This is a genomic window from Streptomyces sp. RKAG293 (genome assembly GCF_023701745.1).
GTDB lineage: Bacteria > Actinomycetota > Actinomycetes > Streptomycetales > Streptomycetaceae > Actinacidiphila.
This window is the reverse complement of sequence record NZ_JAJOZB010000001.1, coordinates 8,158,053-8,215,723: the sequence shown is the minus strand read 5'-3', so window position 1 is coordinate 8,215,723 and position 57,671 is coordinate 8,158,053. Positions and strand designations below refer to the sequence as shown.

Annotated in this window: 45 protein-coding genes and 2 pseudogenes (2 of these 47 cut by a window edge); 11 read left to right on the top strand and 36 right to left on the bottom strand. The window is 71.7% G+C overall.

All coding sequences use genetic code 11. From position 1 onward, the window contains the following. From LNW72_RS36210 to LNW72_RS42200, 5 genes and pseudogenes are all read right to left on the bottom strand, one after another. Positions 1 to 432 carry the 5' end (the start) of a lipase family protein gene (locus tag LNW72_RS36210; RefSeq protein ID WP_250979271.1) on the bottom strand. 855 nt of this gene lie to the left of the window's left edge, so 432 of the gene's 1,287 nt are visible here — the first part of the coding sequence; its start codon is at positions 430 to 432; the stop codon falls past the left edge of the window. 148 nt (positions 433 to 580) lie between these two features. Beyond that, complete coding sequence (locus LNW72_RS36205; protein ID WP_250979270.1) at positions 581 to 1,618, bottom strand: rod shape-determining protein; 1,038 nt, start codon at positions 1,616 to 1,618, stop codon at positions 581 to 583. Positions 1,619 to 1,685: 67 nt separating this feature from the next. Continuing rightward, entirely contained in the window at positions 1,686 to 2,765 is a 1,080-nt protein-coding gene (locus LNW72_RS36200) for a rod shape-determining protein (RefSeq protein ID WP_250979269.1), read from the bottom strand. A gap of 311 nt (positions 2,766 to 3,076) precedes the next feature. Next, positions 3,077 to 3,883: an SDR family oxidoreductase gene (locus LNW72_RS36195; RefSeq protein ID WP_250979268.1), complete on the bottom strand. Its 807-nt coding sequence runs from the start codon at positions 3,881 to 3,883 to the stop codon at positions 3,077 to 3,079. 91 nt (positions 3,884 to 3,974) lie between these two features. Next, positions 3,975 to 5,023, bottom strand: a pseudogene (locus LNW72_RS42200) (hypothetical protein). On the opposite strand from LNW72_RS42200, the gene LNW72_RS36185 reads away from it, so the two are divergent. Next, positions 4,910 to 6,025, top strand: a complete 1,116-nt coding sequence (locus tag LNW72_RS36185) for a hypothetical protein (protein ID WP_250979267.1) — start codon at positions 4,910 to 4,912, stop codon at positions 6,023 to 6,025. The pseudogene LNW72_RS42200 and the gene LNW72_RS36185 sit on opposite strands and share 114 nt — an antisense overlap. 73 nt (positions 6,026 to 6,098) lie before the next feature. Continuing rightward, a complete protein-coding gene (locus LNW72_RS36180; RefSeq protein WP_250979266.1) occupies positions 6,099 to 7,007 on the top strand; it encodes a tellurite resistance/C4-dicarboxylate transporter family protein in 909 nt (302 codons plus the stop codon). Here LNW72_RS36180 and recQ read toward each other — a convergent pair. The 5 genes and pseudogenes from recQ to LNW72_RS36155 all read right to left on the bottom strand — a co-directional run bounded on the left by recQ (position 7,004) and on the right by LNW72_RS36155 (position 14,639). Beyond that, a complete protein-coding gene (gene recQ, locus LNW72_RS36175) occupies positions 7,004 to 8,956 on the bottom strand; it encodes a DNA helicase RecQ (RefSeq protein ID WP_250979265.1) in 1,953 nt (650 codons plus the stop codon). The two genes, LNW72_RS36180 and recQ, sit on opposite strands and share 4 nt — an antisense overlap. An 86-nt stretch (positions 8,957 to 9,042) precedes the next feature. Continuing rightward, a complete protein-coding gene (locus LNW72_RS36170) occupies positions 9,043 to 10,983 on the bottom strand; it encodes a Xaa-Pro dipeptidyl-peptidase (protein ID WP_250980440.1) in 1,941 nt (646 codons plus the stop codon). Positions 10,984 to 11,091: 108 nt separating this feature from the next. Then, a pseudogene (locus LNW72_RS36165) lies at positions 11,092 to 11,550 on the bottom strand (oxygenase MpaB family protein); the annotation flags it as partial. Between the two features lie 39 nt (positions 11,551 to 11,589). Continuing rightward, positions 11,590 to 14,028, bottom strand: a complete 2,439-nt coding sequence (locus tag LNW72_RS36160; RefSeq protein ID WP_250979264.1) for a Tex family protein — start codon at positions 14,026 to 14,028, stop codon at positions 11,590 to 11,592. A 107-nt stretch (positions 14,029 to 14,135) separates the two neighbouring features. Further along, positions 14,136 to 14,639: a GNAT family N-acetyltransferase gene (locus tag LNW72_RS36155; RefSeq protein ID WP_250979263.1), complete on the bottom strand. Its 504-nt coding sequence runs from the start codon at positions 14,637 to 14,639 to the stop codon at positions 14,136 to 14,138. Positions 14,640 to 14,796: 157 nt separating this feature from the next. On the opposite strand from LNW72_RS36155, the gene LNW72_RS36150 reads away from it, so the two are divergent. Further along, entirely contained in the window at positions 14,797 to 15,864 is a 1,068-nt protein-coding gene (locus LNW72_RS36150; RefSeq protein WP_250979262.1) for an acyl-CoA desaturase, read from the top strand. Positions 15,865 to 15,882: 18 nt separating this feature from the next. On the opposite strand, the gene LNW72_RS36145 is transcribed toward LNW72_RS36150, so the two are convergent. Both LNW72_RS36145 and LNW72_RS36140 read right to left on the bottom strand, forming a co-directional pair. Continuing rightward, positions 15,883 to 17,289, bottom strand: a complete 1,407-nt coding sequence (locus tag LNW72_RS36145) for a M1 family metallopeptidase (protein ID WP_374117373.1) — start codon at positions 17,287 to 17,289, stop codon at positions 15,883 to 15,885. 5 nt (positions 17,290 to 17,294) lie between these two features. Then, complete coding sequence (locus LNW72_RS36140; protein ID WP_250979261.1) at positions 17,295 to 19,085, bottom strand: AMP-dependent synthetase/ligase; 1,791 nt, start codon at positions 19,083 to 19,085, stop codon at positions 17,295 to 17,297. Positions 19,086 to 19,245: 160 nt separating this feature from the next. On the opposite strand from LNW72_RS36140, the gene LNW72_RS36135 reads away from it, so the two are divergent. After that, on the top strand, positions 19,246 to 19,983 hold the full coding sequence (locus tag LNW72_RS36135) for a MerR family transcriptional regulator (RefSeq protein ID WP_250979260.1): 738 nt from the start codon (positions 19,246 to 19,248) through the stop codon (positions 19,981 to 19,983). 35 nt (positions 19,984 to 20,018) lie between these two features. Here LNW72_RS36135 and LNW72_RS36130 read toward each other — a convergent pair whose 3' ends face one another. From LNW72_RS36130 to LNW72_RS36105, 6 genes are all read right to left on the bottom strand, one after another. After that, positions 20,019 to 22,196 carry a 3-hydroxyacyl-CoA dehydrogenase NAD-binding domain-containing protein gene (locus tag LNW72_RS36130; RefSeq protein WP_250979259.1) on the bottom strand — a complete coding sequence of 726 codons (2,178 nt, stop codon included), beginning with the start codon at positions 22,194 to 22,196 and terminating at the stop codon, positions 20,019 to 20,021. A 32-nt stretch (positions 22,197 to 22,228) separates the two neighbouring features. Further along, complete coding sequence (locus tag LNW72_RS36125; RefSeq protein ID WP_250979258.1) at positions 22,229 to 23,443, bottom strand: acetyl-CoA C-acetyltransferase; 1,215 nt, start codon at positions 23,441 to 23,443, stop codon at positions 22,229 to 22,231. 46 nt (positions 23,444 to 23,489) lie between these two features. Then, positions 23,490 to 24,641, bottom strand: coding sequence for an acyl-CoA dehydrogenase family protein (locus tag LNW72_RS36120; RefSeq protein ID WP_250979257.1), 1,152 nt, complete (start codon positions 24,639 to 24,641; stop codon positions 23,490 to 23,492). Next, on the bottom strand, positions 24,638 to 25,825 hold the full coding sequence (locus LNW72_RS36115; protein WP_250979256.1) for a CaiB/BaiF CoA-transferase family protein: 1,188 nt from the start codon (positions 25,823 to 25,825) through the stop codon (positions 24,638 to 24,640). The genes LNW72_RS36120 and LNW72_RS36115 overlap by 4 nt, the downstream gene beginning before the upstream one ends. Positions 25,826 to 25,970: 145 nt before the next feature. Beyond that, positions 25,971 to 27,500: an APC family permease gene (locus tag LNW72_RS36110; RefSeq protein ID WP_250979255.1), complete on the bottom strand. Its 1,530-nt coding sequence runs from the start codon at positions 27,498 to 27,500 to the stop codon at positions 25,971 to 25,973. Positions 27,501 to 27,537: 37 nt separating this feature from the next. Continuing rightward, entirely contained in the window at positions 27,538 to 28,494 is a 957-nt protein-coding gene (locus LNW72_RS36105) for a hypothetical protein (protein WP_250979254.1), read from the bottom strand. 283 nt (positions 28,495 to 28,777) lie between these two features. Between LNW72_RS36105 and LNW72_RS36100 the strand changes: the two genes are divergently transcribed. The 3 genes from LNW72_RS36100 (at position 28,778) to LNW72_RS36090 (ending at position 31,905) form a co-directional block, all read left to right on the top strand. Continuing rightward, complete coding sequence (locus tag LNW72_RS36100; protein WP_250979253.1) at positions 28,778 to 29,143, top strand: nuclear transport factor 2 family protein; 366 nt, start codon at positions 28,778 to 28,780, stop codon at positions 29,141 to 29,143. Between the two features lie 85 nt (positions 29,144 to 29,228). Further along, positions 29,229 to 30,689, top strand: a complete 1,461-nt coding sequence (locus LNW72_RS36095; protein ID WP_250979252.1) for an MFS transporter — start codon at positions 29,229 to 29,231, stop codon at positions 30,687 to 30,689. Between the two features lie 76 nt (positions 30,690 to 30,765). After that, on the top strand, positions 30,766 to 31,905 hold the full coding sequence (locus LNW72_RS36090) for an oxidoreductase (RefSeq protein WP_250979251.1): 1,140 nt from the start codon (positions 30,766 to 30,768) through the stop codon (positions 31,903 to 31,905). A 47-nt stretch (positions 31,906 to 31,952) separates the two neighbouring features. Here LNW72_RS36090 and LNW72_RS36085 read toward each other — a convergent pair whose 3' ends face one another. From LNW72_RS36085 to LNW72_RS36075, 3 genes are all read right to left on the bottom strand, one after another. Then, positions 31,953 to 32,819, bottom strand: coding sequence for a hypothetical protein (locus LNW72_RS36085; protein ID WP_250979250.1), 867 nt, complete (start codon positions 32,817 to 32,819; stop codon positions 31,953 to 31,955). Beyond that, on the bottom strand, positions 32,819 to 34,093 hold the full coding sequence (locus LNW72_RS36080; protein ID WP_250979249.1) for a VWA domain-containing protein: 1,275 nt from the start codon (positions 34,091 to 34,093) through the stop codon (positions 32,819 to 32,821). The genes LNW72_RS36085 and LNW72_RS36080 overlap by 1 nt, the downstream gene beginning before the upstream one ends. 102 nt (positions 34,094 to 34,195) lie before the next feature. Beyond that, positions 34,196 to 35,710 carry an acyl-CoA synthetase gene (locus LNW72_RS36075; protein WP_250979248.1) on the bottom strand — a complete coding sequence of 505 codons (1,515 nt, stop codon included), beginning with the start codon at positions 35,708 to 35,710 and terminating at the stop codon, positions 34,196 to 34,198. 158 nt (positions 35,711 to 35,868) lie between these two features. On the opposite strand from LNW72_RS36075, the gene paaK reads away from it, so the two are divergent. Continuing rightward, positions 35,869 to 37,203, top strand: a complete 1,335-nt coding sequence (gene paaK, locus LNW72_RS36070; RefSeq protein WP_250979247.1) for a phenylacetate--CoA ligase PaaK — start codon at positions 35,869 to 35,871, stop codon at positions 37,201 to 37,203. 136 nt (positions 37,204 to 37,339) lie between these two features. On the opposite strand, the gene LNW72_RS36065 is transcribed toward paaK, so the two are convergent. From LNW72_RS36065 to LNW72_RS36060, 3 genes are all read right to left on the bottom strand, one after another. Next, on the bottom strand, positions 37,340 to 37,780 hold the full coding sequence (locus LNW72_RS36065) for a nitroreductase family deazaflavin-dependent oxidoreductase (RefSeq protein ID WP_250979246.1): 441 nt from the start codon (positions 37,778 to 37,780) through the stop codon (positions 37,340 to 37,342). Positions 37,781 to 38,094: 314 nt separating this feature from the next. Further along, the gene (locus LNW72_RS41820) at positions 38,095 to 38,316 is read right to left on the bottom strand and encodes a zinc-binding dehydrogenase (protein WP_308402085.1); all 222 of its coding nucleotides are present in this window, start codon (positions 38,314 to 38,316) and stop codon (positions 38,095 to 38,097) included. Continuing rightward, positions 38,316 to 39,047 (bottom strand): zinc-binding dehydrogenase, encoded by a 732-nt coding sequence (locus LNW72_RS36060; RefSeq protein WP_308402084.1) that lies wholly within the window; start codon positions 39,045 to 39,047, stop codon positions 38,316 to 38,318. Before LNW72_RS36060 ends, LNW72_RS41820 begins: the two co-directional genes overlap by 1 nt. Positions 39,048 to 39,278: 231 nt before the next feature. On the opposite strand from LNW72_RS36060, the gene LNW72_RS36055 reads away from it, so the two are divergent. Beyond that, the gene (locus LNW72_RS36055; protein ID WP_250979245.1) at positions 39,279 to 40,364 is read left to right on the top strand and encodes a hypothetical protein; all 1,086 of its coding nucleotides are present in this window, start codon (positions 39,279 to 39,281) and stop codon (positions 40,362 to 40,364) included. An 85-nt stretch (positions 40,365 to 40,449) separates the two neighbouring features. On the opposite strand, the gene LNW72_RS36050 is transcribed toward LNW72_RS36055, so the two are convergent. Beyond that, complete coding sequence (locus LNW72_RS36050) at positions 40,450 to 41,610, bottom strand: citrate synthase/methylcitrate synthase (protein WP_250979244.1); 1,161 nt, start codon at positions 41,608 to 41,610, stop codon at positions 40,450 to 40,452. 100 nt (positions 41,611 to 41,710) lie between these two features. Between LNW72_RS36050 and LNW72_RS36045 the strand changes: the two genes are divergently transcribed. Beyond that, complete coding sequence (locus tag LNW72_RS36045; protein ID WP_250979243.1) at positions 41,711 to 43,015, top strand: citrate synthase; 1,305 nt, start codon at positions 41,711 to 41,713, stop codon at positions 43,013 to 43,015. A gap of 312 nt (positions 43,016 to 43,327) precedes the next feature. Here the strand turns inward: LNW72_RS36045 and LNW72_RS36040 are convergent, their stop codons facing one another. The 9 genes from LNW72_RS36040 to LNW72_RS36000 all read right to left on the bottom strand — a co-directional run bounded on the left by LNW72_RS36040 (position 43,328) and on the right by LNW72_RS36000 (position 54,567). Continuing rightward, entirely contained in the window at positions 43,328 to 43,516 is a 189-nt protein-coding gene (locus LNW72_RS36040; RefSeq protein WP_250979242.1) for an acyl-CoA carboxylase epsilon subunit, read from the bottom strand. Continuing rightward, positions 43,513 to 45,057, bottom strand: coding sequence for an acyl-CoA carboxylase subunit beta (locus LNW72_RS36035; RefSeq protein WP_250980438.1), 1,545 nt, complete (start codon positions 45,055 to 45,057; stop codon positions 43,513 to 43,515). Before LNW72_RS36035 ends, LNW72_RS36040 begins: the two co-directional genes overlap by 4 nt. A 150-nt stretch (positions 45,058 to 45,207) precedes the next feature. Next, positions 45,208 to 46,662, bottom strand: coding sequence for an adenosylhomocysteinase (ahcY, locus tag LNW72_RS36030; RefSeq protein ID WP_250979241.1), 1,455 nt, complete (start codon positions 46,660 to 46,662; stop codon positions 45,208 to 45,210). Then, on the bottom strand, positions 46,640 to 47,533 hold the full coding sequence (metF, locus tag LNW72_RS36025) for a methylenetetrahydrofolate reductase [NAD(P)H] (protein ID WP_250979240.1): 894 nt from the start codon (positions 47,531 to 47,533) through the stop codon (positions 46,640 to 46,642). The genes ahcY and metF overlap by 23 nt, the downstream gene beginning before the upstream one ends. Further along, positions 47,530 to 51,027, bottom strand: coding sequence for a methionine synthase (metH, locus tag LNW72_RS36020; RefSeq protein ID WP_250979239.1), 3,498 nt, complete (start codon positions 51,025 to 51,027; stop codon positions 47,530 to 47,532). Before metH ends, metF begins: the two co-directional genes overlap by 4 nt. Next, on the bottom strand, positions 51,024 to 52,007 hold the full coding sequence (locus LNW72_RS36015; RefSeq protein ID WP_250979238.1) for a carbohydrate kinase family protein: 984 nt from the start codon (positions 52,005 to 52,007) through the stop codon (positions 51,024 to 51,026). Before LNW72_RS36015 ends, metH begins: the two co-directional genes overlap by 4 nt. Before the next feature lie 17 nt (positions 52,008 to 52,024). Beyond that, positions 52,025 to 53,233 carry a methionine adenosyltransferase gene (metK, locus tag LNW72_RS36010; RefSeq protein WP_250979237.1) on the bottom strand — a complete coding sequence of 403 codons (1,209 nt, stop codon included), beginning with the start codon at positions 53,231 to 53,233 and terminating at the stop codon, positions 52,025 to 52,027. Between the two features lie 87 nt (positions 53,234 to 53,320). Beyond that, the gene (locus LNW72_RS36005) at positions 53,321 to 54,187 is read right to left on the bottom strand and encodes an NAD(P)-dependent oxidoreductase (RefSeq protein ID WP_250979236.1); all 867 of its coding nucleotides are present in this window, start codon (positions 54,185 to 54,187) and stop codon (positions 53,321 to 53,323) included. 20 nt (positions 54,188 to 54,207) lie between these two features. Next, positions 54,208 to 54,567, bottom strand: a complete 360-nt coding sequence (locus tag LNW72_RS36000) for an antibiotic biosynthesis monooxygenase family protein (RefSeq protein WP_250979235.1) — start codon at positions 54,565 to 54,567, stop codon at positions 54,208 to 54,210. Between the two features lie 166 nt (positions 54,568 to 54,733). Here LNW72_RS36000 and LNW72_RS35995 point away from each other — a divergent pair, with 166 nt between their 5' ends. Continuing rightward, entirely contained in the window at positions 54,734 to 55,951 is a 1,218-nt protein-coding gene (locus tag LNW72_RS35995; protein WP_250979234.1) for an FAD-dependent monooxygenase, read from the top strand. Between the two features lie 74 nt (positions 55,952 to 56,025). On the opposite strand, the gene LNW72_RS35990 is transcribed toward LNW72_RS35995, so the two are convergent. Both LNW72_RS35990 and LNW72_RS35985 read right to left on the bottom strand, forming a co-directional pair. Further along, a complete protein-coding gene (locus LNW72_RS35990; protein WP_250979233.1) occupies positions 56,026 to 56,778 on the bottom strand; it encodes an SDR family oxidoreductase in 753 nt (250 codons plus the stop codon). A 71-nt stretch (positions 56,779 to 56,849) separates the two neighbouring features. Next, on the bottom strand, positions 56,850 to 57,671 hold the 3' portion of the coding sequence (locus LNW72_RS35985; RefSeq protein WP_250979232.1) for an NAD(P)/FAD-dependent oxidoreductase. The gene runs 531 nt beyond the window's last position; 822 of the gene's 1,353 nt are visible here — the last part of the coding sequence; its start codon lies beyond the right edge, outside the window — the gene reads right to left on this strand; the stop codon is at positions 56,850 to 56,852.

Here is a 57,671-nt window from a genome sequence, read left to right as displayed (position 1 = left end):
GGCCACGCCCTTCTTCTCGGCGCGCGTGCCGTGTTCGTAGGAGACGGTCCGCAACTCGCGGGGACCTCCGACCGGCAGGGCGACGAGGCCGCTGGCGGTGGCCGGCCGGCCGTCGGCGCCGATCGTGCGGTACGTGATGCGGTACGAGGCGGTCGCGTACCGCGCGCCGGGCACCTCGAACCCCTGGCTCGCGACATAGGAGTCCGTCTGCGTACGGTTCAGCAGGGCGACGGGCACGGCGGAGAGCAACGTGCCGCGGCCGTCCGCGTGTCGAGCGGCCGAGGTGGCCGCCGCGGGGCGGCCGTCAGCGGCCAGTGCGGCGGCCGGCACGCCGGCGACGAGGGCGATGACGAGCGCGGTGGCCGCGGCCCGGGCGGTGCGGTTGCCGCGGGCGGTGCGGTTGCCTTGGGCGGTGCGAGCGGAGCGGGACATGGTTTCCCCTGGTGTGAAAGGTGCGGTGAGCACTGGGTTTCTGCTCCTCTCAGCCTTCCGTTCCGTGCCCTGCCGCTCCATGGCCCCACACACCCGGCGGGGGTGGGGCCAGCAACACCCCTGCTCCGGGGGGAATCCGGCGTACCGGTTACCTCACCGCCACGCTCTGGCGCGCCGGAAGGATCCGGCCCTCCATCATCGCGCCCATGCCCCGCGCCACACACCCGTCCGGATGTTCCGCGATCTGCACCCGCAGCCCGGTGGCCGACCGGAGCAGGGAGTCCAGGCCCGGCATCCGGGAGATGGAGCCGCCGAGCGTGAGTCCGCTGTCCGCGATGTCGACCACCAGGTCCGGCGGGCAGCGCCGCAGGACCATGCTGACCCCGTCGAGGATCGGGCGCAGCGGGCCGCGCATGGCGTCCCGTGCCGCCTGGGCGTCGGCCGTCACCGAGCGGGCCAGGCCGCTGACGATGTCCCGGCCGTTCAGCTCGATGTCGGCCGCGGCCGCGGGGGCGGTACCGCCGATGGCCTCGCGCAGCGACTGCACGGTCTGGACGGAGGGCGCCAGTTCATGGTGGCCCCGGAAGTACTCCACGACGGCACGGTCGATGGTGTCGCTTCCCACCGGGACGGTCTCGGCGGCCACCACCGTGCCCATGGAGAGCACCGCCACCTGCGTACTGTCGGCGTTCGCCAGCACGATCATCGCCGCTTCCGGGTACTCCACGGGCAGTCCGCAGCCGACGGCCGCCGCGAGCAGCGAGTCGACCAGCTCGACACGGCGCAGTCCGAGCCCCGCCAGCGTCTCGAACGCAGTGCGGCGCGCGACCGGTGGAGCGTCGTAGGGAAGGCTCAGGGCGGCCCTGAGCACCGGGGTGCGCAGCCTGGCCCGGCGCAGTCTCGACCCGGCCACGTGCCGGAGCAGGCGCCGCGCCATCTCGACGTCGACCACCATGCCGCCCGCCACCGGCTTGATGACGAGCACGTGCTCCGGCGCACGGCCGGTCAGCTGCTCCGCGGTGGTGCCGATCGCGACCACCTCGCCGCGCTCGGTGTCGAACGCGACGACACTGGGCTCGTCGGCGATCAGGCCGTGGCCCCTCAGGTAGACCCGGGTCCTGTCGGCTCCCAGGTCCACGGCGACGGTGCACCGTCGCAAGCGCTCCAGAACCGGCGCCAGGGTCATCACGCGCTCCCGACCCCGGGGAGGTCCCCGGAAGACATGGATGTGGCCGGCCCGTACGACCGGGCGGTCATGCGAGCTCCTGGCTCGCCGCCCGCACAGCGCTCTCCGGCCGGATCTCGGCCACTTCCTCCGCGGCGGGTTCGGTGGCCTCGGCAGATTCGATCATCATGCCCAGACCCAGCACCGTGGAGAGCGCGGGGTCCTTCGTGATGTGCACCGGCATACCGGTCGCGGCACCCAGCATGGTGTCGAGGCCGGGCAGCACGGCGCTGCCGCCGGTGAGGATGATGCCGCGGTCGGCGATGTCGACCACCAGGTCCGGCGGGCAGCGCCGCAGCACCCGGCCGATGCCGCTCACCAGCGCGGACAGCGGATCGCGCATCGCGTCCCGCACCCCGCCGGTCTCCAGGTTCAGCGAGCGGGCGAGTCCGCTGGACACGTCCTTGCCGTGCACCTCGGTGTTCGACTGCGGCTCCGCCACCGCTTCGGACAGCACCTGGTGCAGGGGCAGCAGCCCCTGGTGCGGGAGTATCAGATCGTGGTGGATCCGCAGGTGTTCGAGCACCGCGTCGTCCATGGCGTTCCCCCCGACCGGGAGGACCTCGCCGGCGATGATCCCGCCGAAGGAGAGCACCGCGACCTGGGTCTCGGACGCACCGCAGATCACGATCATGCTGCCTTCGGGCTGTCCGACCGGGATCGAGGAGCCCACCGCGGCGGCGAGCGGGGCGTGGACGAGTTCCACCTGCCGGGCGCCGAGGTCCGTCAGCGTCTCGGACAGGATCCGGCGCGCCTGTGGTCCGGCGCCGAACGGGACGGCCGCCGCTATCCGCGGCTTGGACTGACGGAGCCAGGCCCTGCGCGCCTTGTCGCCGAGGAGCTGGCGCAGCATCAGGATGCCCATGTCCACATCGACGACGGTTCCGCCGGAGAACGGACGGACCACGCGCACGTATTCGGCGGTACGGCCGGCCATGCGCTCGGCCAGGCCGCCTACCGCGACAAGGCGCCCGTTGCGGATGTCGACGGCCACCAGGCTCGGTTCGTCGACGATCAGTCCGGCGCGCTTGGCATAGACGCGAGTCCGTGCAGCCCCCAGATCGATCGCCAAGGTACAGCGGCGCAGATCGTGCAAGCTGTCGGTCACGGTGGTGCCTCTCGAACGGTGAATCCGGCCGCTCGTGCGGCGGCCTTCCCTTCACCATGAGGGCGGCCCCCGGTGATCGCCCGCTGGAATGCGCCGAGTGGGGACACCTCGGGTCCGGGCGCGCCGGGAGCGTCCATCGCGGGCGGACAGCGGGCGGAGGCGCGTCCGGCTGTCCGTACCGGGCATGCACGCCGACACCGTCGCCGACGACTCGCCCCGCACAGACGCCGCGCATTTCACACGTTCGGGTGAAGGGCCCCTGCGGAGGGTTGCCGGCCGGGGCGACCGGCAACCGGACGGCTCCCGGTCCGTCAGGTCCGCAGGTAGGAGGCGCCGTTGACGTCCAGGACGGTTCCGGAGGCCCACAGGGCCGCGGGCGACGCGAGCCACAGGGCGGCGGCCGCGATCTCGGCGGGCGCGGCGACCCGGCCGAACGGGCTCTGCGCACGGATCGCCTCGCCGCCGGCTCCGGCCAGCCGGTGGGCGACCCGGTCGGTCTCGATGAAGCCGGGCGCGACGGACGCCACGGCGATGCCGTGCGGCGCCAGCGCGACGGCCAGGGACTGGCCCAGCGCGTGGACCGCCGCCTTCGTCGCGCCGTAGGCGGGATGGTCCGGCTCACCGCGGAAGGCCCCGCGCGAGCCGATGTTGACGATGCGGCCGCCGGTGCCCGAGGCGATCATCCGGTGCGCGGCGAGATGACTGAGGTTGGCCGTGCCGAGCAGGTTGACGGCGACATGCCGCTGCCAGGCGTCGGTCCACTCCTCGTAGCCGGTGGTCGCGGGCGGGTGCGGGGTGTTGACGGCCGCGTTGTTCACCAGGACGTCGATGCCGCCCAGTGCGGCGGCCGCGTCGGCCGCCAGCCGGGCCGTCGCCGCCGGGTCGGCGAGATCGGCGCCCAGCAGGACATGGCCCGTGCCCGGCAGCTCCGCCAGGGTCTCCGCCGCCTCCTCGCGGCGCGATCCGTAGTGCACCGCCACCCGGTCGCCGTTGGCCGCGAAGGCCTGGGCGAGCGCCCTGCCGAGGCCGCGCGAGGCGCCGCTGACCAGCACGCGGCGGCCGGTGGCGGGGAACGGCGGGACAGCGGTGGAATCGGATACCGGGCCGGGCTGGTGCATCGCGCGCTGCTTCCTGGAGGGTGATCGAACCCCCAGCGTAGGAGAGCGTCCGCGCCCTACCGGCCCGGCCCCGTACCCGTCGCCCCGGTGGTCAGCCGGCGTTGTCGGCGTGGGTCAGGGTCTCCCAGGCCACGAAGAGGTTGTCGGAGCCCGCGGGACGCTGCTGCTCGGTGAGCTGCTGGGTGTTGGCCATCGCGATGCCGAGCCGGTGGTGCAGCGCGTTGAAGCCGACCTCGGTGACGGGGCCGAGGCCCAGGTTGAGGTGTCCGCCGCACAGCGAGGCCGGTACGGCCGCTGGGAGATGGCCGAGATGCCGTAACCGGTGTGGGTGAAGTCGCGGCAGGTCTCCTGGGTCAGGCCCGCGGTGAACGTGCGCTGGCCCTGCCAGTAGCTGATGATCTCCGCGCTGGTGTCGATGCTGCCGCCGGGCGGGGCCTTGGGGAGGGCGCCGTCGGAGGGCAGATAGTTCTACGCGGGCACCCGGCCGCGGAACCTGGCTATGGCCTTGTCGTAGCTGGTGCGGTCCTCCAGGAAGACCGAGATGCCGACGGCCGCCTCCATCATGCTCAGTTCCCAGTTCCCGTTGCTCTGGGAGCCGTTGATGACCTTCGGAAGGTAGACGGTGCGCAGCATGGTCGCGAAGCGGGTGACCCCGGCCGGGGACCAGCCGGCCCCGGTGTAGCGGATGATCTCGGCGGCGCGCGGCCAGGACGAGCCGGCCCAGCCGGTCTGCAGCGGCGCGTTGCTGTTGGTGTGGTTCGCGTTGCTGTTGGTGTGGTTGGTGATGACCGCGGACCGGGCCCGCGACCAGGCCCGCCGAGAGCAGGCCGGCGACGGCGGCGAGGGCGAGGACCAGGGTTCTCCGCCTGCGTGGGGGGCTCTGGCCTGCGGGACGGCGTTCAGAAGAGGGAACCCGGGCTCCCGAGGCCAGCCCGGCGCTCCGCGAGTCGCGCTCCGCCCGTAAGCCTGTTCCCCTGGTAGGACGGATCCGCCCGCTCCCGCGGCGGGCATGTGGAGAGGGCGAGCATGCACACCAGTGAACTGACCCCCGCGGTCCTCGAAGGGCTGCGCCGGCCGCGGCCCTATCCGGCCGTCTCGCTGCTGATGCCCACCCACCGGCACCGGCCGGAGAACGCCCAGGACCCCATCCGGCTGCGCAACCTGCTCGAGGACGCCCGCAAGCGCCTCACGGACGACCCGCAGGTCTCGCGCGCGGACCGGATCGACCTGGAGGGGCAGCTGGACCTGGTGGCCCAGGACGTCGACTTCCTGCACGCGGAGGACGGGCTACTGGTCCTGCTCGCCCCCGGCGAACGGCACATCTGGCAGCTGTCCTCCCCCGTGGAGATCCAGGAGCGCGTCGTCTTCGCCAACACCTTCCTCACCCGCAACCTCGTCGCCGCGCGGCTGTACGCCCGCCCGTACTGGGTGCTCGTGGTGTCCGAGGAGACGACGCTGCTCTGGGAGGGATCCGGCGACCGGCTGGTACCCGTCGAGCGCCACGGCTTCCCGCTGAAGCCCGGCATCCCGGACCCTGAGGACGCCGTCCCCGGGGCGAACATCGGCTCCGTCCCCGGCCACCAGCGCGAAGAGCGGATGCGCCAGTACCTGCGATCCGTCGACGCGGCGCTGGACAAGGCGCTGGACCAGGAGCGCCGGCCGGTCTTCCTGGTCGGTACGGCCAGCACCGTCACCCTCCTGGCGGAGCTGTCCCAGCACCCGCAGGATCTGGTGGGCCGGCTCGACCGCGCCGGGCTCGACAAGGCGCCCGCGCACGAGCTCTCGGAACGGCTGCGGCCGGTGTTCGAGGAGTACACGGCCAAGCGGAACGCCGATGGACTGGAGGAGCTCGACTCCGCGCGCGGCCGGCGCCGCTTCGCCGGCGGCCTCGACGAGGCCTGGCGGGCGGTCACCGAGGGCCGTGGATCGCTGCTGCTGGTCGAGGAGCACTTCCAGGCCGCGGCCCGCATCCAGGACGGCCATCTGGTGCCGGTCGAGGGCGGCACCGCCGCCGACGGCGTCGAGGAGGACGTCGTCGACCAGCTCATCGAGGCCGCCCTGGACAAGGAGACCGAGGTCCGCTTCGTCCCGGACGACTCGCTCAGCGACGACGGCCGGGTCGCCCTCGTCCTGCGCTACTGACCGTCCGGTGCCCGCACGGGTGACGGCGCGGCGCTGGTGGGCCGGTCGTCCTCCCGCCGCCGGAGGAGCCGCGATGGCGGCCGCGATCATCTCGATCGGCCTGCGGCTGACCGGGTACGACGTGGCCTCCGCGGTCTTCCTCGTGCCGGCGGTCGTGGCGTGGCTGCTGCTCGCGGCGCTCTTCGCCGACCGGCTGCTGCTGGACCGCGGCACCTGGAAGGCACAGGCCGAGACCCCGGCCGCGCTCACCTCGATCGCCGCGACGACCGTGCTGGGCACCCGGCTGTCGCTCCAGGGCCGGCAGGAGGCGGCGGCGGCGGCTCTGCTGATCGTGGCCACGGTGCTGTGGCCGGTGCTGCTGCCGTCCGTCGTCCGGCACTGGAAACCCCGGCTGCCGGGGGCCGGCTTCCTCGTCTGCGTCGCCACCGAGGGCCTGGCCGTCCTGGCCGGGTCCCTCGCGCTCGCCGAGCGGCAGGCCTGGCTGATGTGGGCGGCGCTGGGGTGTTTCGTGCTGGGCCTGCTGCTCTACGCCGCGGTGCTGCCGCGCTTCGACGCCGGCCAGCTGCGGACGGGCAGCGGCGACCAGTGGGTGGCCGGCGGCGCGCTGGCCATCTCCGCGCTCGCCGGCTCCGGACTCGTCACCGCGTCCGCCGCGAACGGCCCCCTGCACTGGGCCCCTTCGGCGCACGGAACGCTGCGCGTGCTCACCATCGTGCTGCTGGTGCTGGACCTGTGCTGGTTCGCCGTCCTGCTGGTCTGCGAGATCCGGTGGCCGCGTCCGCGCTACGACGTCCGCCGCTGGTCGACGGTCTTCCCGCTCGGGATGACGGCGGTGGCGTGCCTCGCCGTCGCCACCGCGGCGGACGTCCCGGTGGCGGAGACCGCAGGACGCGTACTGCTGTGGCCGTCCCTCGTGCTGTGGATGGTCGTCTTCGTGGCGGCGGTCCGCTCGGCGCTGGCCGGCCGGGAGCCGCCGGCCTAGAACTCCGGGTCGGGCTCCCCCGCCGGGTCCTCCGCGTCCTCGGGCTCCGGCATGTCGCCGAACCCCTCCGGCTCGTCCGCCGCTTCCGCCGCTTCCGGCTCGCGCTCCGTGCCGGAGAGCGTGTCCAGGATCTGCTGCCCGTACTTCGCCAGCTTGTTCTCGCCGACGCCGCTGATGGTGCCGAGCGCCGCCAGGTCCGTGGGAGCGGCCGTGGCGATCTCGCGCAGGGTCGCGTCGTGGAAGATCACATACGCGGGGACGCCCTGCTCCTTCGCACTGGCGGCACGCCAGGCGCGCAGCTTCTCGAAGACCGGCAGCAGTGCCTCGGGCAGGTCGACGGGAGCGGCCCGGCGGGACTTCGCCGACTTCTCCGCACGGGCGGCCTTCTCCGGCTCGCGCCGCAGCAGCACCTCACGCTTGCGGCCCAGCACCTCGGCGCTGGCGTCGGTGAGCACCAGCGTGCCGTAGTCACCCTCGACGGCGAGCAGCCCCTGGGCCAGCAGCTGGCGGACCACCCCGCGCCAGCCGGACACACCGAGCTCGGTGCCGATGCCGAACACCGACAGCGTGTCGTGGTCGAACTGGATGACCTTGGCCGTCTTCTTGCCGAGCAGGATGTCGATGATCTGGCCGGCGCCGAACTTCTGGTGGCGTTCGCGCTCCAGCCGCAGCACCGTCGAGAGCAGCTTCTGCGCGGGGATGGTGCCGTCCCACGACTCTGGCGGGGTCAGGCAGGTGTCGCAGTTCCCGCAGGCGGTGCTCTGCTGGCCGAAGTAGGCCAGCAGCCGCACCCGCCGGCACTCGACCGTCTCGCACAGCGCCAGCATCGCTTCGAGGTGGGTGCCCAGCCGGCGGCGGTGGGCCTCGTCGCCCTCGGACGTCTCGATCATCTTGCGCTGCTGCACGACGTCCTGGAGGCCGTACGCGAGCCAGGCGGTGGACGGCAGGCCGTCGCGCCCGGCCCTGCCGGTCTCCTGGTAGTAGCCCTCGACGGACTTGGGCAGGTCCAGGTGGGCGACGAAGCGCACGTCCGGCTTGTCGATGCCCATGCCGAACGCGATGGTCGCGACGACCACCACCCCGTCCTCGCGCAGGAACCGCGACTGGTTCGCCGCCCGGACCCGCGAGTCGAGACCCGCGTGGTACGGCACCGCGTCGATGCCCTTGCCCACCAGGAACTCGGCGGTCTTCTCCACCGAGGCGCGCGACAGGCAGTACACGACGCCCGCGTCGCCGGGGTGCTCGGTGCGCAGCAGTTCCAGCAGCTGCTTCTTCGGTTCGTCCTTCGGGGCGATCCGGTACTGGATGTTCGGGCGGTCGAAGCTCGCCACGAAGTGCCGGGCGTCCTTGAGGTTCAGCCGGGACGCGATCTCGCCGTGGGTCGCCTCGGTGGCCGTCGCGGTCAGCGCGATACGGGGCACCTTCGGCCAGCGCTCGTGCAGCGCCGACAGCATGAGGTAGTCGGGCCGGAAGTCGTGGCCCCACTGGGCGACGCAGTGCGCCTCGTCGATCGCGAACAGCGAGATCGTGCCGCGGTCCAGCAGCCGCAGCGTCGCCTCGGAGCGCAGCCGCTCGGGCGCCAGGTAGAGCAGGTCCAGCTCGCCGGAGAGGAAGGCCGCCTCGACCGACCGGCGCTCGTCCATGTCCTGCGTGGAGTTCAGGAACCCGGCCCGCACACCGAGCGCGGTGAGCGCGTCGACCTGGTCCTGCATGAGGGCGATCAGCGGCGAGATGACGACACCGACGCCGTCCCGGACCAGCGCGGGGATCTGGTAGCAGAGCGATTTGCCGCCACCGGTCGGCATGAGGACGAGGGCGTCACCGCCGGCGACCACATGATCGATGATCTCCTGCTGCGCCCCTCTGAACGACCCGTAGCCGAACACACGGTGCAGGACGCGCAGCGCGTCGCTCGTCTCGGACGTCTCGTCGAGGGCAGCAGCAGTCATCCGGGCAGTCTACGAGGAGCCCGGTGCCCGCCATGACACGATTCCCCGTCCCGGCCGGGTTCGGCCGGGACGGGGACCGTCCGGTGTCAGCGCAGCCGCGCCGCCGCCGGGAGACCGTCGAAGGCCGGGCGCGGGGCGGCCGGGGCGCGCAGCCCGCGGGCCTGCGGGGCCACCGCGGCGGTGGAGGTGCGCAGCGCGCCGTAGCCGCCGACGAGCGGCAGGTTCACCCCAGAACGGGCCAGGTCGACGGTGATCTTCGGGGTGGTGTCGGCGGGCTGGATCAGCCCGCCGTCGGTACCCGCGATGATGACGGCGAGCCGGTGGCCGGCCGGGATCACATGGTCGGTGGCGGCCAGCTTCAGGGTCATCGTGTACGGCTTGCCCGGGACCAGCGGCACACCGTGGTTCAGGGACGCGTAGTGCCCGAGGTCGGCCCAGCCCCGGCTGAACACGGTGTGGTCCACGGTGGTGGTGTCCGCCGCCGTGTCGAGGAAGCAGGCGCTGTCACCGGCGGTGCTGTCCCCGAAGCAGGAACGGGTGGCCAGCGTCTTGATGCCCTCGCCGTCCCCCAGATAGTTCCTGATGGTGGCCGGGCCGAGGTCGACCAGCACCGCCGACAGGTGCGCGCTGGTGGTGGAGGAGGTCGCGGTGACGGTGACCGTGCCGTTGCCGGACAGCCGCAGGTCCTTGGTGAGGACTCCGGTGGTGAAGGCCGTCCTGGCGGGGCTGGCGGCGTCGGGCTGGGCGGCCCAGTCCTCCTCCCACAGTGCCGGGTCGTCGGTGAACGACGCGGTGCTGCCGTGGTCGGCGGGCTTCGTGCCGAGGGTGCCGACGCCGGGCGTGGTGCCGGCGCGCAGGTTCAGCCGGGTACCGCCGGTCGCGGCCGGCGGCCAGACGCGGTCGGTGGTCCAGTGGTCGGGGGTGCGCTCGATGTCGGCCATCGGCTCGCGCTCGATGCCGTTGCGCACGCCCAGCAGGTAGTGGTCGAACCAGCGCTGCAGGGTGGGCACCCAGGCGGTGCGGCGGGCGTCGAACGGGTCGACGTGTCCGGTCTGCGAGAGCCAGACCTTGCGCTCGACGCCGTTGGCGGCGATGGCGTCCCACCACTGACCGAAGTTCTTCGTGCGGACGTTGAGGTCCTGCATGCCCTGGACGGCGAAGACGCTGGCGCGCACGTTGTCCGCGTCCTTGACGTAGTCGCGCTCGGTCCAGAACGGGGTCCAGTCACCGGTGCGCGGCGAGCCGGCGATGATCTTCTGCTGCTGTGCGGCGCAGTGGGCCTTGGCGTCCGGGCTCTCGACCAGGTCCGACAGCCACTCGGGGCCGTCCTGGAGCGGTGCGCCCTGGTGGAAGTAGTAGTCGTACCAGGAGCTGATCGCGCTGATCGGCACGATGGTCTTCAGACCGGCCACTCCGGTGGCGGCGACACCGTTGGCGATGGTGCCGTCCCAGCTCTTGCCGATCATCCCGACGGCGCCGGTGGTCCAGCTCGCCTTGACGGACCGGCCGCCGGCGCGGGCGCTGTAGCCCTTGGCGCGGCCGTTCAGCCAGTCGACGACGGCCTTGGCGGACTGGACGTCGGACCGGCCGCCGACGTCGACACAGCCGTCGGAGCGGTTGGTGCCCGCCAGGTCGACCAGGACGGCGGCGTAGCCGCGCGGCACGAAGTAGTTGTCGTAGAAGAGCGGCGCCTGCACGATGTCGCCGTTGGCGTCGTACGTCTTCAGCTGGCTCTCGTTGCCGCGGCCGCAGCAGGAGTAGTAGGGACTGGCGTCCATGATCACCGGTATCTTCCGGCCGGCCTTGGCGGGTTCACTGGGCCGGACGATGTCGACGGCGACGCGGTCGGCCTTGCCGTCCGCGTCGCCGTCGAGTCCGGTGTCCACCCAGACCGATTCGCGGATGGCGTCGGCGTAGGAGTAGTCGGGTTGGCTCAGTCCTTGCCGTACCGTCCCCGCGTCCCGGGTGTTCGCGTGTGCGGCGGTCGGTGCGGTGAGTACGGCGGCCAGGGCGGCGAGTACTGCCACCACGGCGGATATCCATTGGGTGCGGGTTCCCCGCGCATGTATGAGCACGGGCGGACCGTAGCGGTTGTACCTGCCATGACAGAAGGGGGATACGAGACAACTTCTGGTTCAGCCGGGGCGGTTGTGCCCGGCCCTGTCGTGCAGCACCGGGCAGCCGCCAGGACCGAAGGTGCCCAGTTCCGCGACGTCGAAGCCGTCCCGGTAGCCCTTGATCTCCGGGTACTGGCGGGCGTAGTGCGGGGTGCGGCGCGGCGGCAGCAGCCGGACCGCGCGGGCCCGCAGCCGCAGCGCTCCGCGCACCGCGGCCCGGCCCGCCGGGGACGGCGCCGGGTAGCGGAAGGCGCGCAGCAGCGGGTCGTCGAGCAGCGCACGGGCACCGGCCCGTGCCAGCGGGGCGAGCGGGGCGGCCGGGTACCAGGACGCCATCAGGTCCAGGGTCGCGTCGGAGACCCTGCGGCCGCCCTCGTCCCAGCCGAAGTGCGCCACCTCGTAGGCGTCGAGGAGCGACTCGAACTCCTCGAAGGTCCGCGGGAGTTCCGTGATCCCCATATGGGCGCCGAGAGTACGGCCGGCGCGCCCGCGCCGGCCGTAGAAAGTGACGACGGGTCAGCGGCCGCCCTTGCCCTTGTCCAGGCCCGCGCGGCGCAGCGCGTCGGCCATGGCGCCGCCGGGGGCCGGAGCCGCGGAGCCGCCGCCGCGGCGGTCGCCGCGGTCGTCGCGGGCGCCCCGGCCGCCGCCCTGGCCGCCCTGTCCGCCGCCCTGGCCGCCCTGTCCGCCCCGGGCCTGGCGCGGCGGGCCGCCCCGGCGCTCGCCGCCACCGCCGCCCGGACGCTGGTCGTCCCGCGGACCGCGCGGGGTGGCCTCGTCCTCCAGCCGCAGCGTCAGCGAGATGCGCTTGCGGGGGATGTCGACCTCCAGGACCTTCACCCGCACGATGTCACCGGGCTTGACGACCTCGCGCGGGTCCGAGACGAACTTCTGGGACATCGCCGAGACGTGCACCAGGCCGTCCTGGTGGACGCCGACGTCGACGAAGGCACCGAAGGCGGCGACGTTGGTGACCACGCCCTCCAACAGCATGCCGGGCCGCAGGTCCTTCATCTCCTCGACGCCGTCCTTGAAGGTGGCGGTCTTGAAGGCGGGGCGCGGGTCGCGGCCGGGCTTCTCCAGCTCGGCCAGGATGTCGGTGACCGTCGGCAGCCCGAAGGAGTCGTCGACGAAGTCCTGCGGCTTCAGGGCCCGCAGCACGGTGCCGTTGCCGATCAGCGACGGGATGTCCGTCCTGGCCGTGGCGCTGATCCGCCGCACCACCGGGTACGCCTCGGGGTGCACGCTGGAGGAGTCCAGCGGGTCGTCGCCGCCGGGGATCCGCAGGAAGCCCGCGCACTGCTCGTACGCCTTCGGGCCGAGCCGGGCGACGTCCTTGAGCGCCTTGCGGGACCGGAAGGGCCCGTTGGCGTCGCGGTGGGCGACGATGTTGCCCGCCAGCCCCTCGGTGATCCCCGAGACCCGGCGCAGCAGCGGCGCGGAGGCGGTGTTGACGTCGACGCCGACGCCGTTCACACAGTCCTCGACGACCGCGTCCAGCGAGCGCGACAGCTTCAGCTCGGACAGGTCGTGCTGGTACTGGCCGACGCCGATGGACTTGGGATCGATCTTGACGAGTTCGGCCAGCGGGTCCTGCAGCCGCCGGGCGATGGAGACGGCGCCGCGGATGGAGACGTCCAGCTCCGGCAGTTCCGCGGAGGCGTAGGCGGACGCGGAGTAGACCGAGGCGCCGGCCTCGGAGACCACGGCCTTGGTCAGGTTCAGGTCCGGGTGCAGCCGGATCAGATCGGCGGCGAGCTTGTCGGTCTCGCGCGACGCCGTGCCGTTGCCGATCGCGATCAGGTCCACGGAGTGCTCGCGGGCGAGTGCGGCCAGGGTGGCGACCGACTCGTCCCACTTGTTGCGCGGTACGTGCGGGTAGATCGTCTCGAAGGCGGTGACCTTGCCGGTGGCGTCCACGACGGCGACCTTCACACCGGTGCGGAAACCGGGGTCGAGGCCCATGGTGGCGCGGGTGCCGGCCGGTGCGGCGAGCAGCAGGTCGCGCAGGTTGGAGGCGAAGACCCGGACCGCCTCGTCCTCGGCGCCCTGGCGCAGCTGTCCGCGCAGGTCGATGCCGAGCCGGACCAGGAAGCGGGTGCGCCAGGCCCAGCGCACGGTGTCCGCCAGCCAGCGGTCGGCGGGCCGTCCCCGGTCGGCGATGCCGAAGTGGTGCGAGATGCTGCGCTCGTAGCTGCTGGGGCCCTCGCTGGGCTCCTCGGGCTCCAGGGTGAGATCGAGGACGTCCTCCTTCTCACCACGCAGCATGGCCAGCACGCGGTGCGAGGGGAGCTTGGCGAACGGCTCGGTGAAGTCGAAGTAGTCGGCGAACTTGGCGCCCGCCTCCTCCCGCCCCTCGCGCACCTTCGCCACCAGGCGGCCCCTGGACCACATCCGGGTGCGCAGTTCGCCCACCAGGTCGGCGTCCTCGGAGAACCGCTCGGTGAGGATGGAGCGGGCCCCTTCCAGCGCGGCTGCCGCGTCCTCGACGCCCTTGTCCGCGTCGGCGTAACCGGCGGCCACCGACTGCGGGTCGAGGCCGGGGTCGGCCAGCAGCGCGTCCGCCAGCGGCTCCAGGCCGGCCTCACGGGCGATCTGCGCCTTGGTGCGCCGCTTGGACTTGAAGGGCAGGTAGATGTCCTCCAGCCGCGCCTTGGAGTCGGCGGCCAGGATCTGGGCCTTCAGCGCGTCGTCCAGCTTGCCCTGCGACTCGACGGACTCCAGGATCGCGGCCCGCCGCTCGTCCAGCTCCCGCAGATAGCGCAGCCGCTCCTCCAGGGTGCGCAGCTGCGCGTCGTCCAGAGTGCCGGTGGCTTCCTTGCGGTAGCGGGCGATGAACGGCACGGTGGCGCCGCCGTCGAGCAGATCGACGGCCGCCTGCACCTGCGCCTGCCGTACCCCGAGTTCCTCGGCGATCCTGCGCTCGACCGACGGCCCGACCGACCCTGCAACAGACATCGTCACGATGCTGAACCTGCTCTCTCCGCTGGACTTCTGCGTGCATTATGCCCGCGCGGGCCGGGACGGCGCGGACGGCCCGCGGCCGTACCGCGCCCCCGGCGGAGTCAGACCAGCTTCTTCTCGAACCAGTGGTCGGCGTACTGGCTGTCGTTGTAGGCGGGGATCTCGCGGTATCCGTGCTTGGCGTACAGCGCCCGGGCCTCCACCAGGTCCTTGCGGGTGTCGAGCCGCAGCACGGCCACGCCGAGGACGTCGCGCGCGGCGTGTTCCGCGGCGGCGATCAGCCGGCTCGCGACGCCCTGGCCCCGGGCTTCGGCGCGCACGAACATCCGGGTCAGTTCACCGGTGTCCCGGTCCAGGACCCGGACGCCCAGGCATCCCATCGGCACTCCGTCACGGCGTGCGACCAGAAAGTGACCGGTGGGGGCGGCCAGATCATCACTGGGCTCCTCCAGCAGGACCTGGTCCACCTCCGCGTCGGTCGCGGGCCGGTCGTGGTACCGGGCGACGAGTTCGACGTAGTACTGCCGCAGCAGCGCGGATGCCTCGGAATGCCCCGGTGCCAGGGGGACGGTCTCCCACCGGGCAGCGTGGTCGGTTGTTGCCATCACGCGGCCCATACTTACAGGACCGTGCGGGGGTTAGCCCCCGAATATCCGGGGGCTTGGCACCCCAGCGGTTGGGGTGATGCCGTCATGGCTGCTCCGGGCCGCTGATCCGTAGGTTCGACCTACGGATTCCGCACGCCAGCATCGAGGAGCACCCATGCCCCCCGTCAGCATTCTCGCAGCCCCTGTCACCGACGCCTCCGACGGCGCCGACTGTCCAGCGGGCAGCGACTTCGCCCCCTTGCTGCGGGAAGTCAAGGAGCACGGGCTCTTCAAGCGCAGGCCCGGGTACTACGCCGCCGCGATCGCCCTGAACCTGGCCGCACTGGGCGCCATATGGAGCGGGGTGCTGCTGCTCGGCGGCTCCTGGCTGGTGCTGCTCCTCGCCCTGCCGGCCGCGGTCTTCGGTGCCCGTACGGCCTTCTTCGGCCATGACGCCGGACACCAGCAGATCGCCCGCAGCCGGGACCGCAACCGGCTCATCGGCCTGGTGCACGCGAATCTGCTGCTCGGCATGAGCTATGGCTGGTGGAACGACAAGCACAACCGCCACCACGCCAACCCCAACCACATCGAGAAGGACCCGGACGTCGAGGTGGGCGCACTGGTCTGGACGCGGGCCCAGGCCGTCGAACGGCAGGGCTTCGCACGCTTCCTCACCCGGCACCAGGCGCGGCTGTTCTTCCCGATGCTGCTGCTGGAGGGCATCGCGCTGAAGGTGTCCAGCTTCCAGAGCCTCAAGTCCCGCCCCGCACGCGAGCGCGGTGTCGAGGGCGCCCTGCTCACCGCCCATCTCCTCGGCTACGTTTCCCTGTTGCTGATCGCCATGCCCGTCGGCCAGGCCATCGCCTTCGCGCTGCTGCACCACGCGCTGTTCGGCCTGCACCTGGGCTCCGCCTTCGCCCCGAACCACAAGGGCATGGAGATGCCGGAGCCGGGATCGCGCTGGGGCCACCTGCGCCGTCAGGTCCTCACCTCGCGCAACGTACGCGGCGGGCTGGTCACCGACTGGTTCCTCGGCGGGCTCAACTACCAGATAGAGCACCACCTCTTCCCGAACTTGCCCCGCCCGCACCTGCGCCTCACCCAGCCGCTGGTCCGCGAACACTGCGCCCGGCTGGGGGTTCGCTACACCGAGACCGGGCTGCTCGACTCGTACGCCCAGGCGCTCAGCCACATGCACGAGGTCGGCGCCCCGCTGCGCGACACGGCCCCCGCCTCCTAGCGCGAACGCCCGCTGGCCCTAAGGAGCTTCGGGTCGGCCGTCGCCGTACAGCCAGGCGGCGAACAGGCCGCTGAGGTCCTTGCCGGACTGCTTCTCGCACCAGGCCGTGAACTCGGCGGAGTCGACGTTCCCGCCCCGGTGCCCGGTGGCCCAGCCGCGCAGGATGGCGAAGAACGGCGCGTCCCCGACGGCCTGCCGCACCTTGTGCAGGACCATCGCGCCGCGCCCGTAGACCGGGGCGTCGGAGACGTTCTCCGGCTTGCCGGGGTCGGCCGGCGGGAACGCCCACTGGGCGTCGTCCCGGTAGGTCGCGTCGAAGTGCTTCTGAACGCTCTCACCGCCGTGCTGTTCGTCCCACAGCCACTCGGTGTAGGTGGCGAAGCCCTCGTTGAGCCACATGTCCTGCCAGGTGCGCGGCGTGACGGAGTCGCCGAACCACTGGTGCGCCAGTTCGTGCACCAGGGTCGGCTCGTCCAGGGTGGTGCCCTTCCGGTCGCCGGGGAACACCGGTTTCGTCTGGGTCTCCAGGGCGTAGTTGACCGTGTCGCCGTCGACGCGGTCCACGATGGCGCCGGTGGACGAGAAGGGGTACGGGCCGAAGAGCCCGCTCTCCCAGTCCACGATCTGCGGGATCTTGCGCAGCACACCGGACCGGTCCTCGCCCGCCTCGCGGGGGTCGACGGCGACGTAGACGGGCAGTCCCGAGGCCGTTGCCGACCGGGTCACCTGGAACTTCCCGATGGCGACGGTCGCCAGATAGCTCGCCATGGGCTCGGCGCTGTGCCATCGGAACGTGGACCGGCCGCCCGTGGTGCGGGTATCGGTCAACTCCCCGTTGGACACCGCGGTCAGGCCTTCGGGCACGGTCACCGTGATGTCGTAGGCGGCCTTGTCCAAGGGGTGGTTGTTGCCAGGGAACCAGGCCATCGAGCCGACCGGTTCGCCCAGGCCGACGGCGCCGTCGTCGGTGCGGACCCACCCTTCGTGCGAGCCGTCGGCGTCCTTGATGGTGCCGGGGACCCCGGAGTACTCGACGACGGTGGTGAACTCCGCGCCGGAACCGACGGCGTGGGCCGGCCGCACGGTCAGTTCGGTCCCGGCGCGGGAGCTCCCCGCGGCGGCCCCGTCGACGGTCACCTTGCCGACGTCCAGGCCCGACAGGTCGAGGTTGAAGGTCGGCAGACCGCGGGTGGCCCGCGCGGTGATCCGCGCGGTGCCGCGCAGCAGCCGTGTCGCGGGGTCGTAGTCCAGTTCGAGCCCGTAGTGCGACACGTCGTACCCGCCGTTGCCCGCCAGCGGGAACAGCGGGTCGCCGACTCCGGAGGAGCCGTCCGCGGACGGCGGTGACGCGGACGGGCGCCCCGCGGTGCACGCGGTCACGAGGAGCAGCCCGGAGAGCGCCGCGCGCAGGAGTCGGTGGTGCACAGGTCCTACCCCTCGTAAAGCGAATCGATCTCCTCAGCGTACGTACTGCGGATCACCCGGCGCTTCAACTTGAGCGACGGGGTGAGCTCTCCGGTGGCCGGTCCCCACTCGTCGGTGAGCAGGTGGTAGCGCTTGATCTGCTCGGGCCGGCTCAGCCGCGCGTTGGCGGTGGCGACCGCGCGGGCGATCTCGGCGCGCAGCGCCTCCGGGCCCTCCCGGTCCGCCCAGGCGGGGGCCAGCTCGGGGTCGAGGACGAGGAGCGCGACGAGGTAGGGGCGGCCGTCGCCGTGCACCAGTGCCTGGCCGATCAGCGGGTGCTCCTTGAGGGCGTTCTCGACCGCCGCGGGGGCCACGTTCTTGCCCGAGCAGAGCACGATGATCTCCTTCTTGCGGTCGGTGATCCACAGATAGCCGTCCTCGTCGATCCGGCCGACGTCCCCGGTGGGGAACCACCCGTCGGCGTCGGTGGCGGGGAGCGCCGTGCCGTCCGGCCGCAGATAGCCGGCGCAGACGATCGGTCCGCGCACGAGGATCTCGCCGTCCTCCGCGGTCCGGATCTCCACCCCGTCCAGCGGGCGTCCGACGGAGCCGAAGCGGAAGCCGCCGGGGCTGTTGGTGGTGGCCACGCCGGTCGTCTCCGTCAGGCCCCAGGCGTCGACGATGACGAGCCCGAAGCCGGCCCAGAACTCCAGGATGTCGACGGGCATCGGCGCGGCGGCGCTCGCCGTCCAGGTCAGCCGCTCGAAGCCGGCCAGGGCGAGCACCGGGTCGAGCACCCGGGCCTTCGCCTCGGCGTAGGCCGCGGCCAGGGCCGGTGCGGGCTCCTCGCCGCGCTCGCGGCACTTCACGACGGCGCGCGCGGTCTCGGCGGCCGCCTCGACGGCCGCCCGCCGCTTCTCGGGCAGCAGGCCGAGAGCGGCCCGTACCGAGGAGGTGAGCTTCTCCCAGACCCGGGGCACACCGAAGAACTGCACGGGGCGCAGTTCCCTGGCGGTCGCGGCGACGGCCTGCGGATCGGCGCAGAGGTGGACGTGCCCGGCCCGGAAGACCGGCAGATAGATTCCGAGCATGCGCTCGGCTATGTGGGCGAAGGGCAGATAGCAGATGCTCGCGGCATGGCCGGGGAAGTCCGCGACGCGGTCCAGCGCGATGCCGTTGAGCAGCACATTGCGGTGCGAGAGCACCACGCCCTTGGGGTCGCCGGTGGTCCCTGAGGTGTAGACGACGGTGAGCGGGTCGGCCGCGCCCACCGCGCGCCAGCCCTTCTCGAAGGCGTCGGCGTCGTACAGCCGGACGCCCTGCGCGGCGATCGAGGAGTACGCGACGTGCGGCCCCGCCTCGCCCGGTTCCACCACGACGATCCGCCGCAGCCGCGTCTGCGGGTCGTCGAGCAGCGGCTCCCAGCGGGCCCCCTCGCGCGCCGATTCCACGACCACGAGCCGGGCCCTGCTGTGGCGGGCGATATGGCCGATCTGTTCGGGCGCGGCGGTGCCGTAGACGGAGACCGGCACGGCGCCCAGGTGGACGAGGGCGAGGTCGGAGAGCCAGTGCTCGGGGCGGTTGCCCATCATCAGCAGGACGTGCTCGCCGCGCTCCACGCCGATCGCGGCGTAGCCGGAGGCGAGGCCGGCCACCTTGCGGCGGACATCCGACCACGTGAGGGTGGTCCAGCCGGTCCCGTCGGCGGTGCGCCAGGACAGCGCGGGGAGGTCCCCGTGGTCCTCGGCGTTGCGCAGCAGCAGCGCGGGGAGGGTGAGCTCGGACGGTTCGGCGGGGAGTCGCAGGATCGTGGGCATGACGGCCTCCTGGCCGGCCTGGCGGCCGGTCTCCTGGAACCTGGTGGAGTACGGGAACCGCAAGCTTTCACACCATCGCTGAGACAGCAATACTGTTGAGCACGATCCGCCGCATCGACCGGGGCGGGGCTCGGGTACCGACGGAAGCGAGGCGCAGCGCATGACGCAGTCCCTGATCCAGCCGGCCGGCCTCACCGTCGACGAGCTGGCGGCGCGGGCCGGAGTCACCGTCCGTACGCTTCGTTTCTACAGCAGCAAGGGCTTGCTCCCGCCGCCCGTGCTGGGTCCGCGGCGGGTGGGGCTCTACGGGCCCGAGCACCTGGCGCGGCTGTCGCTGATCGAGGAACTGCAGCACCAGGGGCTGACGCTGGCGGCGATCGAGCGCTACCTCCTCCAGCTGCCGGCCGACATCACCGCGGAGGATCTGGCGATGCACCGGGCGCTGGTCGCCGCCTGGGTACCGGACTCCGCCGAGGAGACGCCGCGCGCGCAGCTGGAGCGGCGGGCGGGCCGGGCGCTGACCGACCACGACGTGGACCGGCTGTCGGCGATGGGCGTGCTGGACCGCACCGACCGCCCCGAGGTCTTCCTGGTCAATCCGGCGATGCTGCACCTGGGGGTGCGGCTGCTGGACGTGCCGATCCCGCTGGAGACGGTGCTCGCCACCCGCGAGATCGTGCTGAAGCACACCCGGGCCGTCGCCCATGAGCTGCAGAAGCTCTTCCGCGAGCAGGTCTGGCAGCCGTATCTGGACGGTGACCCGAGCCCGGAGGAGACCGCCCGGATGCGCTCGCTCACCGAGTACATCCAGCCGGCCCTGGTCCAGGCCCTGGTGACGGCCTTCCAGCGGTCGCTGGCGGAGGAGCTGCGGGCTTCGGCCTCGTCCGGGAGGGACTGAGACCGAAGCCCGCACGGCCAAGGGCGGGGCAAGCCTCAGCCGTCCGTGAAGGTCTCGCCCTTCTCCGCCTTCGCGACCAGCAGCGCGGGCGGGGTGAAGCGCTCGCCGTACGCGGCCGTCAGCTCACCGGCGCGGGCCACGAAGCCGGGCAGTCCGCCCTCGTAGCCGTTGATGTACTGCAGGACACCGCCGGTCCAGGCGGGGAAGCCGATGCCCATGATCGAGCCGATGTTGGCGTCGGCGACCGAGGTCAGCACGCCCTCCTCGAGGAGCCGGACGGTGTCCAGCGCCTCGGAGAACAGCATCCGCTCCTGCATGTCCCGGAACGGGATCCGCGCGTCGGGCTTGCTGAAGTGCTCGCGCAGACCGGGCCACAGCCGGGTCCGCCTGCCGTCCTCGTAGTCGTAGAACCCGGCGCCGCCGCTGCGGCCGGTGCGGCCGAACTCGTCGATCAGCCGGTCCAGGACCAGATCGGCGGGATGGGCCCGCCAGCTGCCGCCCTCGGCCTCGATGGCGCGCTGCGACTCCGCGCGGATCTTGCGCGGCAGGGTGAGCGTCAGCTCGTCCAGCAGCGAGAGCACCTTGGCCGGGTAGCCGGCCTGCGCGGCGGCCTGCTCGACGGAGGACGGGTCCAGTCCCTCGCCGACCATCGCGACGCCCTCGTTGATGAAGTGCCCGATGACGCGCGAGGTGAAGAAGCCGCGCGAGTCGTTGACGACGATCGGGGTCTTGCGGATCTGCCGCACCAGGTCGAAGGCGCGGGCCAGCGCCTCCGCACTGGTGTGCTCGCCCTTGATGATCTCCACCAGCGGCATCTTGTCGACGGGCGAGAAGAAGTGCAGACCGATGAAGTCCTGGCGGCGCTTGACCCCTTCCGCCAGCAGTGAGATCGGCAGTGTCGAGGTGTTGGAGCAGAGCAGGGCGTCGGGGGCGATGACGTCCTCGATCTCCTGGAAGACCTTGTGCTTGAGCGACGGGTCCTCGAAGACCGCCTCGATGACGGCGTCGCAGCCCGCGAGGTCCCGCGGGTCGCCGGTCGCCGTGATGCGGCCCAGCAGCTCGTCCCGCTTGGCCTGGGTGGTGCGGCCGCGGGCGAGCGCCTTGTCGAGGATGGCGGCCGAGTACGCCTTGCCGCGCTCGGCGGCCTCAGCGGACACGTCCTTCAGGACGACCTGGATGCCCGCCTTTGCGCAGGAGTAGGCGATACCGGCGCCCATCATCCCGGCGCCGAGGACGGCGACCTTGGTGACCGGGCGCGGGTCGATGCCCTGCGGGCGGTTGGCACCGGAGTTGACGGCCTGCAGGTCGAAGAAGAACGCCTGGATCATGTTCTTCGAGATGGGGCCGCAGGCCAGTTCGGTGAAGTACCGGCCCTCGATCGCGAGCGCGGTGTCGATGTCGACCTGGGAGCCCTCGACGGCCGCCGCGAGGATGTTGCGCGGCGCCGGGTACGGGGCGCCGGCCAGCTGCTTGCGGAGATTGGACGGGAAGGCCGGCAGGTTCGCCGCGAACGCCGGGCTCTTGGGGGTACCGCCGGGGATCCTGTAGCCCTTGACGTCCCAGGGCTGCTGCACCTGCGGGTTCGCGTCGATGAACGCGCGGGCCCTGGCCAGCATCTCCTCGCGGTCGGTGGCGACCTCATGGATCAGGCCGGCCTCCAGCGCCTGCCGCGGGGCGTACTGCCGGCCCTGCAGCAGCACCTTGAGCAGCGCGTCGGCGATACCGAGCAGCCGGACGGTGCGCACCACGCCGCCACCGCCGGGCAGCAGCCCGAGGGTGACCTCGGGGAGGCCGATCTTGGAGCCGGGGGCGTCCAGGGCGATCCGGTGGTGGCAGGCCAGCGCGATCTCGTACCCGCCGCCGAGCGCGGCACCGTTGATCGCGGCGACGACCGGCTTGCCGAGGGTCTCCAGGCGGCGCAGCCGGCCCTTGATGCGCATCGAGCCCGCGAAGACGTCGGCGGCGTTCTCGGGCGTGGCGCGGATCAGGTCGCGCAGGTCCCCGCCGGCGAAGAAGGTCTTCTTCGCGGAGGTGATGATGACGCCGCGTACGGAGTCGGCCTCGGCCTCCAGCCGGTCCAGGACGGCGTCCAGGGAGTCGGCGAAGGCCGCGTTCATGGTGTTGGCGGACTGGTTGGGGTCATCAAGGATCAGGGTGACGATTCCGTCGCCGTTCCCGTCCTGCTCCCAGCGGATGGTGGTGGACTCGCTCATCTCAAGGTCTCCGTAAGGGGGTTGGACGCGGGTCAGACGCGCTCGATGACGGTGGCGATGCCCATGCCGCCGCCGACGCACAGCGTCAGCAGGCCGTAGCGCAGATCGCGCCGTTCCAGTTCGTCGATGAGGGTGCCGAGGATCATCGCGCCGGTCGCGCCGAGCGGGTGGCCCATGGCGATGGCGCCGCCGTTGACGTTGACCTTGTCCAGGCTCAGGCCCATCTCGCGGACGAAGCGCAGCACGACGGCGGCGAACGCCTCGTTGATCTCCACCAGGTCGATGTCACCGATGGTGAGGCCCGCCTTGGCGAGCGCCTTGCGGGCGGCGGGCGCGGGGCCGGTCAGCATGATCGTGGGGTCGGCGCCGGAGACGGCGGCCGACACGATGCGGGCGCGCGGGGTGAGGCCGTAGCGCTCACCGGTCTCGCGGTTGCCGATGGCGACGAGCGCCGCGCCGTCCACGATGCCCGAGGAGTTGCCCGCGTGGTGGACGTGGTCGATCTTCTCGACCCAGTGGTACTTCTGCAGCGCCACGGCGTCGAAGCCGCCCGCCTCGCCGACCGTCGCGAACGACGGCTTGAGCTTGGCCAGGGTCTCGGCGGTGGTGCCGGGGCGGATGAACTCGTCGTGGTCCAGGACGGTCAGTCCGTTGCGGTCGAGGACCGGGACGACGGACCGGGCGAAGCGGCCGTCCTTCCACGCCTCGGCCGCCCGCTCCTGCGACAGGGCCGCGAAGGAGTCGACGTCATGGCGGGAGAAGCCCTCGATGGTGGCGATGAGGTCGGCGCCGACGCCCTGCGGGACGAAGCCGGTCTCGAAGTTGGTCATCGGGTCCATCGCCCAGGCGCCGCCGTCGGTGCCGAGCGGGACGCGCGACATGGACTCCACGCCGCCGGCCAGCACCAGGTCCTCCCAGCCGGAGCGCACCTTCGCCGCCGCCAGGTTGACCGCTTCCAGGCCCGAGGCACAGAAGCGGTTCTCCTGGAGGCCGGCGACGGTGTCGGGCAGCCCGGCGGCGATCGCGGCGATCTTGGCGATGTCGGAGCCCTGGTCACCGATCGGGCCGACGACGCCCAGCACGATGTCGTCGATGGCGGCCGGGTCCAGCCCGGGGAACCGGCGGCGGATCTCGTGGATGAGGCCGACCACCAGGTCGATCGGCTTGGTGCCGTGCAGTGCGCCATTGGCCTTGCCGCGGCCGCGCGGGGTGCGGATGGCGTCGAATACGTACGCTTCGGGACTCACGTCGGGTGCCTTTCGGGAATGAGGGGTCCGGAGAACGGTCGGGGGATCAGGAGAGCAGGGAACGGCCGATGATCTCCTTCATGATCTCCGTGGTGCCGCCGTAGATGGTCTGGATACGGCCGTCGGTGAACGCCCTCGCGACCCGGTATTCGGCCATGTAGCCGTATCCGCCGTGCAGTTGCAGACAGCGGTCGGCGACGCGCTTCTGCAGTTCCGTCGCCCACCACTTGGCCATCGAGGCATGGACGGCGTCGAGCCCTCCGGTGCTGTGCTCGGTGATGCAACGGTCGATGAAGGAGCGGGTGACGGCGCATTCGGTGGCCATCTCCGCGATCTCGAACCGGATGTGCTGGAGCTTGGCCAGCGGACGGCCGAACGCCTCGCGCTGCTTGACGTACTCGGTGGTCAGCTCCAGGACGGATTCGGCGGCGGCGATCCCGGAGACGGCGATGGCCAGCCGCTCCTGCGCGAGATTGGTCATCAGGTGGAGGAACGCCTGGTTCTCGCCGCCCAGCAGATTGCTCTTCGGCACCCGCACATCGCTGAACGACAGTTCCGCGGTGTCCTGCGCGTGCTGGCCGATCTTGTCCAGGTTGCGGCCGCGCTCGAAGCCCGGCATACCGCGTTCGACGACCAGCAGGCTCAGGCCCTTGGCGCCCTCCTGGCCCGGCTCGTGGCCGGTGCGGGCCACGACGATGACGAGGTCGGCGAGGATGCCGTTGGAGATGAAGGTCTTGGAGCCGTTGAGGATCCAGTGGTCGCCGTGGTCGGCGGCGGTGGTGCGGATGCCCTGGAGGTCCGAGCCGGCGCCCGGCTCCGTCATGGCGATCGCGGTGATGATCTCGCCGGAGCAGAAGCCTGGCAGCCAGCGGCGCTTCTGCTCGTCGGTGGCCAGCGAGGTGAGGTACGGGCCGATGATGTCGTTGTGCAGGCCGATGGCCAGCCCCGAGACGCCCGCCCTGGTGAACTCCTCGCCCAGCACCACCCCGTAGCGGAAGTCCGGCTCTCCCCCGCCGCCGAACTCCTCGGGCACGGCGACGCCGAGCAGTCCCTGGCGGCCCGCGGCCAGCCAGGCCTCCCGGTCGACGATGCCCGCCTTCTCCCAGCGCTCGTGGTGCGGCAGCGCCTCCTTCGCGAGGAACGTCCGCACGGTCTCACGGAAGGCGTCGTGGTCGGAGGTGAAGATCTCGCGCTTCATACGGACTGGTCTCCTCGGAGGCTTTCGGACGCGTCGGGCGCGGGGCTCTGGCCGGGTTCGGCGCCCTGGTCGAGCGCGGGAACCCGCCAGTCCCGGGCGACCTCCGCCGTGTGCGCGCCCGGCTGGGCGGGCGGGCGGCGTACGGCGCCGGGGGTGACGGAGAAGCGGGGCGCGGGGGCGGGCTGGACGATGCCGGCGTCCTCGGTGAAGGTGCCGCGGGCGGCGAGGTGCGGGTGGCCGGGAGCCTCGCGCAGCGAGAGGACCGGGGCGACGCAGGCGTCGGACTGCTCGAAGACGGCCGTCCACTCGTCGCGGGTGCGGGTCTTGAAGCGGGCGGCGACGGCGGCGCGCAGATCGCCCCAGCGGGCGAGGTCACCCCGGTCCGGGGCGTCCTCGCCCAGCTCCAGCAGAGCGGTGAACTCGGCGTAGAAGCGCTTCTCCAGGGCTCCGACCGCCATGTAGCCGCCGTCCGCGGTCTCGTAGACGCCGTAGAACGGGCAGCCGCCGTCGAGCAGGTTGGCACCGCGCCGGTCCTGCCAGCCGCCGGCCGCGACCATGCCGTGGATCATCGAGGTCAGATGCGCGGTGCCATCCACGATCGCGGCGTCGACGACCTGTCCGGTGCCGGTGGTGCGGGCGTGCTGCAAGGCCGCGAGGACGCCGATGACGAGGTAGAGCGAGCCGCCCGCGTAGTCGCCGACGAGGTTGGCGGGGATGGCCGGCGGGCCGTCGGCCGGGCCGATCATGCCGAGTGTGCCGGTGATGGCGATGTAGCCGATGTCATGGCCGGCGGTGTGCGCGAGCGGGCCCTCCTGGCCCCATCCGGTCATCCGCCCGTACACCAGCCGGGGGTTGCGGGCCAACGCCTGCCCGGGACCGACGCCCAGCCGTTCCGCGACGCCCGGCCGGTAGCCCTCGATGAGGATGTCGGCGCGTTCGACCAGGTCCAGGACGGCGGCGGGGCCCTGCGGGGACTTCAGGTCCAGCAGCACCGACCGCTTGTTGCGGTTGGTGATGTCGTACGTCGGGTTGATGGCCAGCCCGGAACCGCCGGGCCGGTCGACCCGTACGACATCGGCCCCCAGGTCGGCCAGCACCATCGCGGCGAACGGCCCGGGGCCGATGCCGGCCAGCTCCACGACCCTGACGCCGGCCAGTGGGCCGGGACCTGCCTGCACGTCCATCGGCTCCCCGATCACTTTGACAGTAGTGATGTCACATCAGTGATGTTAGGAACGTGTTCCAGTCCTGGCAAGGGCCGGACGGGCGGGTCCCGGAAACGACACCGGCCCGCCGCGCCTCCAGGGCGCGGCGGGCCGGTGCGAGCGGTCAGGCGGAGGTCTCGGAGACCGCGGCCTTCTCCAGCTGGAACGCCTCGTTGCCCAGGCCGACGCGGGCGTGCACCTCGGGCTTCCGTGCCTTCAGCACCAGGCCCAGCACGATCCCGACGACGCCGGAGATCCCCACGATGCCCGGCAGGATCCAGGCCAGCGCCGCGTCCTGGTCGGGACCGATCAGCACGTCGAAGTCCTTGACCGCGTAGACGAGTACGAAGAGCAGGGCGGCCCCGGCCACACCGGCGCTCAGCAGCCGCCAGATCTGGGCCCGGCCGGCCCCGCGGCGGACGAAGAACGCGATGACGGAGGCCGAGGCGACCGCCATGAGCAGGATGACGCCGACCGCGCCGACGTTGCCGCCCCAGGTGAACAGCCGCAGCACCGGCACCGTCGGGTCACCGGCCGGCTTGTCGTCGGTGACCGCGAAGGCGACCACGACGAGGAGGGAGATCACGGTCTGCAGCATCGAGCCGATGGCGGGAGCGCCGCTCGACTTGGAGGTGCGGCCCACGGCGGAGGGCAGCAGGCCCTCGCGGCCCATCGCGAAGGCGTAGCGGGCGACGACGTTGTGGAAGCTGAGCATCGAGGCGAAGATGCCGGTCAGGAAGAACACGTGCAGCAGGTCCGTGAAGGTGCCGCCGAGCCGGGACTCGGTGAGGCCGAACAGCAGGCCCGCGCTCTGCTCCTGCGCGGCGCCCACGACCTGCGAGGGACCGGCGGCCACGCCCATCAGCCACGAGGTGAGGGCGAAGAAGACACTCGCGAAGGCGACGGCGAGGAACATCGCGCGCGCCACGGCACGCCCCGGCTTGCTGGTCTCCTCCGCGTACACGGGAGCCTGTTCGAACCCGACGAAGCCGACGACGGCGAAGCAGAGCGCGATACCGAGGCCGGCGCCCGTCAGCGTGCTGGGGTCGAAGCCGGTCAGGGACAGGCCCTGTCTCTTGTCCGGATCCGCGACGAACGCGATGTCGCAGACGATGACCAGGGCGCACTCGACGACCAGCAGCACGCCGAGCACCTTGGCGTTCAGGTCGATCTTCAGCGCGCCCAGCGCACCGGTGAGCAGCACCGCGAAGAGCGCCGGTATCCACCAGTCGACGGATATGTCGAAGTGCTGGTCGAGCTGGCCGACGACCTCGAAGCCGAAGATGCCGTAGATGCCGACCTGCATGAGGCTGTACGAGACGAGGGCGACGAAGGACGCGCCGACACCGGCCGTCGCGCCGAGGCCGCGGGCGATGTACGCGTAGAAGGCACCGGCGTTGTGCACATGCCGGCTCATCTCCGCGTAGCCGACGCTGAAGAGCGCCATCACCACACCGAGGATCACGAACAGCAGCGGCTGCCCGACGATGCCGGTCGCACCGTACGTCGTGGGCATGACGCCCGCGACGACCATGAGCGGCGCGCTGGCCGCCAGCACCGAGAGCAGGAGCCCGGTCGTACCGATCCGGTCGGCGCGCAGCGCCCTTTCCTGCCCCTTGAAGGTGCTGATCTCGGTCTTACTGCCCGTCAGCATGGCTGCGGTGTCCTTCCGGTGAGGTGAGCGTCGGGTCCTACGGAGAACCGAAACCGAGCGCGGAGCTGCGCGCGGTGCGGAATGCCTTCTTCGGATCGCGGCCGAAGTACGACCAGGGGCGCCGGGTGGCGTGCGGGCCGATCCGGTTGAACAGCGCGGCGGCCTCCACCGGACGGCCGCTGTGCACCATGGCGAAGGCGAGCAGGTTGAGATCCAGTTCCAGCCGGGGATGGTCGCCGCCGTGCCATTCGAGCCACCAGTCGAACGCCGCGCGCAGGCTCTGCCGGCCGCGGCCGCTGGTCCAGTGCGGCAGGCCGGTGGGATCCTTCGGCTCGGCGCCGGTCCCGGCGAGCACCCGGTACCGCTCGACATGGGCGAGCAGCGGCAGTCCGGCGAGCGGCGATCCCTCGGGCGCCTCCCCCGCGGCCCACTCGGCGAACTCGTACACCTCATGGAACGGGTCGTTCCGGTCCGTCTTCTGACGCTCGGCCAGACACGCGGTCATCAGATGGTGCGCGTGGTGGTGGCTGCGGTGCCGGCCGCGTACCTGATCGAACGCGCGCACCTGGTCCTCGTCGGTGCCGGTGCGGCGGGCCAGGATCAGCAGGGCCAGCCACGGCGAGGGGTCCGCCGGCGCCAGCCGGGCCACGGCGAGACAGGCCTCCCGCGCGACCTCCGGGCTCGCCTTGCCGGCCACGGCGCGGAACACCGTGGAGCAGGCGAGCAGCATCGCCGCGTCCTGGCTGTCCGGTTCCGCGAGCTGCCATTCGCGCGTCCAGGCGGCGGTGGCCGGGCCCTCGGCGAGCACGACCAGCCGGTGACCACGGCGGTCCCACTGGTCGCCGGTCGCGGCCAGCAGGGCGCGCACCTCGGACCAGTGGCCCTGTCCCAGGGCAGTGCGAGCCGCGACCAGCTCGACGTCGTCGAGGGCCGGATCGAAGCCGAAGTCGTCCTTGGCCCGGGAGAAGCCGAAGGGGGGCGGAGGTGGGCTCATCCGCGGGCTGCCTCCACGGGCGGGTTACGAACAGTGATCGTCCACAGCCAACCGGTAGGCACAGGTCCGCTTCAAGACCACGCCTGTTGTCTCCCTGTAGTCCCCTACGGGCTTCCGGCCGGCGAGCGGCGGCCCGCCCCTTCATGATGCCGGGCCCGGAAAGTACCTAACGATGACTGATTCCGGACCCGTCCGATCTCCGTAACGTCTTGACCTGCAGGAACGCAGCACAACACAGAACACGACAGCGCACTCCGCGCACCGACCGCAGGGAGAACCGGACATGAGCGACACCCAGTACCTCGTCGAGCGCTACCTCGCCACCTGGAACGAGACCGACCCCGCCGCCCGCCGAGCCGCGATCGACGAACTGTGGGCCGACGACGCCCAGTACACCGACCCGCTGGTGGTCGCCGAGGGGCGCGACGCGATCGACGCGACCATCGGCGCCGTGCAGGCCCAGTTCCCCGGGCTGGTCTTCACCCTGGGCGGCCCGGTCGACGCCCACCACAACATCGCCCGGTTCACCTGGGAACTGGGCCCGGCCGGCGGTGAGTCGCTGGTGATCGGGTTCGACGTCGCGGTGCTGACGGAGGACGGCCGGCTGCGCAGCGTCCTCGGCTTCCTCGACAAGGTCCCGGCCGCCTGAGCCGCGTCCCGGGGGCGGGCCCGTCCGGCCCGCCCCTCCCCCATTACCGACCCCGTATCGCCCTCGTGCCCACAGGAGTTCCGCCATGGCATCGCCTCTGACCGACGAACGCACCGTCCCCTCCGCCGCCGACCGTCAGCGGCCGCCCGCCCGCCGGTCGGGGCTCGGCCTGCTGGTGCTCCTGATCGCGACCTTCATGACCGCCCTCGACTTCTTCATCGTCAATGTCGCGATCCCGTCCATGCAGGTGGACCTGCACGCCGGCACCGCGTCGATCCAGTGGGTGGTCGCCGGCTTCGGACTCGCCCTGGCCACCGGGCTGATCACCGCCGGACGGCTGGGGGACATGTTCGGCCGCAGACGGATCTTCGCCGTCGGACTGGCGCTGTTCACCCTGACCTCCGTGGCCTGCGGGATCGCCCCAACCGCCGGGATACTCGTGGCCTCCCGCGTACTGCAGGGCCTGGCGGCCGCGCTGATGGGCCCGCAGGTGCTCTCCATCATCCAGACCGACTACGCCGGCAAGGCCCAGGCCCGCGCGTTCAGCATGTACGGGCTGACCATGGGCATCGGCGCGGTGTTCGGCCAGCTGATCGGCGGCCTGCTCATCAAGGCCGACGTCCTCGGACTCGACTGGCGCATGTGCTTCCTCATCAACCTGCCGGTCGGTGCCGTGACGCTGCTGCTCGTCCCGCGCGCCCTGACCGAGTCCCGCGCCCCGCAGCGCCCCCGCCTCGACGTGACCGGTGTCGTCCTGTCGACCCTCGCCGTCGTCGCCCTCGTACTGCCGCTGATCCAGGGCCGTGAGCAGGGCTGGCCGCTGTGGACCTGGCTGTGCCTGGCGCTGTCCGCCCTGCTGTTCGCGGAGTTCGCCGTGCACCAGCACCGGCTGGGCCGGCGTGGCGGCGACCCGCTGCTCGACACCGCGCTGTTCCGGGAGCGGACGTTCACCGTCGGCGCCCTCGCCCAGCTGGTGTTCTGGATCGGCCAGGCGTCGTTCTTCCTGGTGCTCGCCCTCTATCTGCAGCAGGGCCGCGGTCTGGACGCCCTCGCCTCCGGAGTGGTCTTCACCGCGATCGGCGCCGGCTACATGATCACGTCGACCACCGCCCACCACCTGGCCGCACGGCTCGGCCGGCACACCATCTCGGTCGGCGCCCTCGGCATGGTCCTCGGCCTGGCACTGCTCTGGGAGGCCTCGCACCGCATCGGCACCACCGGCGCCATCGGCTGGCTGGCTCCCGGGCTGTTCCTCGACGGCCTGGGGATGGGCATGGTCATCGCACCGCTCACCACCACCGTGCTCCAGGGCGTCACGCCCCAACGGGTCGGCTCCGCCTCAGGCGCCGTGGCCACCGTCCAGCAGATCGGCGGAGCGCTGGGCGTCGCGCTGATCGGCATCATCTTCTACGACGCGGTCGGCAGCGGGCTGCCGGAGTCCTTCCCGCACGCCTTCGGCCTCAGCCTCGTCTTCCTCATGGCCGTCGAAGTCGCGCTCGCCGCGCTCGTCCTGCTGCTGCCCCGCAAGGCGGCCACCACGGGATGAATCCACCCGGGCAACATCCGCCGACCCCCTCGGTGCCGTCTGGACGGCACCGAGGGGGTCGGCTACGTTCCGCGGCATGAGTGCCATGGGGATACTGAGACGTACGGTGACGATCGGGTTGTGCGGGGCGGCACTTGTCGCGGTGGCCGCGCTTCCCGCGCAGGCCGGCCCGGAGCCGGGCGGGACGAAGCCGGCCGCGCCACAGGCGAACGGGGCGAAGGTGAGCCTGCCGAAGCTCGGCTGGGAGCTCAAGGCGACCGGGACCACGTCCCGGTTCCGCGGACTGTCGGCGGTGAACAGCAGGACCGCCTGGGCGGCGGGCTCCGCCGGCACCGTCCTGCGGACCACCGACGGCGGCGCCAGCTGGGGCGATGTGTCCCCGCCGGGCGCGGCGGAGCTGGAGTTCCGCGACATCGAGGCGTTCGACGCGCGGCACGCGGTGGCCCTGGCGATCGGCGAGGGCGACGCCTCCCGCGTCTACCGGACGCAGGACGGCGGCGCCAGCTGGACCGAGACTTTCCGCAACCCCGACCCGAAGGCGTTCTACGACTGTCTGACGTTCTTCGACGCGAAGAACGGACTGGCCGTCAGCGATCCGGTGGACGGCAAGTACCGGATCCTGTCCACGGGTGACGGCGGCCGCAGCTGGCGGGTACTGCCCTCCGCCGGCATGCCCGCCGCTCAGGACGGCGAGGCCTCCTTCGCGGCGAGCGGCCAGTGCCTGGTCACGGCCGGCAGCCGTGACGTGTGGCTGGCCACCGGCGGCGGTGCGGCCTCCCGCGTGCTGCACTCCGGTGACCGGGGTCTGACGTGGACGGCGGCGCCGACCGTGATCCCGGCCGGCGACCCCGCCAGGGGCGTCTTCGCCCTCGCCTTCCGCGACGCCCGGCACGGCCTGGCCGTCGGCGGCGACTACCGCGCCGGCCAGGCCTCGCCCAGCGCCGGAGCGGTCAGCCAGGACGGCGGCGCCACGTGGACGGTGTCCGCGACGCCGCCGCGGGCGTACCGGTCCGGGGTCGCCTGGCTCCCCTATCCGGGCTTCGCCGCGATCGCGGTCGGGCCCACCGGCAGCGATCTGTCGCTCGACTCGGGGCGCGGCTGGCGGCAGTTCGACTCCGGGTCCTTCGACACGGTCGACTGCGCGCCCGACCTCAGCTGCTGGGCGGCGGGCGAGAAGGGCCGGATCGCCCGTCTCGCCCTGACGCTCTCGCCCTGACGGTGGGGAGAAGGCGGTCGAGCTTCCGACCGCCTTCTCCCGGCCGCTCAGCGCCTCGAGTACGCCTCGGCGTCCCGTGAACCGCTGGGCGGCCCCGCGTACGCCTGGGCCGGCACCCGGGCCGACCGGCGCGGTCCCCGGGTGAGGGTGTAGCCGCCGATCGCGGCGAGCGCGCCCAGCACCCCTCCGCCCGCGGTCCACAGCCAGCGGTCGGACCACCAGCCTGAGGTCCAGCCGTCCTCCGGGGCGGCGAGCGCGTCCGGCTGGCCCGCGGGGGTCAGCGGGGCGGCCAGCTCGCCGCCCTCGGAGTGCGCTCCCCCGGCATCCTTGGTGGTCGCGAGAATCTCCGCCTTGAACGGCTGCCCGAGATCGTCGGCGGGCAGATCGATGACGGTCAGCCGTACGTAGTACGCGCCCGGCAGCGGGTCGTTGGACCTGGTGTCGGCGATCGGCCGCACCGTGCGCAGGGTGCAGGTGAGGGTGACGGAAGGACCCGAGTCCGGGCTCCGCACCGTCCGGTCGCCCGAGACGCACGGCTGACGGCGGCGCAGCCCGTCGTAGACGTCGATCTGCCAGGTCTGCGCACCGTGCCGGCCGGCCTGGTCGGGCAGTGTCACCGTCGCCTTGGCCGTGGCGGTCTGCCCCGCGCCGGCCGGGAACATCCAGTACAGGTAGTCGCCGGTCGAGGCGGCGGCCGTGGCGGCCTGTCCCTGCCGGATCGCGGTGGCGGTACGGAAGGCGGTGCCGGCCTCGGTGGGCGCGGCCTCCTCCTCGGTGCCGGAGCTGCCGCTGGGGCTCGCGGCGGGGTCCGTGCTCGGACTGGCGCTGGGGGTGTCGGCCAGCGCGGTCGCGGCGGGCCCGAGCAGGGCCGCCCCGGTGAGCAGTGCGGCGGTCACCAGACGTGTCGTACGCATCAGTTGCTCCTCCATACGGCGACGCGCCAGCGGGCCAGCCAGCCCCAGATCAGTCCGGCGAACAGTCCCGTGACCGCCAGGGCGCCGAGCAGCACCCAGCCGCGGCCCAGGCCGAACGCGGCGACATCAGCGGCTTCGTCGGGGGCGTCGACCAGGTCGAGCGTCAGCTCGACGGGCAGGCCCGGGGTGCGCTTGACGGCGTCCGGTGCCGAGAAGGAGTTGCTGACCTCCAGGCACACCGTGTGCGGCGGCGGGGCGTCGTCCGAGTCGGTGTCCTTCTCCGGGTAGACGTAGCGCAGTCCTGAGGACAGCACATCGGTCCGGCCGCTGCCGGCGTCCGAGCCGCGGACCAGTTCCTGGCCCTCGCCGCTCACCGCGCGCAGCAGTACGCCGTAGTCCGCGTTCACCGCCCGGTCGGCGCCGACGCTGACCGTGGCCCGCAGTTCCTGGCCGTCGGTCACCGCGACCTTGTAGTAGCGGTGCTGCCCGAACTCCTCACGGTCGGTGTACACGCCCGGGGTGATGCCGGCCGCGTTCCCGCACTGTGCCGAGCCCTGGACCGCCTTCGGAACGACCGGCGGGGTCTGCGCCGAGCGCCGTACCAGCTGCTTGATGCGCGACGAGAGCTGGTCGGTGTGCTGTACGGAGGTGTACGTGCCCCCGGTGGCCTCGGCGATGCAGCTCAGCTGCTTGCGGATCTTGTCGTTCGCCACCAGGCCGAGGGTGTCCACCACCAGGTGGGTGCCCTGCGCGGCGAGTTCACGGGCGACGTCGCACGGGTCCGGCTGACCGCAGGAGTCCTCGCCGTCGGTGATGAGGACGATCCTGCGGGTGGCGTCCCCGCCCGCCAGGTCCTGGGCGGCGCCGCGCAGCGCCAGCCCGATGGGGGTCCAGCCGGTGGGGCGCAGCGTCGCGACGGCCGCTTTCGCCTCGGTCCTGTTGACCGGGCCCACCGGGTACAGCTGCTTGCTGTCCAGGCAGCCGGTCTTCATGTCCTTGCCGGGATAGGTGGCCCCCAACGTCCTTATGCCGAGCCGGACATCGTCCGGCACGGCGTCCAGCACGTCGTTGAACGCCTGCTGCGCCGCGGACATCCGCGACTTCCCGTCCACGTCCCGCGCGCTCATCGACCCGCTGACGTCCAGGACCAGGTCGATCTTGGGTGGTTCCTGCGCTGTGGGCTCGTCCGCGGCGGCGGACGCCGGGAACAGTCCGGCGGCGAGAGTTGCGGCAAGGCCGCACAGGCCGGCCGCCAGCCGTCTTTTGGTGATCATCCGGGGAGCTTAGTGACCGCCAACTCCACGGCGAAATCCGGGACCTTGAGCGCCCGCGCGACGGACTGCCGCGACGCCGGCCCGCTCCCCACGCGCCCGGTGTCAGGCGCTCCCGGGCCCCGGTGCGAAGCGGTCGCGCAGCTCGCGCTTGAGGATCTTGCCGCTCGCGTTGCGCGGCAGTTCGCCGACGAGCAGGACCCGCTTGGGCGCCTTGAAGTGGACGAGCTGTCCGCGGGCGTACTCCAGCAGTTCGTCCTCGGTGACGTCGCCCCGCGCCACGACCACCGCGGTGACGGCCTCGATCCAGCGTTCGTCGGGCAGCCCCACGACGGCGACCTCGGCGACCGCCGGGTGACCGTAGAGCGCGTCCTCGACCTGCCGGGAAGCGACCAGCACGCCACCGGAGTTGATGACGTCCTTCACCCGGTCGACGACGGTGAGGTACCCCTCGGCGTCGCGTACGGCGAGGTCGCCGGAGTGGAACCAGCCGTCGCGGAAGGCCTCCGCCGTCTCCTGCGGCTTGTCCCAGTAGCCCTCGCAGAGCTGCGGCGAGCGGTACACGACCTCGCCCGGTGTGCCGTCCGGTACGTCCTTGCCCGCCTCGTCGACCACCCGGGCCTCGACGAACAGCACCGGGCGGCCGCAGGAGTCCATCCGGCCCTCGTGCTCGTCCGGGCCGAGGACGGTGGCGAGCGGGCCGATCTCGCTCTGCCCGAAGCAGTTGTAGAAGGCGAGGTGCGGCAGCCGGGCGCGCAGCCGCTCCAGGACCGGAACGGGCATGATCGAGGCGCCGTAGAAGGCCTTGCGCAGCCCGCTCAGGTCGCGTTCGGCGAACTGCGGGTGGTTGGCGAGGGCGATCCAGACGGTGGGCGGCGCGAAGAGGCTGTCCGCCCGGCCCTCCTCGACGAGGTCGAAGACCGTCTGCGGATCCGGTCCCGCGATGATCGTGTTCTCCGCGCCGACCATCAGGTACGGCAGCAGGAAGACATGCATCTGCGCCGAGTGGTACAGCGGCAGCGAGTGCACCGGCCGGTCGCCCTCGCGCAGACCGAGCGCGGTGACGGCGCTGACGTACTCGTGGACGAGCGCGCGGTGCGTCATCATCGCGCCCTTGGGCAGTGCGGTGGTCCCCGAGGTGTACAGCAGCTGCGCGAGGTCCTCGGCCCCGGGCTCGTACGCCCCGGTCGCCGGTCCGGCGGCGGGCAGCAGGGCGAGCAGCGACGCGTCGTCGTCCCGGAGCGCCAGGACGGGGACGCCGGCGGGGAGCCGGCCCCGCAGCTGCGGGTCGCTGAGCACCAGCACACTGCCGGACTGCCCGAGCTGGTAGGCGAGGTCCTCGCCCTCCAGATGGTGGTTGACGGGCACGTGCACCAGGCCGGCGCGCGCGCAGCCGAGGAAGCCGATCAGATAGGCGTCGGAGTTGTGCCCGTACGCCGCGACCCGCTCGCCCGGCCGCGGCCCGCGCTCCAGGAGTACGGTCGCCGCCGCGGACACCGCCTCGTCGAGTTCCCGGTAGGTCCACGTCCGGTCCCCGAACCGCACCGCCACCCGGTCGGGCACCCGCCGGGCGCTGCGCCGCAGCACTCCGTCGACCGTATTGCCGTGCACCGCGACCATGACGCCTCCCCGCTGCCGGACCTGACCCGGGCCACCTTCGGACGGCACGGGGGCCCGGGTCAAGCACTACCGCACGGTGCGCCGGTCCGGCCGCAAGGAAGTCCGTGGATCACCGCGCGTCTCTTGACCTGCGGTGCGGATCCTGATTACTTGAGCCCGTGACGACAGTACCGAACGATCGGTCGGGAGCGGACGGCGCCCTCCTCGACGCCGGTGAGCAGCTGAGCGGTGCGGAGCTGCGGGATCTTCAGCTGCGGCGATTGCGGGCCACCCTGCGGCACGCGTACGACAACGTCGCCTTCTACCGGAACTCGTTCGACGCGGCCGGGGTGGCGCCGGAGGACTGCCGCACTCTCGACGATCTCGCCCGGTTCCCCTTCACCACCAAGGCCGATCTGCGCGACAACTACCCGTTCGGCATGTTCGCGGTGCCCGAGGCGGACATCCGGCGCATCCACGCGTCCAGCGGCACCACCGGTGCCCCGACCGTCGTGGGCTACACGCGCAACGACCTTGACATGTGGGCGGACATGGTCGCCCGGTCCATCCGCGCGGCGGGCGGCCGGCCCGGGCAGAAGATCCATATCGCGTACGGGTACGGCCTGTTCACCGGCGGCCTGGGCGCCCACTACGGCGCCGAGCGGCTGGGCTGCACGGTCATCCCGGCCTCGGGCGGTATGACGGCGCGCCAGGTCCGGATCATCCAGGACTTCAAGCCCAAGATCATCATGGTCACCCCCTCGTACATGCTCACGCTGCTGGACGAGTTCCAGCGACAGGGCGTCGATCCGCGCTCCACGTCCCTGCGGACCGGCATCTTCGGGGCCGAGCCGTGGACCGAGGAGATGCGGCGGGAGATCGAGGAGCGGATGGACATCGACGCGGTGGACATCTACGGGCTCAGCGAGGTCATCGGCCCCGGGGTGGCGCAGGAGTGCGTCGAGACCAAGGACGGGCTGCACATCTGGGAGGACCACTTCTTCCCCGAGGTCGTCGACCCGCTCACCGACCAGGTGATGGCGCAGGGCGAGAGCGGTGAGCTGGTCTTCACCTCGCTCACCAAGGAGGCGATGCCGGTCATCCGCTACCGCACCCGCGATCTGACCCGGCTGCTGCCCGGCACGGCGCGCCGCCCGTTCCGCCGGATGGAGAAGGTGACCGGCCGCTGCGACGACATGATCATCCTGCGCGGCGTGAACCTCTTCCCCACCGCGATCGAGGAGATCGTGCTCCGCACCCCCGGCGTGGCACCGCACTTCCAGCTGCGGCTCACCCGCGAGGGCCGCCTCGACCGGCTCACCGTACGCGCCGAGGCCCGCCCCGGCGCGAGCCCCGAGCAGCGGGCCGCGGCGGCGGCCGCCATCGCCCAGGGGGTCAAGGACGGCGTGGGCGTGACGGTCGAGGTGGCCGTCGTCGATCCGGAGACCCTGGAGCGCTCGGTCGGGAAGATCAAGCGCGTCATCGACGAACGGGAGCCGCGGCCGCGCGCGTAGCCGGCGTCCGCCGCCGCCCGGACTCAGCCGGCCGGGCGGCAGCGGACCGGCCCGTCCGCGAACCCCCGCCTCCGGGGCGGCGAAGCGGTGGTGGCGCGGGCCACCACCGTCTCCGCCTCCCCCGGCCGGGGTCACCTCAGACGCGGCGCAGCCGCACGACGGGGATGTCCCGGTCGGTCTTCTTCTGGTAGTCGGCGTACGGGCCGTAGACGTCGACGAGGTGGGGCCAGACGCGGGCCTTCTCGTCGGACGACAGGGTCTCGGCGGTGGCGGTGAACCGCTCGGTGTTCACCCGCAGATGGACCTCGGGGTTGTCCTGCAGGCTCAAGTACCAGAGCGGGTGGTTGTCGTCGCCGCCCTTAGAGGCGACGATCAGGTAATCGGCGCCGTCCCGGCCGTAGATGAGCACCGTCCGGTGCCACTTGCCGCTGCGCCGGCCCAGGTAGTCCAGGAGCAGGCAGGGCGAGCCGTTCATGTCGGTGCCCTCGGTGCCACCGGACTCCTCGTAGGTCCGCGCCTGCGTGGCCACCCACTCCGTCGGGCTGATCTGTACTTCCTTCACGTCGTACGCCGTCACGCCACTGCCTCCAGATCGTTCTCGGATGTGGTCCCCACCCTAGGCCGGTCGGAGCGGAACAAAGGGATCAAAACCGGCCGGGAGTCATGGATTCCGTTCCGCGCTTCACGGCGCGTCAGCTCACAGCCCGGACGCAGGCGGATCGCAGGCGGATCGCAGGCCGGGCGCAGGCGGATCGCAGGCCGCGGCCCGTCGTACTCCGTTGTCCACCGTGCATCGTGGACAACGGAGTACGACGGACCGCGGGTTTCCTGATCAGCGGGTCACTCGGCGCCCGACGGGGGCCGGCGACTCCCGGCCGCCGGCAGCGCGGCTCAGCGCGTCACGTCCAGGATCAGCTTGCCGTGGGTGCGCCGCGCGCGGATGTCCTCGTGGGCGCGGGCGGCGTCGGCGAGCGGGTACACGCCGCCGACCTGGGGCTTGAGGCGTCCGTCGGCCGTCATCGCCAGGAGCTCGGCCATCGGCTCGCGGTACATGCCGGGGCGGCCGAGGCAGTGCATCAGCCAGAAGCCGACGACCGCGCGGGAGCGGCCCATCAACTGGGCGGCCTGGACCGGCGTCGGGGGACGCGGGAGGCCATGCCGTACGTCACGAGCCGGCCGAAGGGCGCGAGGGCGGCGAGTGACGCGTCGAAGACCGGTCCGCCGGTCATCTCCAGGACGATGTCGACCTTCTTGCCGTCGTTGGCCTCGACGAGCCGCTCCTTCATCCCCTCGGCGTCGGCGTCGACCGCGATGTCGGCGCCCAGTTCCAGCGCGAGGTCCCGCTTCTCCTTGGTGGAGGCGGTGGCGATGATCCGGCCCGCGCCGAAGGACTTGGCGAGCTGTACGGCCAGCGATCCGGTGCCGCCCGCGGCCGCGTGCACCACGACGCTCTCGCCCGCGGCGATCCGCGCGGAAGTGCGCAGCAGGTGCCAGGCCGTCAGCCCCTGGACGATGAGGGCGAGCGCCTGGCCGTCGGTCACGCCTTCGGGAACGTCGTGCGCCAGGTACTCGCGGACGGCGGCGACCTCCGCGTACCCGCCGTTGTCGGCGAGGGCGACGACGCGGCGGCCGTCGGAGGTACGGCCGACGATCTCGGCGCCGGGGACCATCGGCAGGGTGGAGCGCGAGAGGTAGCTGTCCTCGACGGTGTGGGTGTCGGCGAAGTTGATCCCCGCGGACGACACCTCCACGAGCAGGTGTCCCGGCTGTGCCTCGGGCGCCGGTAGTTCCACCTGCCGCAGTACCTCGGGTCCGCCGAACTCCGTGATCTGGATCGCGCGCAACGCGACTCCTTCCGCTGTTCCTCGTCGTTCCCGGTCGTTCCCGGTCCGTGATGGGCCGTGTCCCGCAGGTTTCACGGTAGAGCGTGCGCGGCGCCAGGGGAATGGGTGACCGACCAGTCGGTATGTGATCTGTGCCGCGCGTGCCCCGGCCGGTTCCGGTACCGCCGCGCTTACGCTTTCCCGCGAAGCGAGTCGATCTTCCGGCCCGCTCCGACCTGGAAGGACACCGCGTTGCGCGCACTGCTGGGCGTTGTGGGCACCGCCATCGTGCTCGGCATCTACTCCTCCGTGCTGCGGACGCTGGTGATACCGCGGGCGAGCCGTTCGGGATTCACCCAGATCGTCCAACGACTGGTGCACGCGCCCTTCCAACTGGTGGCGGACCGGTGCGACAGCATCGAGAGCAAGGACCGGGTGCTCGCGCCCGCCGCCCCGCTGGCGATCGTGATCACGCTGATGAGCTGGCTGGCGTGTTTCATGGGCGGCTACGCCCTGCTGGAGGCCGCGGTCAGCGGGCTCGGCCCCCAGGCGTCGCTGTTCGAGGCCGGCTCCTCGCTGTTCACGCTCGGCTTCGCCAGCAGCAGCCGCCCGACGCTGACGGCCATCGACTTCTGCGCGGCGGCCACCGGCCCGATCGTCATCGGCCTGCAGATCGGCTATCTGCCGACGCTCTACGGGGCGTACGCGCGCCGCGAGACCGAGGTGACGATGCTGCAGGCCCGCGCCGGGAACCCGCCGTGGGGGCCGGAGATCCTGGCGCGGTACGCCCAGGTGGAGCTGCTGGACAGCCTCACCGAGCTGTTCCGCAACTGGGAGCGGTGGGCGGCCGAGGTGAGCGAGAGCCATACGACCTACCCGGTGCTCATCATGTTCCGCTCTCCCCGGGCCACCCGGAACTGGCTGATCAGCCTGCTGTCGGTGATGGACGCGGCCGCCCTGCGGCTGGCGCTCAACCCCTCCCGGCCGCAGGCCGAGGTGCGGATGGCGCTGCGCGGCGGCTTCGTCTGCCTGCGCGACATCGCCGACATGCGCGGTGTCGCGTACGACCACGATCCGCTGCCGGAGGACCCGTTGATCCTGGAGTACGCGGAGTACCTGCGCGGCGTGCGGCGCATGGCGGACCAGGGCTATCCGATGGAGCGGACCCCGGAAGAGGCCTGGCCGCACTTCAAGGGGTGGCGGGTGAACTACGAGGCGCTGGCCTACCGGCTGGCGCGGGACATCGACGCCGTTCCGGCTCCGTGGTCGGGTCCGCGCCGCACCTCGGTGACCATCCGCAATCCGGTGACGCCGGTGGACCGCCGGCCCGCCGGCTGACCCGCCGCACGGGCCGGACGAACCCCACGGGCCGAACGGGCCGCGCGGCCTCCCGCCGGCGCCCGGCCGGATCGCGGAGCGCCGGTCAGACCGCCGGGACCGGCCGCGGCGGCGGGGGGCCGGTGTAGCGCGCCGCCGGACGGATGATCTTGCTGTCCTCGGCCTGCTCCAGGACGTTGGCGCACCAGCCGACGACCCGGGCAGAGGCGAAGGTCGGGGTGAACATCTCGCGGGGCAGCCCGCACAGCTCCATGACCACCCCCGCGTAGAACTCGACGTTGGTGTGCAGTTCCCGGCCGGGCTTCAGCTCGGCGAGGATCGCCTCGACCCGCTCCTCGACCTGGACGGCGAAGTCCACCAGCGGCCCGCCGAAGCCCCGGGCGATCTCCTTCAGCATCCGCGAGCGCGGGTCCTCCGTGCGGTAGACCGGGTGCCCGAAGCCCATGATCCGGTCGCCCGCCAGGACGCGTTCGCGGATCCACGGGTCGATGCGCTCGGGTGTGCCGATGGCGTCGAGGGTGTCCAGCGCGCGGCTCGGCGCGCCGCCGTGCAGCGGCCCGGAGAGCGCGCCGATCGCGCCGACCAGACAGGCGGCCAGGTCCGCGCCGGTGGAGGTGATGACCCGGGCGGTGAAGGTGGACGCGTTGAACCCGTGGTCGATGGTGGAGATCAGATACCGCTCGATCGCCCGGGCGCGGGCGAGCTCGGGCTCCCGCCCGGTCAGCATGTAGAGGTAGTTGGCCGCGTACGGCAGGTCCGCGCGCGGTTCGACGGGGGCCAGCCCCTGGCCGAGCCGGTGCAGCGCGGTCAGCAGCGTCGGCACGATGGCGCTCGCCGCGAGCGCGTCCGCGCGGCGGCGGTCGGCGTCGATGTCGTACAGCGGCCGGAAGCCGGCCGAGGCGCCGGCCAGCGACAGGGCGGTGCGCAGTCCGGCGAGGGGTCCGGCGAGCGCGCACGAGCGGGCTATGGCGGGCAGCGCGTCGCGGACGTCGTCGGGCAGCCGGCGCAGCGCGGCGGTCCGCGCGGTGAAGGCGGCGCGCCCCGCCGCGTCGGGCAGCGTGCCGTGGAACATCAGATGCCAGACGTCCTCGAAGGTGCGGGTCTCCGCCAGCTCCACGGCCGAGTACTCGCGGTAGTGGTAGAAGCCCTCAAGGCCCCGGACGTCGCCGAGTGCGGTGTCGGTGACGACCACTCCCTTCAGTCCGCGGGGTACCTCGATCGGAGCGTTCCGCTCGGTGGTGGGCATGGTTTTCCTCCCTGGATGTTGATTCGACTGTCTATGATTGATTCAATGCTTGTCAACGTTGATTAAATCAATATGGATACGACTGGATACGGTGTGGCCCATGACGGACGACGCGGCGGACGGAACGAGCGGGAACGGACAGCGGCTGAGTACCCGGGAGACCGCCGACCGGCTCGGGGTGAAGTCCGAGACGGTCTACGCGTACGTCAGCCGCGGGCTGCTCACGAGCCGCCGCGCGCCCGGCGGGCGCGGCAGCACCTTCGACCCCGACGAGGTGGACGCGCTCGCCCGCCGGTCAGGACGCGGACGGCCGGGCGGCGACGGTACGGCGGCGGACCGGACCGCTGCCTCCGGCGGTGACGGGGTCTCGGACGGAACCCTGACCGCCAGGACCGGCATCACCCTCATCGACACCGACCGCTACTACTTCCGGGGCGTCGACGCCTGCGCCCTCGCCGCCCGTTACGGCTACGAGGAGACCGCCGCGTGGCTGTGGACGGGTGAACTGACGCCGGGGATCCGTTTCACGGCGCCACCCGAGAGCCTCGCCGCCGCGCGCCGGGCCGTCGAGGCGCTGCCGGCCCACAGCGGGCTGGTGGACCGGCTCAGGGCGGCGACGATCGCGACGGCCGTCACCGATCCGCTGCGGTTCGACCTGTCGGCGCCCACCGTGCTCGCCGCCGCCCCCGCCCTCATCGCCACGCTGGTCGGCGCCCTGCCCGTACGGGAGACGGACGCGGCGGACGAGCCGGAGACCGCGCTGGCCGAGCGGCTCTGGCCCCGGCTCACCCGGCACCCCGCCGACCAGGCGTCGGTGCGCGTCCTGGACGCCGCCCTCACCCTGCTCATCGACCACGACCTGGCCGCCTCCACCCTCGCCGCCCGGGTCGCGGCCTCCGCACGCGCCAACCCGTACGCAGTGGTCTCCGCCGGCCTCGGCGCCGTGGACGGACCGCTGCACGGCGCCGCCAGCGGCCTCGCGCACCGGCTGCTGACGGACGTGCTGGACCGCGGCAGCGCGGCGGCGGTCGTCGCCGACCAACTGCGCGAGGGACGGCGGATCCCGGGGCTCGGCCACCGGCTGTACCCGGGCGAGGACCCGCGCGCGCGGATGCTGTTCGGACTCCTCGAGGAGCTGCCGCGGGCGGCACCCGCACTCGCGGCCGCTCGCGAGGTGGTGGAGACGACCGCCCGTTACACCCCGCTGCACGCCAACGTCGACCTCGCGCTCGCCGTGCTGTCGGTCTCCGCCGGCATGCCCGCCGAGGCGGGCGAGACGGTGTTCGCCGTGGCCCGCACCGCCGGCTGGATCGCGCACGCGCTGGAGGAGTACCAGGAGCGCCCCCTGCGGCTGCGCCCCAGCGGCCACTACACCGGACCCACGCCGCCCCAGCCGCTGCCGTGACCCACCTGCGCGCTTCGCGCTGTCGCCGCGTCCGCCGCCCTCGCCTCGGCGTCCGTGACCCCCTCGCCGACCACCTCTGCGGCGACCTGTGCGACCAGGACGTCCAGGACGCGGCCGCCGAGTCGCGTGACAACGGCCGTGCAGCCCCCGCGCCCACCGCACGCGCACGCCCCGCCGGGCCCGTGTCACCGGCGGGGCGCGTTTCGCGTGCGGGTCGTCAGGTCTCGGATCCGCTCTCTCAGAGCTGCCAGGACGCGCCGGCCGTCGTCACTTCGCGTGCCGCCCTCGACGCCGTCCCGGCCGCCCCCGGCGTCATCTCCCGGCCGCCCGCCAGGAGCCCGCGCTCTGGTAGCCGTAGCCCTGCCGCCACTCGGCACGGAACGGCCCCGCCGCGGGCTCGGGCACCTGGGCCCGGGTCGACAGGCTCGCCAGGACCACGGCCAGGGCCGCCAGTTCCTCCTGGCCGACGTCACCGCGCTCGACCGCCCATCCCCCGCTCATACCGGCGGGTTCCCGTGCTTGCGGGCCGGCAGGACCTGCTGCTTCGAGCGCAGCATCTCCAGCGAGCGGGCCAGGGTGCGCCGGGTCCAGCGCGGGTCGATGACATCGTCGACCAGTCCGCGCTCCGCCGCGTAGTAGGGGTGCATCAGTTCCTCCCGGTACTCCTCGACCAGTTCGCGCCGGGTGCCCTCGGGGTCCGGCGACGCCGCGATCTGCCGGCGGAACACCACGTTCGCGGCGCCCTCCGCCCCCATCACCGCGATCTCGTTGATCGGCCAGGCGTAGGAGAGATCGGCGCCGATGGACCGCGAGTCCATGACGATGTACGCGCCGCCGTACGCCTTGCGCACGATCACCTGGATGCGCGGCACGGTCGCGTTGCAGTACGCGTACAGCAGCTTCGCGCCGTGCCGGATGATGCCGTTGTGCTCCTGGTCCTTGCCGGGCAGGAAGCCCGGCACGTCGACCAGGGTGACCAGCGGGATGTTGAACGCGTCGCAGGTCTGTACGAACCTGGCCGCCTTTTCCGAGGCGTGGATGTCCAGCACGCCGGCCATCGAGGCCGGCTGGTTGGCGACGATGCCGACGACGTTGCCGCCGATCCGGGCCAGCGCGCACACCACGTTGGTCGCCCACCGCTCGTGGACCTCGAACAGGTCGCCCTCGTCGACGATCTCCTCGATGACGGCCCGCATGTCGTACGCCTGGGTCGGGTCCGCCGGGACGAGGTCCACCAGCGCGTCGTTGGGCCGGTCGACCGGGTCGTCGCAGGGCCAGACCGGCGGCAGCTCGCGGTTGTTCGAGGGCAGCAGTGAGAGCAGGAACCTGACCTCCTCCAGGCACTCGTCCTCGTTGTCGTAGGCGAACGCCGCGACGCCCGAGGTCGCCGCGTGGGTGTCGGCGCCGCCGAGCACCTCCTGGGTGACCTGCTCACCGGTGACCGCGTGCACCACGTCGGGACCGGTGATGAACATCTGCGAGGTCCCGCGCACCATGAAGACGAAGTCGGTGAGCGCCGGCGAGTACGCCGCACCGCCCGCGCACGGGCCGAGCATCACGCTGATCTGCGGGATCACCCCGGAGGCCCGGGTGTTGCGGGAGAAGATCCCGCCGTAGCCGGCCAGCGCGGTGACGCCCTCCTGGATCCGGGCGCCCGCGCCGTCGTTGAGACTGACCAGCGGGGCGCCCGACGACTCGGCGAGATCCATCAGCTTGTGGATCTTCTCGGCGTGGGCCTCGCCGAGCGCCCCGCCGAAGATCCGGAAGTCGTGCGCGTACGCGAAGACGGTGCGGCCGTGCACCTTTCCCCAGCCCGTCACCACTCCGTCGGTGTAGGGCTTGCGCGCCTCCAGGCCGAAGCCCGTCGCCCGGTGCCGGCGGAACGGCTCCACCTCGTTGAACGAGCCCTCGTCGAAGAGCAGTTCCAGCCGCTCGCGGGCGGTGAGCTTCCCGCGGTCGTGCTGGTTGCGGGTGGCCTGCTCACTCGGTCCCGCCTCGGCCTGCGCCTTGCGGCTCTCCAGTTCGGCGATCCGGCCGAGCATGTCCGCGGGCACGGCGGGACGGACGACGGGGGCCGGGTCCGGGTTCGGTGACGAGGGCGGCATGGTGACCGGTGGAGCACCGGTGATCTGTCGTTCCAGCTCGAAGATGCTCATGGTTTCCTTGTCGGTTCGCCGGACTGTGCCGATGGTTCAGTAGCGGTAGTGGTCCGCCTTGTACGGACCCTCGACCGGGACGCCGATGTAGGCGGCCTGCTCCGGGCGCAGCGTGGTGAGTCTGACGCCGAGGGCGTCGAGGTGGAGGCGGGCGACCTTCTCGTCCAGGTGCTTGGGAAGCACGTAGACGCCGGTGGGGTACTCGCTCTGCTTGGTGAACAGCTCGATCTGGGCCAGGGTCTGGTCCGCGAAGCTGTTCGACATGACGAACGAGGGGTGACCGGTCGCGTTGCCGAGGTTCAGCAGCCGGCCCTCGGACAGCATGATGAGGACCTTGCCGTCGGGGAACGTCCAGGTGTGGACCTGCGGCTTGACCTCGTCCTTGACGATGCCCGGGATGTTCGCCAGGCCCGCGATGTCGATCTCGTTGTCGAAGTGGCCGATGTTGCCGACGATCGCCTGGTGCTTCATCTTCGCCATGTCCTGGGACAGGATGATGTCCTTGTTCCCGGTGGTGGTGATGAAGATGTCGCCCTGGGCGACCACGTCCTCCAGCGTGGCGACCTGATAGCCGTCCATCGCCGCCTGCAGGGCGCAGATCGGGTCGATCTCGGTGATGACGACCCGGGCGCCCTGGCCGCGCAGCGACTCCGCACAGCCCTTGCCGACGTCGCCGTAACCCAGAACGACGGCGACCTTGCCACCGATGAGGACGTCGGTGGCGCGGTTGATGCCGTCGATGAGCGAGTGCCGGCAGCCGTACTTGTTGTCGAACTTCGACTTCGTCACCGCGTCGTTGACGTTGATGGCGGGGAACAGCAGCGCCCCGGCCTGGTGCATCTCGTAGAGCCGGTGGACGCCGGTGGTGGTCTCCTCGGTGACACCGCGGATCTCCGAGGCGACCTGGGTCCACTTCTGGGCGTCCTCGCCGAGGGTGCGCTTGAGGAGCCTCAGGATGTAGCCGTACTCCTCGCTGTCCGCGGCGACCGGCTCCGGAACAGCGCCGGCCTTCTCGAACTCGACGCCCTTGTGCACCAGGAGCGTGGCGTCGCCGCCGTCGTCCAGGATCATGTTCGGGCCGCCGGTGGGGGTGTTCGGCCAGGTCAGCGCCTGCTCCGTGCACCACCAGTACTCCTCCAGCGTCTCGCCCTTCCAGGCGAAGACGGGAGTGCCCTGCGGGTTCTCGGGGGTGCCGTTCGGACCGACCGCGATGGCGGCGGCCGCGTGGTCCTGGGTGGAGAAGATGTTGCACGACGCCCAGCGGACGTCCGCGCCGAGCGCCACCAGCGTCTCGATGAGGACGGCGGTCTGGATCGTCATGTGCAGCGAGCCCGTGATCCGTGCGCCGGCCAGCGGCTGCGCGGCAGCGTACTCGGCACGGATCGACATCAGGCCGGGCATCTCGTGCTCGGCCAGCGTGATCTCCTTGCGGCCGAACACGGCGAGGGAGAGGTCCGCGACCTTGAAGTCAGCGGCGGTGAGGGACGGCATCTGCGCTCCTAATGTTCCGGTGGATCTCCAAGGCGGCCGTGGACCGATTCAGAGTGATGTAGTGAAGTCCCGGGGCACCGGCGTCCAGCAGGCGCTGGGCCAGCCGCGTCGCGTGGTCCACCCCGATCCGGTGGGCGACGTCCGGGTCGTGCTCGACCGCGGCCAGCTGCGCGGCCAGGTCGTCGGGGAACGTCGCGTTGCTCAGTTCGGCGAAGCGCCGGATCTGCCGGACATCGGTGGCGGGCATGATCTCCGGGATGATCGGCAGATCGCATCCCGCGGCCGCCACCCGGTCCCGGAGCCTGAAGTAGTCCTCGGCCCGGAAGAACATCTGGGTGATGGCGTAGTCCGCCCCGGCCCGCGCCTTGGCGACGAAGTACCGGACCTCGGACTCCCAGTTGGGTGAGCGGGGGTGCAGTTCGGGGAAGGCCGCGACGCCGATGCTGAAGTTCCCCGATCCCTTGACCAGCGCGACCAGTTCCCGGGCGTAGTTCAGCCCGTCCGGGTGCGGCACCCAGGCGCCGCGCGGGTCGCCCGGCGGGTCGCCGCGCAGCACCAGGACGTCCCGGACGCCCGCGTCGGCGTACTGCCCGATGATGCGCCGCAGTTCACCGACCGAGTGCCCGACCGCGGTCAGATGGGCCACCGGGCGCAGATTCGTCTGCGCGGCGATCCGCTGGGTGACCGCGATGGTGCGGGTGCGGGACGAGCCGCCGGCACCGTAGGTGACCGAGACGAAGGTGGGGGCGACGGCCTCGATCCGCCGGATGGTCTCCCACAGCGAGCGCTCGCCCGCGTCCGTCTTCGGCGGGAAGAACTCGAAGGAGAAGGACCGGGTTCCCGAGGCCAGGATCTCCCGCAGGGTGCTCATGAGGGACCTCCATGAGCGTTGAAGTAGCTGGCTTCCGGGTGGTGGATGACGATCGCGTCGGTGGACTGCTCCGGGTGCAGCTGGAACTCCTCGGAGAGGTTGACCCCGATGCGTTCCGGCTTGAGCAGGTCCATGATCTTGGCGCGGTCCTCCAGGTTCGGGCAGGCGGGGTAGCCGAGGGAGTAGCGGCAGCCCTGGTACTCGGTGCGGAACATCGCGTCCAGGTTGTCCGGGTCGGCGCCCGCGATCCCCAGCTCGGAGCGGACCCGGCCGTGCCAGTACTCCGCCAGCGCCTCGGTCAGCTGCACCGACAGCCCGTGCAGTTCCATGTAGTCGCGGTAGGCGTTCGCGGCGAAGATCTCGTTCGCCGCGACCGAGACCCGGTTGCCGACGGTGACGACCTGCATCTCGATGACGTCGGTCTCGCCGGAGTCCTCCGGGCGGAAGAAGTCCGCCAGGCACAGCCGGCGCCCGCGGCGCTGCCGGGGGAAAGTGAAGCGGGTGCGTTCGCCGCCGTCCTCGCCCAGGATGATCAGGTCGTCGCCCTTGGAGACGCAGGGGAAGTAGCCGTAGACGATGGCCGCTTCCAGCATGTTCTCGGTGTGCAGCCGGTCCAGCCACATCCGCAGCCGCGGCCGGCCCTCGGTCTCCACCAGCTCCTCGTACGAAGGGCCGCTGCCGCGGGCCGACTTCAGACCCCACTGCCCCTTGAAGAGCGCGGCCTCGTCGACCCAGGCCGCATAGTCCTTGAGCGGTGTCCCCTTGATGATGCGGCTGCCCCAGAACGGCGGGGTGGGGACCGGGTTGTCGGTGACCACGTTCGACCGGACCGAGCCGCGTTCCTCGTCCGGCTCGTCGACGACGACGGCCGGACGGGCGGCGACCCGGCGCTGCTTGAGCTCGGGCAGGACGGCGCCGGGGACGCCGCGCTTGACGGCGATCAGCGCGTCCATCAGCCGCAGGCCCTCGAAGGCGTCCCGGGCGTAGCGGACCTCGCCCTCGTAGATCTCGTGCAGGTCCTGCTCGACATAGGCGCGGGTCAGCGCCGCTCCACCCAGAATCACCGGATAGTCGGCGGCCATCTTGCGCTGGTTGAGCTCCTGCAGGTTCTCCTTCATGATCACGGTGGACTTCACGAGGAGACCCGACATGCCGATCACGTCGGCCTTGTGCTCGGTGGCCGCGTCCAGGATCGCCGCCACCGGCTGCTTGATCCCGAGGTTCACCACGTTGTAGCCGTTGTTCGACAGGATGATGTCGACGAGGTTCTTGCCGATGTCATGGACGTCGCCGCGAACCGTGGCGAGCACGATGGTGCCCTTGCCCTCCGCGTCGGACTTCTCCATATGCGGTTCCAGATACGCCACCGCGGTCTTCATGACCTCCGCGGACTGCAGCACGAACGGCAACTGCATCTGCCCGGAGCCGAACAGCTCACCGACGACCTTCATGCCCTCCAGCAGCGTGTCATTGACGATCGCCAGCGCGGGGCGGGTCGTGAGCGCCTCGTCCAGGTCCCGGTCCAAGCCGTTCTTCTCACCGTCGATGATCCGCCGCTGCAACCGCTCGTCCAGCGGCAGCGCCGCCAACTCCTCGGCGCGGCCGGCCTTCACCGACTTCATGTCGACGCCCTCGAAGGCCGCCAGGAAGGCCTGCAACGGGTCGTAGCCCTCACGACGCCGGTCGTAGACCAGATCCAGGGCGATCTCCCGCTGCTCCTCGGGAATGCGGGCGATCGGCACGATCTTCGCGGCGTGCACGATCGCGGAGTCCAGCCCCGCCGCCACGCACTCGTTCAGGAACACGGAGTTCAGCACCACGCGGGCGGCGGGGTTGAGGCCGAAGGAGATGTTCGACAGACCCAGGGTCGTCTGCACCAGCGGGTGCCGGCGCTTCAACTCCCTGATCGCCTCGATCGTGGCGAGGCCGTCCTTCCGGGACTCCTCCTGACCGGTCGCAATCGTGAACGTCAGGCAGTCCACCAGGATGTCGGACCCCTGAATGCCCCAGTTCCCCGTCAGGTCCTCGATCAGCCGCTCGGCGATGGCGACCTTGTGCTCCGGGGTCCGGGCCTGGCCCTCCTCGTCGATGGTCAGCGCGATCAGCGCGGCACCGTGCTCCGAGGCCAGCGCCGTGACTTGCGCGAACCGGGACTCGGGACCGTCACCGTCCTCGTAGTTGACGGAGTTGATGACCGCCCGGCCACCCAGCTTCTCCAATCCCGCCCGCAGCACCGGGACCTCGGTGGAGTCCAGCACGATGGGGAGGGTGGAGGCCGTCGCGAAACGGCCCGCGATCTCACTCATGTCGAGGGCGCCGTCGCGGCCGACGTAGTCGACGCACAGGTCCAGCAGGTGGGCACCCTCGCGGATCTGGTCGCGGGCCATCTCGACACAGTCGTCCCAGCGGCCTTCCAGCATGGCCTCGCGGAACTTCTTCGACCCGTTGGCGTTCGTCCGCTCACCGATCGCGAGATACGACGCGTCCTGCTGGAACGGCACCGTCTGGTAGAGCGACGCCGCACCCGGCTCCGGGCGCGGATCGCGCGGCGACAGCTCCAGGCCCCGCACCCGCTCCACGACCTGCCGCAGGTGCTCAGGGGTGGTGCCGCAGCAGCCGCCCACCAGCGACAGCCCGTACTCGCGCACGAACGTCTCATGCGCGTCCGCGAGCTCCTCCGGCGACAGCGGGTAGTGCGCGCCGTCCTTGCCCAGCACCGGCAGGCCGGCATTCGGCATGCACGAGACGGCGATACGGGCGTGCTGCGCCAGATAACGCAGATGCTCGCCCATCTCGGCAGGACCAGTCGCGCAGTTCAGACCGATCATGTCGATGCCGAGCGGCTCCAGCGCCGTCAGCGCCGCGCCGATCTCGGAACCCAGCAGCATCGTGCCCGTCGTCTCGACGGTCACGTGCGTGATGATGGGGAGGTTGCTGCCCAGTTCCCGCATCGCGCGGTGCGCGCCGAGGATGGCGGCCTTGGTCTGGAGGAGATCCTGGGTGGTCTCCACCAGGATCGCGTCGGCGCCGCCCTCGATGAGGCCGGCGACGTTCGCCTGGTAGCCGTCCCGCAGCGCCACGTACGGCGCGTGGCCGAGCGTGGGCAGTTTGGTGCCGGGTCCGACGGAGCCGAGCACCCAGCGCGGCCGGTCCGGCGTGGCGAAACCGTCCGCCACCTCACGGGCCAACCGGGCTCCCGTCAGGGACAGTTCGTGGATCCGCTCAGGGATGTCGTACTCCCCCAGCGCCGCCAGGTTCGCCCCGAAGGTGTTGGTCTCGACGCAGTCCACACCCGCCGCGAAGTACTCCTCGTGCACCGACCGGACGATGTCCGGCCGCGTCACGTTCAGAACCTCGTTGCACCCTTCCAGGTTCTCGAAGTCGTCCAGCGACGGATCCTGCGCCTGCAGCATCGTGCCCATCGCACCGTCCGCGACCACCACCCGCGTCGCGAACGCCGCCCGGAGGGCGTCGGCCCGGGAGGTCCCGCTCATGACACGGCCGCCAGATTCGGTTCGATCTCGGCGGCGACGACTCCGCCGTGGGCGCTGTCGATCCGGCCGAGCAGGTCGGCGGCCGAGAGCACGTACTCCTGGGGGCCGACGGACTCGAGGACGACGGTGGCGAGGGTGCAGCCGAGTTGGGCGGACCGTTCGGCGGTCCACTTCCAGGCGGCGCCGGCCAGGAATCCGGCGCGGAACCCGTCGCCGACCCCGGTGGGGTCGGCCGGCGTGTCGGTGAGCACGGCGGGGACCCGGATGACGGGGTCTCCGGTGCGCTCGATGCGGACGCCGTCAGCGCCGAGGGTGGTCACCCAGGTGCCGACCCGGTCGAGCACCTGGGCGGCCGTCCAGCCACTGTGCTCCTGGAGGAGCGAGGCCTCGTACTCGTTGGTGAACAGGTACTGGGCGCCGGTGACGAGTTGCCGCACCGACGGTCCGTCCAGGGTGGCGAGCTGCTGCGAGGGGTCCGCGGCGAACGGGATCCCCAGGCAGCGGCACTCCTGGGTGTGCCGGAGCATCGCGTCGGGGTCGTTGGCCCCGACGACGACCAGGTCGATGCTGCCGGTGCGGGCCACGATGGGGCCGAGTTCGATCTCCCGGGCCTCGGACATGGCACCCGGGTAGAACGTGGCGATCTGGTTCTGGTCGGCGTCGGTGGTGCAGACGAAGCGCGCGGTGTGCCGGGTTTCGCTGACCCGCACCGGGGACGTGTCGACGCCGTTCTTCTCCAGCCACTGCCCGTACTCGGCGAAGTCGGTACCGGCCGCCCCGACGAGCAGCGGCCGGATGCCGAGCCGCCCCAGCCCGATGGCGATGTTGGCCGCCACCCCGCCGCGCCGGACCACCAGGTCGTCGGCGAGGAAGGACAGGGAGACCTTGTCGAGCCGGTCGGCGAGCAGCTGCTCGCTGAAGCGGCCCGGGAAGTTCATGAGATGGTCGGTCGCGATCGAACCGGTGACGGCGATCTGCACAGCGCTCTCTCCTTCGGTCAGCCCCGCACGGTGGCGAGCAGCTTTTCGACCCGGTCGGTGCGCTCCCAGGTGAGGTCCGGCAGCTCGCGGCCGAAGTGGCCGTAGGCGGCGGTCTGCGCGTAGATGGGCCGCAGCAGGTCGAGGTCGCGGATGATGGCGGCCGGGCGGAGGTCGAAGACGCTCCGGACGGCGTCCTGGATCTGTTCGACCGGGACGGACTCGGTGCCGAAGGTCTCGACGAACAGCCCGACCGGGGCGGCCTTGCCGATGGCGTACGCGACCTGGACCTCGCAGCGCCGGGCGAGCCCGGCGGCGACGACGTTCTTGGCGACCCAGCGCATCGCGTAGGCGGCCGAACGGTCCACCTTGGACGGGTCCTTGCCGGAGAACGCGCCGCCACCGTGCCGGGCCATCCCGCCGTACGTATCGACGATGATCTTCCGGCCGGTCAGCCCCGCGTCACCCATCGGACCGCCCACCTCGAACCGCCCGGTCGGGTTGACGAGCAACCGGTAGCCCTCCGTGGAGAGTTCGATGCCGGCGTCGGCGAGGGCCGCCAGCTCGGGCTCCACGACGAACTCGCGGATGTCCGGGGCGAGCAGGGAGTCCAGGTCGATGTCGGAGGCGTGCTGGGAGGAGACCACCAGGGTGTCCAGCCGCACCGCCTGGTCGCCCTCGTACTCGACGGTGACCTGGGTCTTGCCGTCCGGGCGCAGATAGGCGAGGGAGCCGTCCTTGCGGACCTGCGTCAGACGGTGGGCGAGGCGGTGGGCCAGCGCGATCGGCAGCGGCATCAGCTCGGGCGTGTCGTCGCACGCGTACCCGAACATCAGGCCCTGGTCACCGGCGCCCTGACGGTCGAGGTCGTCCTCGCCGCCCTCCACCCGCGACTCGTACGCCGCGTCGACGCCCTGCGCGATGTCCGGCGACTGCGCACCGATCGAGACCGACACCCCGCACGACGCGCCGTCGAACCCCTTCGCGGACGAGTCGTACCCGATGTCCAGCACCGTCTGCCGCACGATCGCCGGGATGTCGGCGTACGCGGACGTGGTGACCTCGCCGGCGATGTGCACCTGGCCGGTCGTGATCAGGGTTTCGACAGCGACCCGGGATGTCGGGTCCTGTCGCAGCAGCGCGTCCAGGATGGAGTCGCTGATCCGGTCGGCGATCTTGTCGGGGTGGCCCTCGGTCACGGACTCCGAGGTGAACAGTCGGCGGGACACGGTTCCTCCAGTTGGTCGGCGACCTCGGCCCATGCTGCGAGCTGTGCCTGCAAGGCGGCTCAAGACGGGGTCGACGCGGTCGGTGCGTCAGGTCCTGGTGTGCTCGATGAGGATGGCGGCGTCCTTGTCCCCGTCGCCCGCCTCGATGACCTCGGCGAACCGGGCGCGGACCATGTCGAGGACGGGGAGCAGGATGCCGGCCTCCTGGGCCGCCTTGTTGGCGAGCCGCAGGTCCTTCTCCATGAGCGAGGCACGGAAGAAGGCCGGTTCGTAGTTGCCCTTGAGCATGAGTTCGGCCCGGAAGCGCATCACCATCGAGCTGAACCCGCTGCCCGCGATGGACTGGATCAGCAGGTCACGGTCGAGGCCGGCGGCCACCCCGTAGGAGACGCCTTCGGCGAGTGCCGCGATCTGCGCGCCGAGCAGCAGGTTGAAGATCAATTTGATGGTGCTCGCCATGCCCGGGTCCCCGGCCATGATCACTTCCGAGCTGATGACGTCCAGGACGTCGCGTACCTCGGCGATGTCCTCCTCCGCCCCCGAGACGAACACCCGCAGCTCACCCTTGTGAGCCTGGAACGGGTTGCCGACCACACACGCCTCCACCCGGCGCAGGCCCAGTTCCGCGAGGCGTTCCGCGGAGTCCCTGGCGTACCGGGGGGAGACGGTGGAGGTGTCGATCACGATGCTGCCGCGGTCCAGAACCGGCGCCACCTGGTCGAAGAGGATCTGTTCGACGGCGTGCTCGTCGCTGAGGCTGAGCAGGACGACGCGCTGCCCGGCAGCCGCCTCCTGGGGGGTCGGGGCGTTCCAGGCGCCCTGTGCCACCAGCGCCTCGGCCTTCTGCGCGGTGCGGTTGTACACGGTGAGCGCGTACCCGGCCTTGAGCAGGGTGTGTGCCATCCCTCTGCCCATGTTGCCCAGTCCGATGAAGGTGAGCTCCTTCGCGTCCATGCCACTCCTCGTTCGACGGGTCAGGCGGTCGCTGCGGCGGCGCCCACACCGCCGAGGTCGTACACGATCTGGGTGAGGATCATCTGGCCTCCGGTGCGGAAGGGCTTCAGCCGCCGCCGGTGCTCGACATGCGCTTCGCTCCGCTCGAACTCGCGGAAGCTGGGTTCGTCGCGCCAGTCGGTGATCACGTAGTAGACGCTCTCCTCCTCGACGCTGCGTACGAGCACCTGGCCGAGGTTGGTGGGCTCCAGTGCGATGAGCCGGCCCACCTCCAGCCAGGTGTGCTCGAAGCTGACGTGCGAGCCGGGGTGGATCTCCATCCGGAGGATCACCCTGAAGGGCGGGGCGCTGTGGGATCCCCTGCCGTTGCTGCCGTTCATGTCACCGCCTAGTCCCGATGCCAGCCGCCGAATCCCGTCCGGCGGTCGGCGGAACGCTGGCAGGGCCCGATCGAGGACAGCTCAAGAAGTTCCTCCAGCGGTGCACGAGCGCCCGGCCCGACCCTGCCGGGGTCAGTGCCGCCAGCAGGGGAAGGTGCCGGAAGCCATGCGGACAACTCGCTCACCCATGCACGTCCTTGTCATCGGCGGCGGCATCGGCGGCCTCTGCCTCGCCCAGGGGCTGCACCGGGCCGGGATCGCCGTCACGGTGTACGAACGCGACGAGTCGGCGGAGGGCCGGCGGCAGGGCTACCGGCTGCGGATCAGCCCGGAGGGCGAGTACGCGCTGCGCGAGTGCCTGCCGCCGGCGCTGGTGGAGCTGCTGGTCGCCACGTCCAACGAGCGGGACGACGCCGGCCTGGTGGCGTACGACGAGCACCTCGTCCAGCAGTGGGCGCCGGCCTTCGAGGATCCGCGCGGGAACGCGCCGGACAAGATCGACGCCGTCGACCGGGTGACCCTGCGGCGGATCCTGCTCGCGGGCCTGGGCGACGTGGTCCGCTTCGGCAAGACCTTCGAACGCTATGAGCGGACGGCCGACGGCCGGGTCGTCGCGCACTTCGAGGACGGTTCCACCGCCGAGGGCGACGTGCTGGTGGCGGCGGACGGCACCAACTCCCGGATCCGCGCCCAGGCCAGGCCCTGGGACGTGCCCAGGGATCTGGGAGTGCGGACGGTCTTCTCCCGGATCCCGCGGGCCTCGGCCGTCGACGGCGGCATGCCGGAGGTGCTGCGCGACCGGTTCAGCTATGTGATCGGGAGCGACGGCCACCACATCGGCCTGATGCCGATGACGTTCCGCAACCGGCCCACCGAGGCCGCGGCGCGGCTGTGGCCGGACGCGGAGCTGGTCGACCTCGACGACTACTACATGTCGGTCTTCAATGTGCACGGTGAGGACCTGGGCATGACGGACGAGGCGTTCTTCGCGCTGAGCGGCGAGGAGTTGTGCGCGCTCGTCGTCGAGCGGACCAGCGCCTGGCACCCGGACCTGCGCGGGATCTTCCGGCACGCCGAGCCGGCGGTCACCTTCGCGGTGGCGTTGCGGGCCACGGATCCGGTCGAGGCGTGGGAGGACGGCCCGGTGGTACCGCTGGGGGACGCCGTGCACACGATGCCGCCCTCGGGCGGTGTGGGGGCCAACACGGCGGTGCGGGACGCCGCCGCGCTCACCCGGGCGCTGGTGGCCGTCGAACGCGGCGAGCGGGAGCGGACCGAGGCCTTCGCGGAGTACCAGAAGGCGATGGTCGAGTACGCGACCGAAGGTGTTCAGATGTCGCTGAAGATCGCCCAGTGGTCGATCAAGAAGGTGCAGGACGCGTAGCGGAGGACGCACAGCGGTCAGCCCCCGGACGATCCGTCCGGGGGCTGCTCACTGGGGGGAGTACGGGTCCGGGGTCAGCGGCCGCCCGCGGTGTGCACGATTTCACCGTTGACGTTGCCGTTGGCCTCGGAGCAGAGGAAGACGATGACCCGCGCCACGTCCTCGGGGGTGCTCAGCCGGCCGCTGGGCGTCTCCGAGCCGCTGTGCGCGACGATGGCCGGGTCGACGTTCTGCAGGCTCTCGGTGAGGGTGCCGCCCGGGGAGACGACGTTGACCAGGATGCCGTCCCTGGTCCACATCAGGCCGCGTGCGAACCCGTGCAGCGCCGCCTTCGCGGCCCCGTAGATCTCCGACCCCGGGCTGCCGTGCTCCGCCGTGACGGAGGACAGCAGGACGACCCGCCCCCAGCGCCGCTCCCGCATCCCGCGCAGCGCGTGCCGGACCACGAGCATGTGGCCCTCCACGTTGTCGCGCAGCAGCGGGAACCAGTCCTCGGTAGGCAGTTCCTCGAAGCGCGGCAGCTGGTCGGGGTCGACCCAGAGGAACGACTGGGCGTTGGCGACCACGATGTCGACACCGCCCCACGCCTCCTCCACCCCGCGGACCGCCGCCTCGATGGACGCCGGGTCACCGAGGGCGCAGTGGGCGGCGCGGGCGCGGTCCGGGCCGCCCAGTTCCTTGACGACCTCTTCCGCCTCGTCGGCGGCCGAGTGGTAGGTGATCGCGACGCGGGCGCCCTCCTCGGCGAACACCCGTGCCGTGGCCCGGCCGATACCCCGGGTGGCACCGGTGATGAGGACACGTTTGTCCCTGAGTCCGAGATCCACGCCTGCTCCGTCTTCTTAATCTTGAGGCTACTTGAGGCTTCTTGAGGTCCGGTGATCCTTACGACGGTCGGTCAGAAGTCGTCCCGGTCGCCGCCGCGGTAGGTGTAGAGCTCCTGGGCCATCTTCTGCTTCATCGACGGCACCCTCGCCGCCAGCCAGAAGTAGCCGCGCATGCTCGCCAGCACCAGCCGGCCGGTGAAGGGCTTGTGGATCGGCTGGTCGCCGCCGGTCTGCTTCTTCGACGCGATGACGGCCTCGAAGCCGTACTTGACCATCCGGGACTCGTACGCGTGCACGGCGTCGACCAGCGTGCTGCGGCCCTCGGTGAACTCGGTGATCTGATGGCACAGCAGGGCCGCGTCGCGCAGCGCGGTGTTGGCGCCGACGCCCTGGCCGGGGGTCATGGTGTGGATGGCGTCACCGATCAGGGTGATGTTGCTGGACTTCCACTGCTCGATCGGCACCGAGGTACGGATGTTGATGACGAAGGTGGTGCTGGGCTCCCCCATGCGGAACAGCTTGCGCAGGTCCGGGTTCCAGTCCTTCGTCATGTCCAGGGTCAGCTGGATGAGGTCCTCGCGGCTGCGCTTGAGGACATCGGCCGGGAACTTGTCGGTGGAGGCCCAGAAGCCCCAGTTGATGTAGTCCCGGGTGTTGTCGAACAACATGCCGGGCCACTGGTCGAGCAGTTCGGCGTCATTGCCGCCGATGCCGTTCTTGACCTTGCCCTCGCGGTCCCACTTGAACTCCATCGTGTGCAGGATGCAGCTGTAGCCCTTGGGCGCGACCACCAGCCCGATGCCCTCGAAGACCTCCTTCGGGAGCAGGGCCTTGCTCTCCTCGGTGAGCGGGACCTTCGACGAGATCGAGATGATCTTCGCGTCCTCGACCTT

Coding starts and splice junctions, on each gene's coding strand:
- LNW72_RS36050 (WP_250979244.1), bottom strand. CDS start 41,610: ATGCCCACCACCGAGCGGAACGCTCCGATCGAGGTACCCCGCGGACTG.
- LNW72_RS36195 (WP_250979268.1), bottom strand. CDS start 3,883: ATGCACCAGCCCGGCCCGGTATCCGATTCCACCGCTGTCCCGCCGTTC.
- LNW72_RS41820 (WP_308402085.1), bottom strand. CDS start 38,316: ATGGGCCGCTCCCGCGCGGTCGTCGGCTTCTGGCTGATGCACTGCCTC.
- LNW72_RS36140 (WP_250979261.1), bottom strand. CDS start 19,085: ATGCCCACGATCCTGCGACTCCCCGCCGAACCGTCCGAGCTCACCCTC.
- LNW72_RS36100 (WP_250979253.1), top strand. CDS start 28,778: ATGAGCGACACCCAGTACCTCGTCGAGCGCTACCTCGCCACCTGGAAC.
- LNW72_RS36120 (WP_250979257.1), bottom strand. CDS start 24,641: ATGAAGCGCGAGATCTTCACCTCCGACCACGACGCCTTCCGTGAGACC.
- ahcY (WP_250979241.1), bottom strand. CDS start 46,662: ATGCCGTCCCTCACCGCCGCTGACTTCAAGGTCGCGGACCTCTCCCTC.
- metF (WP_250979240.1), bottom strand. CDS start 47,533: ATGAGCACCCTGCGGGAGATCCTGGCCTCGGGAACCCGGTCCTTCTCC.
- LNW72_RS36110 (WP_250979255.1), bottom strand. CDS start 27,500: ATGCTGACGGGCAGTAAGACCGAGATCAGCACCTTCAAGGGGCAGGAA.
- LNW72_RS36005 (WP_250979236.1), bottom strand. CDS start 54,187: ATGGACGCGAAGGAGCTCACCTTCATCGGACTGGGCAACATGGGCAGA.
- LNW72_RS35995 (WP_250979234.1), top strand. CDS start 54,734: ATGCGGACAACTCGCTCACCCATGCACGTCCTTGTCATCGGCGGCGGC.
- LNW72_RS36080 (WP_250979249.1), bottom strand. CDS start 34,093: ATGATCACCAAAAGACGGCTGGCGGCCGGCCTGTGCGGCCTTGCCGCA.
- LNW72_RS36035 (WP_250980438.1), bottom strand. CDS start 45,057: ATGCTCGGCCGGATCGCCGAACTGGAGAGCCGCAAGGCGCAGGCCGAG.
- LNW72_RS36185 (WP_250979267.1), top strand. CDS start 4,910: ATGCACACCAGTGAACTGACCCCCGCGGTCCTCGAAGGGCTGCGCCGG.
- LNW72_RS36040 (WP_250979242.1), bottom strand. CDS start 43,516: ATGAGCGGGGGATGGGCGGTCGAGCGCGGTGACGTCGGCCAGGAGGAA.
- LNW72_RS36130 (WP_250979259.1), bottom strand. CDS start 22,196: ATGAGCGAGTCCACCACCATCCGCTGGGAGCAGGACGGGAACGGCGAC.
- metH (WP_250979239.1), bottom strand. CDS start 51,027: ATGAGCGGGACCTCCCGGGCCGACGCCCTCCGGGCGGCGTTCGCGACG.
- LNW72_RS36135 (WP_250979260.1), top strand. CDS start 19,246: ATGACGCAGTCCCTGATCCAGCCGGCCGGCCTCACCGTCGACGAGCTG.
- LNW72_RS36095 (WP_250979252.1), top strand. CDS start 29,229: ATGGCATCGCCTCTGACCGACGAACGCACCGTCCCCTCCGCCGCCGAC.
- LNW72_RS36150 (WP_250979262.1), top strand. CDS start 14,797: ATGCCCCCCGTCAGCATTCTCGCAGCCCCTGTCACCGACGCCTCCGAC.
- LNW72_RS36075 (WP_250979248.1), bottom strand. CDS start 35,710: ATGGTCGCGGTGCACGGCAATACGGTCGACGGAGTGCTGCGGCGCAGC.
- LNW72_RS36090 (WP_250979251.1), top strand. CDS start 30,766: ATGAGTGCCATGGGGATACTGAGACGTACGGTGACGATCGGGTTGTGC.
- recQ (WP_250979265.1), bottom strand. CDS start 8,956: ATGACTGCTGCTGCCCTCGACGAGACGTCCGAGACGAGCGACGCGCTG.
- LNW72_RS36160 (WP_250979264.1), bottom strand. CDS start 14,028: ATGTCTGTTGCAGGGTCGGTCGGGCCGTCGGTCGAGCGCAGGATCGCC.
- LNW72_RS36105 (WP_250979254.1), bottom strand. CDS start 28,494: ATGAGCCCACCTCCGCCCCCCTTCGGCTTCTCCCGGGCCAAGGACGAC.
- LNW72_RS36115 (WP_250979256.1), bottom strand. CDS start 25,825: ATGGACGTGCAGGCAGGTCCCGGCCCACTGGCCGGCGTCAGGGTCGTG.
- LNW72_RS36155 (WP_250979263.1), bottom strand. CDS start 14,639: ATGGCAACAACCGACCACGCTGCCCGGTGGGAGACCGTCCCCCTGGCA.
- LNW72_RS36000 (WP_250979235.1), bottom strand. CDS start 54,567: ATGAACGGCAGCAACGGCAGGGGATCCCACAGCGCCCCGCCCTTCAGG.
- LNW72_RS36085 (WP_250979250.1), bottom strand. CDS start 32,819: ATGCGTACGACACGTCTGGTGACCGCCGCACTGCTCACCGGGGCGGCC.
- LNW72_RS36180 (WP_250979266.1), top strand. CDS start 6,099: ATGGCGGCCGCGATCATCTCGATCGGCCTGCGGCTGACCGGGTACGAC.
- LNW72_RS36205 (WP_250979270.1), bottom strand. CDS start 1,618: ATGACCCTGGCGCCGGTTCTGGAGCGCTTGCGACGGTGCACCGTCGCC.
- LNW72_RS36045 (WP_250979243.1), top strand. CDS start 41,711: ATGACGGACGACGCGGCGGACGGAACGAGCGGGAACGGACAGCGGCTG.